General features: G+C 68.4%; 46 protein-coding genes. 8 read left to right on the top strand and 38 right to left on the bottom strand.

Translation table 11 applies throughout. The annotated features are described in order from the left end of the window. The 15 genes from ruvB to JW876_07120 all read right to left on the bottom strand — a co-directional run. The coding region (ruvB, locus tag JW876_07190; protein ID MBN1885287.1) for a Holliday junction branch migration DNA helicase RuvB at window positions 1–903 on the bottom strand (903 nt) is incomplete at its 3' end. A gap of 1 nt (window position 904) precedes the next feature. Beyond that, window positions 905–1,510 (bottom strand): Holliday junction branch migration protein RuvA, encoded by a 606-nt coding sequence (ruvA, locus tag JW876_07185; GenBank protein ID MBN1885286.1) that lies wholly within the window; start codon window positions 1,508–1,510, stop codon window positions 905–907. Beyond that, complete coding sequence (gene ruvC, locus JW876_07180; protein ID MBN1885285.1) at window positions 1,507–2,034, bottom strand: crossover junction endodeoxyribonuclease RuvC; 528 nt, start codon at window positions 2,032–2,034, stop codon at window positions 1,507–1,509. The genes ruvA and ruvC overlap by 4 nt, the downstream gene beginning before the upstream one ends. Continuing rightward, window positions 2,031–2,786 carry a YebC/PmpR family DNA-binding transcriptional regulator gene (locus JW876_07175; GenBank protein ID MBN1885284.1) on the bottom strand — a complete coding sequence of 252 codons (756 nt, stop codon included), beginning with the start codon at window positions 2,784–2,786 and terminating at the stop codon, window positions 2,031–2,033. Before JW876_07175 ends, ruvC begins: the two co-directional genes overlap by 4 nt. A 22-nt stretch (window positions 2,787–2,808) precedes the next feature. Continuing rightward, complete coding sequence (gene fusA, locus JW876_07170; GenBank protein ID MBN1885283.1) at window positions 2,809–4,884, bottom strand: elongation factor G; 2,076 nt, start codon at window positions 4,882–4,884, stop codon at window positions 2,809–2,811. A gap of 62 nt (window positions 4,885–4,946) precedes the next feature. Next, the gene (locus JW876_07165) at window positions 4,947–5,690 is read right to left on the bottom strand and encodes a YIP1 family protein (GenBank protein ID MBN1885282.1); all 744 of its coding nucleotides are present in this window, start codon (window positions 5,688–5,690) and stop codon (window positions 4,947–4,949) included. A 185-nt stretch (window positions 5,691–5,875) separates the two neighbouring features. Next, complete coding sequence (locus JW876_07160) at window positions 5,876–6,985, bottom strand: PDZ domain-containing protein (protein ID MBN1885281.1); 1,110 nt, start codon at window positions 6,983–6,985, stop codon at window positions 5,876–5,878. Window positions 6,986–7,090: 105 nt separating this feature from the next. Further along, complete coding sequence (locus JW876_07155) at window positions 7,091–8,233, bottom strand: glycosyltransferase (GenBank protein ID MBN1885280.1); 1,143 nt, start codon at window positions 8,231–8,233, stop codon at window positions 7,091–7,093. A 14-nt stretch (window positions 8,234–8,247) separates the two neighbouring features. Then, window positions 8,248–9,501: a glycosyltransferase family 2 protein gene (locus JW876_07150; GenBank protein MBN1885279.1), complete on the bottom strand. Its 1,254-nt coding sequence runs from the start codon at window positions 9,499–9,501 to the stop codon at window positions 8,248–8,250. A gap of 221 nt (window positions 9,502–9,722) precedes the next feature. After that, complete coding sequence (locus JW876_07145) at window positions 9,723–11,717, bottom strand: hypothetical protein (protein MBN1885278.1); 1,995 nt, start codon at window positions 11,715–11,717, stop codon at window positions 9,723–9,725. A 49-nt stretch (window positions 11,718–11,766) separates the two neighbouring features. Then, window positions 11,767–13,143: a hypothetical protein gene (locus JW876_07140; protein ID MBN1885277.1), complete on the bottom strand. Its 1,377-nt coding sequence runs from the start codon at window positions 13,141–13,143 to the stop codon at window positions 11,767–11,769. Window positions 13,144–13,400: 257 nt separating this feature from the next. Next, on the bottom strand, window positions 13,401–14,579 hold the full coding sequence (locus tag JW876_07135) for a hypothetical protein (protein ID MBN1885276.1): 1,179 nt from the start codon (window positions 14,577–14,579) through the stop codon (window positions 13,401–13,403). A gap of 10 nt (window positions 14,580–14,589) precedes the next feature. After that, entirely contained in the window at window positions 14,590–15,615 is a 1,026-nt protein-coding gene (locus tag JW876_07130) for a hypothetical protein (protein ID MBN1885275.1), read from the bottom strand. 85 nt (window positions 15,616–15,700) lie between these two features. Then, window positions 15,701–16,048, bottom strand: coding sequence for a carboxymuconolactone decarboxylase family protein (locus JW876_07125; GenBank protein MBN1885274.1), 348 nt, complete (start codon window positions 16,046–16,048; stop codon window positions 15,701–15,703). A gap of 45 nt (window positions 16,049–16,093) precedes the next feature. After that, entirely contained in the window at window positions 16,094–17,320 is a 1,227-nt protein-coding gene (locus JW876_07120; GenBank protein MBN1885273.1) for a tyrosine--tRNA ligase, read from the bottom strand. Between the two features lie 193 nt (window positions 17,321–17,513). Between JW876_07120 and JW876_07115 the strand changes: the two genes are divergently transcribed. Next, window positions 17,514–18,356 carry an aminotransferase class IV gene (locus JW876_07115; GenBank protein ID MBN1885272.1) on the top strand — a complete coding sequence of 281 codons (843 nt, stop codon included), beginning with the start codon at window positions 17,514–17,516 and terminating at the stop codon, window positions 18,354–18,356. 40 nt (window positions 18,357–18,396) lie between these two features. On the opposite strand, the gene JW876_07110 is transcribed toward JW876_07115, so the two are convergent. From JW876_07110 to JW876_07060, 11 genes are all read right to left on the bottom strand, one after another. After that, window positions 18,397–20,235 (bottom strand): alkaline phosphatase, encoded by a 1,839-nt coding sequence (locus tag JW876_07110; GenBank protein MBN1885271.1) that lies wholly within the window; start codon window positions 20,233–20,235, stop codon window positions 18,397–18,399. Continuing rightward, complete coding sequence (locus tag JW876_07105) at window positions 20,232–20,573, bottom strand: hypothetical protein (GenBank protein ID MBN1885270.1); 342 nt, start codon at window positions 20,571–20,573, stop codon at window positions 20,232–20,234. The genes JW876_07110 and JW876_07105 overlap by 4 nt, the downstream gene beginning before the upstream one ends. Window positions 20,574–20,655: 82 nt before the next feature. Next, a complete protein-coding gene (locus JW876_07100; GenBank protein ID MBN1885269.1) occupies window positions 20,656–21,390 on the bottom strand; it encodes a SagB/ThcOx family dehydrogenase in 735 nt (244 codons plus the stop codon). A 145-nt stretch (window positions 21,391–21,535) separates the two neighbouring features. Then, window positions 21,536–23,461 carry a PAS domain S-box protein gene (locus JW876_07095; GenBank protein ID MBN1885268.1) on the bottom strand — a complete coding sequence of 642 codons (1,926 nt, stop codon included), beginning with the start codon at window positions 23,459–23,461 and terminating at the stop codon, window positions 21,536–21,538. Continuing rightward, the gene (locus JW876_07090) at window positions 23,458–23,934 is read right to left on the bottom strand and encodes an LOG family protein (protein ID MBN1885267.1); all 477 of its coding nucleotides are present in this window, start codon (window positions 23,932–23,934) and stop codon (window positions 23,458–23,460) included. The genes JW876_07095 and JW876_07090 overlap by 4 nt, the downstream gene beginning before the upstream one ends. 23 nt (window positions 23,935–23,957) lie before the next feature. Next, window positions 23,958–24,407, bottom strand: coding sequence for a GNAT family acetyltransferase (locus JW876_07085; protein ID MBN1885266.1), 450 nt, complete (start codon window positions 24,405–24,407; stop codon window positions 23,958–23,960). Window positions 24,408–24,415: 8 nt separating this feature from the next. Beyond that, window positions 24,416–24,946 (bottom strand): GNAT family N-acetyltransferase, encoded by a 531-nt coding sequence (locus tag JW876_07080; GenBank protein ID MBN1885265.1) that lies wholly within the window; start codon window positions 24,944–24,946, stop codon window positions 24,416–24,418. Window positions 24,947–25,072: 126 nt separating this feature from the next. Further along, entirely contained in the window at window positions 25,073–25,600 is a 528-nt protein-coding gene (locus tag JW876_07075) for a hypothetical protein (protein MBN1885264.1), read from the bottom strand. Beyond that, window positions 25,597–26,400 (bottom strand): hypothetical protein, encoded by an 804-nt coding sequence (locus JW876_07070; GenBank protein MBN1885263.1) that lies wholly within the window; start codon window positions 26,398–26,400, stop codon window positions 25,597–25,599. The genes JW876_07075 and JW876_07070 overlap by 4 nt, the downstream gene beginning before the upstream one ends. Window positions 26,401–26,408: 8 nt before the next feature. Then, on the bottom strand, window positions 26,409–26,732 hold the full coding sequence (locus tag JW876_07065; protein MBN1885262.1) for a hypothetical protein: 324 nt from the start codon (window positions 26,730–26,732) through the stop codon (window positions 26,409–26,411). A gap of 24 nt (window positions 26,733–26,756) precedes the next feature. Beyond that, the gene (locus JW876_07060) at window positions 26,757–27,377 is read right to left on the bottom strand and encodes a hypothetical protein (GenBank protein MBN1885261.1); all 621 of its coding nucleotides are present in this window, start codon (window positions 27,375–27,377) and stop codon (window positions 26,757–26,759) included. Window positions 27,378–27,598: 221 nt separating this feature from the next. Here JW876_07060 and JW876_07055 point away from each other — a divergent pair, with 221 nt between their 5' ends. After that, a complete protein-coding gene (locus JW876_07055) occupies window positions 27,599–28,648 on the top strand; it encodes an OmpA family protein (GenBank protein ID MBN1885260.1) in 1,050 nt (349 codons plus the stop codon). Window positions 28,649–28,779: 131 nt separating this feature from the next. On the opposite strand, the gene JW876_07050 is transcribed toward JW876_07055, so the two are convergent. From JW876_07050 to JW876_07020, 7 genes are all read right to left on the bottom strand, one after another. Further along, window positions 28,780–29,418: an SIMPL domain-containing protein gene (locus JW876_07050; protein MBN1885259.1), complete on the bottom strand. Its 639-nt coding sequence runs from the start codon at window positions 29,416–29,418 to the stop codon at window positions 28,780–28,782. A 35-nt stretch (window positions 29,419–29,453) separates the two neighbouring features. Next, complete coding sequence (locus tag JW876_07045; protein ID MBN1885258.1) at window positions 29,454–29,900, bottom strand: CGGC domain-containing protein; 447 nt, start codon at window positions 29,898–29,900, stop codon at window positions 29,454–29,456. Between the two features lie 50 nt (window positions 29,901–29,950). Beyond that, window positions 29,951–31,312 carry a phenylacetate--CoA ligase family protein gene (locus JW876_07040; GenBank protein MBN1885257.1) on the bottom strand — a complete coding sequence of 454 codons (1,362 nt, stop codon included), beginning with the start codon at window positions 31,310–31,312 and terminating at the stop codon, window positions 29,951–29,953. A 116-nt stretch (window positions 31,313–31,428) separates the two neighbouring features. Further along, window positions 31,429–32,628, bottom strand: coding sequence for a polysaccharide deacetylase family protein (locus JW876_07035; protein MBN1885256.1), 1,200 nt, complete (start codon window positions 32,626–32,628; stop codon window positions 31,429–31,431). 11 nt (window positions 32,629–32,639) lie between these two features. Continuing rightward, window positions 32,640–33,818: a Coenzyme F420 hydrogenase/dehydrogenase, beta subunit C-terminal domain gene (locus JW876_07030; protein ID MBN1885255.1), complete on the bottom strand. Its 1,179-nt coding sequence runs from the start codon at window positions 33,816–33,818 to the stop codon at window positions 32,640–32,642. Further along, window positions 33,802–35,067: a polysaccharide pyruvyl transferase family protein gene (locus tag JW876_07025; protein ID MBN1885254.1), complete on the bottom strand. Its 1,266-nt coding sequence runs from the start codon at window positions 35,065–35,067 to the stop codon at window positions 33,802–33,804. Before JW876_07025 ends, JW876_07030 begins: the two co-directional genes overlap by 17 nt. After that, the gene (locus JW876_07020; GenBank protein MBN1885253.1) at window positions 35,064–36,185 is read right to left on the bottom strand and encodes a glycosyltransferase; all 1,122 of its coding nucleotides are present in this window, start codon (window positions 36,183–36,185) and stop codon (window positions 35,064–35,066) included. The genes JW876_07025 and JW876_07020 overlap by 4 nt, the downstream gene beginning before the upstream one ends. A 184-nt stretch (window positions 36,186–36,369) precedes the next feature. Between JW876_07020 and JW876_07015 the strand changes: the two genes are divergently transcribed. From JW876_07015 to JW876_07005, 3 genes are all read left to right on the top strand, one after another. Beyond that, a complete protein-coding gene (locus JW876_07015; protein MBN1885252.1) occupies window positions 36,370–36,798 on the top strand; it encodes a hypothetical protein in 429 nt (142 codons plus the stop codon). Window positions 36,799–36,873: 75 nt separating this feature from the next. After that, window positions 36,874–37,122 (top strand): hypothetical protein, encoded by a 249-nt coding sequence (locus tag JW876_07010; protein ID MBN1885251.1) that lies wholly within the window; start codon window positions 36,874–36,876, stop codon window positions 37,120–37,122. Between the two features lie 72 nt (window positions 37,123–37,194). Then, entirely contained in the window at window positions 37,195–37,419 is a 225-nt protein-coding gene (locus tag JW876_07005; GenBank protein MBN1885250.1) for a hypothetical protein, read from the top strand. A 14-nt stretch (window positions 37,420–37,433) separates the two neighbouring features. On the opposite strand, the gene JW876_07000 is transcribed toward JW876_07005, so the two are convergent. Further along, the gene (locus JW876_07000) at window positions 37,434–37,745 is read right to left on the bottom strand and encodes a cupin domain-containing protein (GenBank protein MBN1885249.1); all 312 of its coding nucleotides are present in this window, start codon (window positions 37,743–37,745) and stop codon (window positions 37,434–37,436) included. Window positions 37,746–37,826: 81 nt separating this feature from the next. Next, window positions 37,827–40,127, bottom strand: coding sequence for a T9SS type A sorting domain-containing protein (locus tag JW876_06995; protein ID MBN1885248.1), 2,301 nt, complete (start codon window positions 40,125–40,127; stop codon window positions 37,827–37,829). 333 nt (window positions 40,128–40,460) lie between these two features. Here JW876_06995 and JW876_06990 point away from each other — a divergent pair, with 333 nt between their 5' ends. Then, on the top strand, window positions 40,461–41,681 hold the full coding sequence (locus tag JW876_06990) for an acyltransferase (GenBank protein MBN1885247.1): 1,221 nt from the start codon (window positions 40,461–40,463) through the stop codon (window positions 41,679–41,681). Between the two features lie 120 nt (window positions 41,682–41,801). Here the strand turns inward: JW876_06990 and JW876_06985 are convergent, their stop codons facing one another. From JW876_06985 to JW876_06975, 3 genes are read right to left on the bottom strand one after another with little or no spacing between them, the layout of a single operon-like run. After that, window positions 41,802–42,818 carry a TIGR00341 family protein gene (locus JW876_06985; protein ID MBN1885246.1) on the bottom strand — a complete coding sequence of 339 codons (1,017 nt, stop codon included), beginning with the start codon at window positions 42,816–42,818 and terminating at the stop codon, window positions 41,802–41,804. 4 nt (window positions 42,819–42,822) lie between these two features. Next, the gene (locus JW876_06980) at window positions 42,823–43,554 is read right to left on the bottom strand and encodes an MBL fold metallo-hydrolase (GenBank protein MBN1885245.1); all 732 of its coding nucleotides are present in this window, start codon (window positions 43,552–43,554) and stop codon (window positions 42,823–42,825) included. After that, complete coding sequence (locus JW876_06975; protein ID MBN1885244.1) at window positions 43,551–45,713, bottom strand: tetratricopeptide repeat protein; 2,163 nt, start codon at window positions 45,711–45,713, stop codon at window positions 43,551–43,553. The genes JW876_06980 and JW876_06975 overlap by 4 nt, the downstream gene beginning before the upstream one ends. Before the next feature lie 175 nt (window positions 45,714–45,888). On the opposite strand from JW876_06975, the gene JW876_06970 reads away from it, so the two are divergent. Together JW876_06970 and JW876_06965 are read left to right on the top strand one after the other, a co-directional pair. Continuing rightward, window positions 45,889–47,499: a DUF2723 domain-containing protein gene (locus JW876_06970; GenBank protein MBN1885243.1), complete on the top strand. Its 1,611-nt coding sequence runs from the start codon at window positions 45,889–45,891 to the stop codon at window positions 47,497–47,499. A 91-nt stretch (window positions 47,500–47,590) separates the two neighbouring features. After that, on the top strand, window positions 47,591–48,126 hold a 536-nt coding region (locus JW876_06965), incomplete at its 3' end, for a non-ribosomal peptide synthetase (protein ID MBN1885242.1).

Here is a 48,126-nt window from a genome sequence, read left to right as displayed (position 1 = left end):
CTCGTAGACGTCCTCGATCGTCTCCCCCTCCTCCGAGACGGCGACGGCGAGCGAATTGATGCCGACCGGCCCGCCCGCGAACTTCTCGACGATCGTCCGCAGGATGCGCCGATCCATGTCGTTGAGGCCGCGCGCGTCCACCTCGAGCCGGTCCAGCGCGAAGTCGGCCATCGCGCGGTCGATGACGCCCCTGCCCTCGATCTCGGCGAAATCGCGGACGCGGCGGAGCAGCCGGTTCGCGATCCGCGGCGTCCCCCGCGAGCGGGCGGCGATCTCCGCGGCTCCTTCCTCGTCGATCTCGATGCCGAGGAGCCCGGCGCTCCGGCGCACGATCGTGAGGAGATCCCCCGGGGTGTAGAAGTCGAGACGGATCGATACGCCGAAACGGCTCCGCAGGGGGGGCGTGATCATCCCCGCCCGCGTGGTCGCCCCGACGAGCGTGAAGGGCTCGACCGTGAGGGAATAGTGCCGCGCGTGCGGCCCCTTGTCGACGATCAGCTCGCAGCGGAACTCCTCCATCGCGGGGTAGAGATGCTCCTCGACGACGCGGTTGAGACGGTGTATCTCGTCGATGAAGACGACGTCGCGCCCCTCGATCTGCGTGAGTATCCCGAGAAGCTCGGCCGGGTTCTGGAAGACGGGCCCCGAGGAGGTGCGGATGTTGACGCCCAGTTCGCGGGCGATGATGTTGGCGAGCGTCGTCTTCCCGAGCCCCGGGGGGCCGTAGAGGAGGACGTGGTCGAGCGGTTCCTTCCGCCGCCGCGCCGCCTCGATGAAGACGGAGAGATTCGCCTTCGTCTTCTCCTGGCCGACGAACTCGGAGAGCGTCCGCGGCCGGAGCCGCGACTCCGACTGCGCCTCGTCGGGCGTCATGGCGGGATCGGTTATCAGTTTGTCCGACATCTCATCTTTCCTGCGAAACCGCGCCCTTCAGGGCCATGCGCACGACGTCCTCGACCCGGCTATCCCCCGCCGATCCGGAGAGGTCGAGTTGCTCGACCGCCGCCTCCGCGGCGCCCTTCGCGAGACCGAGCCCCACGAGCGCGGCGACCGCCTCGTCGACGAGGGTCCGCGCCGAAACCGGCTTCCCGGCCTCGCCGAACCCCGCCGGGTCGATGCGATCGCGGAGCTCGAGCACGATCCGCTCGGCCGTCTTCTTCCCGATCCCGGGGAAGGCGGTGAGTTCGCCGGCCTGCCCGGCGGCGATCAGCCGCGCCAGTTCGGGCGCGGCCATCCCCGAGAGGACGGCGAGCGCCACGCGCGGGCCGACGCCGCTCACGCCGATCAGGGCCTCGAACATCCGCCGGTCCCCGTCGTCGGCGAACCCGAAGACGGTCAGCGCGTCCTCCCGGACGTGCAGGTGCGTAAAGAAATAAACCGTTTCCCCCGTCTGGCCCAGCTGTTCGAGCGTGCGCGCCGGCACGTTGACCTCGATGCCGAGGCCGCCGACCTCGACGGTCGCCGTCCCCTCGCCGCGCGCGGCGAGCACGCCCCGGATCGACGCGATCATGCCAGCCTCCCCGCGGGGCTCGACACGCGGAGCAGATGGCAGAAGGCGACGGCGAGGGCGTCGGTCTCGTCCTCGGTGGCCGCCTCGCGTTTCATCCCGATCAAGGCGCAGATCATCGCGGCCACCTGTCCCTTGCGGGCGCTTCCCGTGCCGACGACGCTCATCTTCACCTCTCGCGGGGCATACTCGTGCACGGGGAGCGACGCCTCGGCGGCGGCGAGCATGAGGACCCCCCGGGCCTCGCCGAGGACCATGATGCTCCGGGGATTCTTCGCCATGAAGATCTGCTCGATGGCCACCGAGGAGGGACGCCGCCGCTCGATCACCTCGTCGACGCCCTTCTTGAGTCGCATCAGGCGTTCGGCGCGCGAACCGCCCGTCCCCGCCCGGATGACCCCGGAGTCGACCCAGGCGATCCCGCTTTCCCGCTTCTCGACGAGTCCCCAGCCGGTGATACGGCTTCCCGGGTCGATGCCCAGCGTGAGCGAGCCGCCGTTCGTTTCCCTCGGTCGTCCCGTGGTCAGATCTCCTCCTCGATCTCGGCGAGCAGCTCGCCGGGGATATCGAAGTTCGCGCTCACGCGCTGGACGTCGTCGTTGTCCTCGAGTGCGCCGACGAGCTTCAGGACGCGCAGCGCATGATCGCGGTCGAGTTCGATCGTCGTCTTCGGATAGAGGGAGACCTCGGCGAGTTGCGGGGCGATCTTCGCCCTGGCGAAGCCCTCGCGCACCGCCGAGAAGCTCTCGGGGGCGCAGACGACCTCGAAGGCGCCGTCATCGCTCCGCACGTCGTCGGCGCCGTTCTCGAGGGCGATCTCTATGATCGTGTCCTCGTCGACGTTCCCCGCGTCGATGACGAGCACTCCCTTGCTCTCGAAGAGGTACGAGACGGAGTTCGGCTCGCCGAGATGGCCGCCGTGCTTGGAGAAGAGATGGCGCACCTCGGCGCTCGTCCGGTTGCGGTTGTCGGTGAGCGACTCCACGAGGACGGCGACGCCCCCGGGGGCATAGCCCTCGAACGTGCATTCTTCGTAGGTGACGCCGGGAAGCTCGCCAGTGCCCCGCTTGATCGCCTTCTCGATGTTCGACGCGGGCATGTTCGCGTCGCGCGCGTTCTGCACGGCGGTGCGCAACCGCGGATTCCCCTCGAGATCGCCGCCGCCCTCGCGGGCGATGACGGTGATCTCCTTGATGAGCTTGGTGAAGATCTTTCCGCGCTGCTGGTCGACCTTCTCCTTCTTCCGCTTGATCGTGCTCCACTTGGAATGTCCGGACACGGCTTCCTCCCTGTGGGACCCGTCAGCTGTCTTCCCGGGCCGCTTCGGCCTCGGCAATCAGTTTCTGCGCGTTCTCGTGCGGCAGGACCTCGTAATGGGAGAATTCGCGATGGTGCGTCGCGCGCCCCTGCGTCATCGACCGCAGGATCGTCGAATAGCGGTGCAGTTCCGCCAGGGGAACGTGCGCCTTGATCTTCTGGAGACCGCCCTCCTGCTCCGTGCCGTGGATCTTGCCCCGCCGCATGGAGAGATCGCCCATCACGTCGCCCATGTATTCGGGCGGGGCGGTGACGGTCACCTCGTAGATCGGCTCGAGGATGACCGGCTTCGCCTCCTTGACGGCGAGCCTGAAACCCTTGGAGCCGGCGGTCTTGAAGGCCTGGTCGGAGGAATCGACCGTGTGGAAGGACCCGTCGAAGGCCGTTACCTTGACGTCCTGGAAGACGTAGCCGGCGACGACGCCGGTGGCCATCGCCTCGCGCACGCCCTTCTCCACCGCGGGGATGAACTTGCCGGGGATCACGCCGCCGACGATCGCGTCGACGAACTCGAAACCGCCGCCGCGGGGCAGGGGCTCGAGCCGCAGCCAGACGTCGCCGTACTGGCCGCGCCCGCCGGTCTGCTTCTTGTGCTTTCCCTGGGCCTCTGAGGTCGCCGTTATCGTCTCCCGGTAGGGGATCCGCGGGGCGGCCATCTCCGCGTCGACCTGGTTCATGCGTTTCAACCGGGCGAGGATGACCTCGATCTGGAGCTCTCCCTGGCCGGCGAGGATCGTCTGCTTGATCTCGGGATCGACCGTCACGGTGAAGGAGGGATCGTCCTCGGCGAGCCGGTGCAGCCCCGACCCGATCTTCTCCATGTCGCCCTTCTCCTTCGCCTCGATCGCCGTGAAGAACGTCGGCTCGGGGAAATCGATCTTCTTCACGATCACCGGATGCGCCTTCACGCAGAGCGTGTGGTTGACCTTCGAGGACTTGAGCTTCACCGCGGCGCCGATGTCGCCGGCGGGAATCGAATCGATGTCGACGCGGCTCTTGCCCTGGATGACGTACAGCTGGCCGATCCGCTCTGCGTTCTCGATGTTGGCGTCGTAGAGGTCGTCGCCCGTCTTCACCTCGCCGGCGAAGACCCGCAGGAAGGTGAGATCCCCGAGATGCTTCTCCGAGAGGGTCTTGAAGACGAACGCCACGGCCGAACCGTCGGGCGTCGCGTCGATGGTCTCTTTTCCGCCGCCGTCGGTGGTGACGGCGATCTTCGGGCGCTGCGCCGGCGAGGGCATCAGATCGACGACGAAATCCATCAGCTGCGAGACGCCGATGTTCTCGATCGCCGAGACGCCCGCCATCGGCACGAGGGTGCCGGCGAGGCAGCCGGCGGAGAGCCCGCCGATCAGCTCCCTGTCGTCGAGCTCACCCCCCTCGAGGAACTTCTCGAGCAGGGAATCGTCGCTCTCGGCCGCGAAATCCATGAGGTCGGTCCGCAGCTCGTCGACGCGACCCGCGAGATCGGCGGGCACTTCCTCCTCGGTGAAGGCGCCGCCGGAGTAGACGAAGGCCTTCTTCTTGAGGATGTCGACGACGCCCTTGAAGGACTCGCCGCTGCCGATCGGCAGCAGGAGCGGCATGACCTTCGTGCCGAGCTTCTGCCTGACTTCGGCGAGACACTTGTCGAAATCGGCGTGCTCCTTGTCCATCTTGTTGACGACGACGATCCGGGGAAGGCCGAGGGACTCGAGGTAGGCCCAGTTCTTCTCGATCCCCACCTCGACGCCGGCGTCGGCGCTCATCACGATCACGCCGCTCTCGACGACGCGCATGCTCGCCACGACGTCGCCGATGAAATCCTCGTACCCCGGCGTGTCGATCATGTTGATCTTGGTCTTGCGGTGTTCGACGGCCGCGACGGCGGCGTTGATCGATATCTTGCGCTCGATCTCGTCCGAGGTGGAATCGAGCATCGTGTTCCCGTCCTCGATCCGCCCCATGCGGTTCGTCACGCCGGCATTGAAGAGGATCGCCTCGCCGAGCGTCGTCTTGCCGGTCGACTGGTGCCCGACCAGCGCCGTGTTCCTGATGTCTTCCATTCCGTACTTCTTCAACATGACCTCCCGATGCGTTCCTCGATCGAATTGACCGTCGCCCGGCGCCGGAGGCGCCGCGATTACATGCCGCCGCCGAAAGCCGACTGGAGCCACAGCGCGAGAACGCTGACGATCCAGGTGACGACGACGGGCACGAGCGCCTTCACGCGGCTCGTCCTGAAGATCAGGGAGACGCCGAGGGCGAGGAGAATATAGTACCATATCTCGAAGATGCCCATGCTCTCGAGCAGCGCGCGCCCGAATCCCCCGGCCTCCGGCAGGAAGGCGGCGAGACTCAGCGATATCCTCGCGTCGGCCGCGAATTCGATCGTCTCGACGCCGCGCGAGAGGATGATCGCCACGCGGATGATCTGGCCGAGGATGCTGATCAGGCCGCACCAGGCGAGCAGACTCATCGTCCGCTTGAATCCCGCCTCGGAGGAGATCATGCTGATGACGAGGTGGACGATCCCGCCCATCACGGCGAGAATGAGCAGGTAGACGATCGGCACGGCGATGAGGCCGAGCCAGCCGAAACGATCGATGTTCTCGAGCATCGCGTCGAGCTGCTCGGGGGCAATCCCGCGCTCGTTGAGCTCCATGACCCGCCGGTTGATCGGCAGCGACAGCCATCCGAGCACGACGCCGATCACCGTCGTGAAGAGGTAGGGCTGCCACCATCCCGCCCCGGCCCTGATGCGGTGGAATACCTTGCCCGGGTCGACGAAGATATCGACGATCGAATGAAGGGATCCCCCCGTCACCGTCCCGTCCGGACGTTCGTCGTGGATCCCGGCGGGGCTCGCGCCCGTGGTCTCGTTCATGCCGCCCCCTCTTTCCTAGAAGATTATCCGGTTCGGCCGCGGACCGGGACAGACCCGGAAAAATCGAACAAAGACTAACATAGACAACTTTTCGACTACTGTCAAAGAAAATAGGGGCGTTGCGCCGGGCGTACAAAAAGGGGGCCGGCGTAGCCGGCCCCCCGTGCGTCGATCCGTCGCCGATCCTACTTCTCGAGCTTTTCGAGGCGCTTCTGGAGCCGCTCCATCTCCATCTTCAGCTCCTCGAGTTCCTGCTCGAGCGCCTTGCGCTCGATGCCCAGGTGGGGGATCTCGATCTTCTCGATGCGGGGAGCGCGCCAGATGAAGCGTTCCCGCTTCCCGTCCTCGCCGTGACCGAAGAATTCCCAGGAGACGTCCCCGTCGTTTTCGCCGATTTCGACGGTGACCTTCTCCTTCCTGCCCTTCCTCACGATGGTGAGACCGACATCGTCGCCGGCCTCGAAGTCGGACAGGATCCCGATCACGTCCTCGGGATTCCCGATCTCGTCGTCCCCGATCATCACGATCACGTCGCCGGCCTTGATCCCCGCCTTCTCCGCGGGGGAATCCTCGACGACGTCGAGGACGAGCGCGCCCCCGTCGACGTCGAAATAGCCGGCCAGATCCTTCCCGAGTCCGTGGAGCTTGACGCCGATGCCGGGCCCCGCTCCGCCGACCATCACCCGGCAGCGTCCGCCGATCCGCTCGAAGTGCGGGGCCAGCTCGGCGATCTTCAGATCGACGTCGGCCTCGTCCCACGTGCGGGCGGTCTGCGTCCGTCTCCCCAGCTCGAGATCGATCTCGTGCTTCTTGCCGTCGCGGTAGAAGACGATCGGCACTTCGTCCCCCGGTTCGCGCTCGGCGATCAGATTGACGAGGTGGCCGCCGTCCTCGACCTCCTCGCCGTTGAAGCTGTAAACGATGTCGCCCTTCTCGATCCCCGCCTTCTCGGCGGGACTGTTCTCGATGATCCCGGTCACCAGCACGCCGTCGCGTTTCGGGTAATCGCGCTCGCGGCGGATCTTCCGGTCGATCTCGTCGAAGTAGATGCCGAGGAACGCGCCCTTGCGATCGATCACGACGATGTGCTTCTTCACGTCGGTCCCGTCGCCCCCGCCCGCGGCGTCTGCGTCCGCATGGACCTCCACGCGGATCTCGCGGCTGTCTTGTGCGGGCACCGCCTCGTCCCCGAGCGTCGCGAGCACCGTGCCGTTGACGATCACGTCCGCGTGGGCGGCGATCGGCGCGGCGATCGTCGCGACGGCGACACAGAGGATCAGAATCAATCGTTTCATGGCTCGCGGCCGATTAGGGGCGGCCTCCACCTCCCAGTGGAACGGGTTGGTGCGATTGCAGTTGTCCTTCCGACACTGCTTATATCCCGCCGGCGAGGCAAAGTTTCATTTTTTTTCGTCGAGCAGCCGGCGGTAGACGCCGATCGTGCGGGCGCCCCATATCTCGCGGTCGAAGCGCTCCATGGCGCGGACGCGGGCCCGGCGTCCCAGGTCGCGCCGGAGACCGTCGTCGGCGGCGAGTTTCACGATCGCCCCGGCGAGCGCTTCCTCGTCTCCGGGAGGCACGATCAGCCCCGTGTCGCCGAGGATCTCTTCCGCGTCGCCGACGTCCGTGGCGATGCAGGCGGCGCCGGAGGACATCGCCTCGACGAGGACCATCGGCACCGCCTCCGATTTCGAGGAGAGCACGAAGAGGTCGAGGAGGGGATAGAACTCCTCCGGGCGGGACAGGTGTCCGGCGAGGGCGGTCCGCGCCGGCGTGCCGAGAGACCGCGCGAGGGCCTCCAGCGCGTCGCGCTCGTCTCCCTCTCCCGCCACCGCGACACGCAGATCCGCGTCGATCCGCCGCTCGGCCGCGGCCGCCGCGCGGAGCAGAAGACCGAAGTCCTTGACCGGCTTGAGCCCCCCGGCCGCGCCGACGAACAGGGGGCGAGCCGGCGGATCGCCGGGGAAGAACTCCTCGAAAAAGAACCGCCGACGAGCCTCGCGCTCCTCCGTGTCGAGGGGCCGGAAACGCGTCGTGTCGACACCGTTGGGGATCGTCTCGATCCGGTCGGGGCTCAGCCCCGTCGCGGCGGCCTCGGCGGCCGCGCCCCTGCTCACCGCGATCAGCCGGGAGATGCGGCGCGCGGCGAGTCGCGCGGCGAAACGCCGGACGCCGCAGAACTCGAGCCCCGCCGAGTGCCGCGTCGCGACGAGAGGCGCGGCGGTGAAGAAGGTGGCCGCCGCGGCGACGATCTCGGCATGGAAGAGATGCGCGTGCACCAGATCGCACCGGGCGCCCTCGACGATGCGCCGGAGGGCCGCGAGACGCCCGGGCCTGAGGAGGGCGGGAAGCGTGTCGAGCGGCAGGCGCCGCAGCGGCACGGCGCGCTCGCGGAAGGCGTCCTCGAGGGGCTCCTCCTCTCGCGAGAGGGTGCAGACGACCGATGAAGCGCCGTTGTCCCCGAGGTAGTCGCAGAGGTTGAGGAGATGATTCTCGGCGCCGCCGTGCCCGAGCGAACTGATGAAGAAGAGGACCCTGGTCATGGAGTCGGCCGGGTTCAGGTGATCCGTTCGAGATTCTCGACGCCCGTGCTCTCGTCGGCGTAGGCGGGCTTCTTGCCCTCGATCACGGTGAGACGGGGCGCCGGCGCTTCCTGTTCGGCCACGGCGCGCGTCGTCTCCGCCTTTTCCCAGGAAGCGAGACGCCCGCCGGACAGGTAGGTCGCGATGGCCGCGAGGCCGGCCGCGTTGACCATGACGAAATAGAAGGGCACGAGGAGGATGCGCGACTTCACGCGCCCCCGCCGGAGGATCGAGCCGACGATCGCCGTCGCGTAGAAGAGGTTGTGCAGCGCGAAGACCGCGGCGAAGAAGGGGCGACCGACCAGGGCGAGATTCGAGAGGTAGAGCACGGGGAGCATCGGGCCGACCCACCAGCGGAGCAGCTTCCGGGAGACGAACTGGAAGACGCGGAAGGAGCCGCCGAAGTTGTGCCTGAGATTGTGGAAGCCGGTGAGTCCGCGGACGATGATGCGGCGCTTCCGCCCGAACTCCTCGCGGCAGAAGAAGGTGGCGTGCTCCAGCGCCACGGCGTCGTCCTCGTAGACCACGCCGTACCCCTGGGAGGCGACGTCGGCGGGGATCTGGAAATCGTTGGCGACGTCCCTGAGGACCGGCCGGAAGAGCTCGCGCCGGATGGCGAAGATCGTGCCGGTGGCGACGAGGACCGAGTCGAGCCGGCTCTCGAGCCGGTTGAGGAGCGACTCGTACCGCCAGTAGATGCTCTCGCCCTTGCCCACGTAGGAGTTGTTGTCCATGTAGACGAGCTTGCCGACCACGCAGCCGGTCTCCTCGTCGGCGAAGGAGCGGACGAGCTTGAGGAGCGCGTCCTCGCGGTAGAAGGCATTCGCGTCGGAGAAGACGAGGATCTCCTCCTCGAGACCGAGGACGGCGCGGTTCAGCGTGGCGCTCTTGCCCTCCCGGCGGGGAAAGGCCTTGAGCACCACGTTGGCCTTCTCGAAGCCGCGCACGATCTCGTTCGTCGCGTCGTCGGATCCATCGCTGGCCACGACGATGCGGAGGCGGTCGCGGGGATAGTCGAGCTTGAGGCTGTTCTCGATCTTCTCCCGGATGATCCGCTCTTCGTTGAATGCCGAGATGACGAGCGCGATCGAGGGGAGATCCACCTCCGCGCTTTCCCGCTTGCGGGCGCGAAGGAGCCCGAGCGCGAACAGCACGAGCGGGTACCCCGCGTAACTGTATGCGATCAGAACGATTATACCGAAGAAAAGACGTATGGCCGCTGTTTCCATCGCCGACTCTCCCCTACCACGACACCGGTGTCATAGTTAACAGCACATCTCGCGGCCGCTGCAACACTTTTTTAAACAAAAAAATACGTTACTACTCCCTCCCGTCATTTCCGATATCGCGGAGTCCGTTCGGTCGGATCGGGAGGAACAGTAACGTTGCTTCTATAACGCTCCTTTTGAGACAAATATACGCTTCCGGCCGATGGCTGTCAATTGTTCATTCATTTCCGACCCTCGGCGGAACCGTCCCGGGTCGGCGGGCGGAACCGGACGATGCCGCCGTTTGCCGTGCCGATCCAGACCGTGCCCCAGGCGTCCCCGGCGACCGAGAGAAGCCGGTCGTCTACGACGCCGTCCGCCGCGCCGACGTGGCGCCATCGCCCGTCGGCGAGGATCCACAGCCCGTCGCCGTCGGTCGCGAGCCAGATCTCTCCCGCCGCCGTCTCCGTCAAAGCGGTCGGTTTGATCCGCTCGTCGGGGAGCGGCAGGATCCGGCGCGCCCCGTCGGGACCGAGCCGCCAGATCGCGCCGCTGACGGCGAGCAGGCGGCCGGAGACGCCCGCGCCGAACCGGCAGGCCTTCCCGGTGCCGGGCATGGCGGTGCCGCCGATGAGCCGCAGCGCCGGATCGATGCGTTCGAGCGTGTCCGCCGTCGACGAGGCATGCGGCAGGTCGCCTCCCAGGTCGACCGTCTCCCACCTCTCCCCCGCCAGGCGGGCGAGGCGGCCGTCGGCCATGCCGACCCAGACCGTGCCGTCCGCGTCGACCGCGATGTCGGCGATCGATTCGCCGGGGAGCCCGGATTGTTCGGTGAAATGCGTCCAGCCGGCCCGGCCGAGGCGGAGGACGCCGCTGTCGAAGGTGCCGAACCAGAGTTCCCCCGGCGCGCCCGCGGCGACCGCGGTGAGGTGCTCTGTCGGCAGGCCGTGGCGGCGGTCGAAGACCTCCCACGAACGGCCGTCGTGATGCAGCGCACCAAACCGCGTCGCCAGCCAGAGGCCGCCCGCCGCCGGGCGGGCGAAGTCGTTGACGGCCGGGACGTACAGCGGATCGGGGCGGGCGATCTCGTCGAGTTGGCCGTCGGCGAGCCGGAACACGGTGCCGTCGGCGAGCAGCCACACCCCGTCCTCTGCCGGCGCGATCCGCGCCACGAGGCTCGCGGGGAAGGGGTCGGGGAGCGGGATCTCGCGGACGCCGCCGCGCGAGACGACGATGACGCTCCCGCCGGCCGTCCCGAGAAAGATGCGCCCGGCGAGATCGTGATGGACGGCGCGGATGTCGAGTCCGGCGAGGGAGAGGCCCTCGACGGCGAAGGGGACCCAGCCGGAGCCGTCGAAATAACTGACGCCTCCCTTTCCGGCCGCCCAGGGAACGCCGCGGTCGTCGAGAGAGAAGGCGTGTATCTCGTCGCCCGGCAGCCCGTCGGCCCGCCCGTGGCGGGTGACGCGGCCGAGATCGTACATCGCCACGCCGCGCCGCCGGACGGCGATGAAGAGTGATCCCTCCTCGTCGAAGACGGCGTCCTCGACCGAGCCGATCGGGATGCGGCTGCCGTAGCGGAAACCCTCCCAACTGAAAGAGTCGGCGCGGCACATCCCGCTGGCCGTCCCGAACCAGATCGTCGCGGGCGTCTCCTCGGCGACGCAGGTGACGCGATCGTCGAGCAGGGAATCGGCGCGCGAGAACCGCGTGAGTGAGTCGCCCCGGACGAAACCGACGCCTCCGCCCCACGAGGCGATCCACATCCGCCCCTCGCCGCGGAGGATGTCGGTGACACGCTCGAAGAGCTGCGCATCGCGCGGACCGTAGTGCAGCCAGCCCGACTCGGTGCGGATGCTCACCCCCGCGTCGCCGCCTACCCACAGCCGCCCCCCGTCGTCGCGCTCGATCGCCGCGATGCGCCGCGAAACGGGGCCGGTGACGGCGGTCAGGGTATCCTCCTCGATACCCCAGGCGAAAAGCCCTCCGCCCGTGCCGATCCAGAGGGTGTCCTCCTGGCTGTGGAGCGCCCGCACGGGGCGGGGAGGCGAGAATCGCTGGAAGCCGGTGACGGGCGCCCGCCGCCGGACGCCGGCCGGCATGGGGATCGTCCTGCCGGCGGCGATCAGTCCCGCCGCCGGGCTCTCCTCCTCCGTCGTCGCGCCCCTGCCCGTCGCCGGCAGGGCGAGAAGCACGAGGAGGCCGAGGCTCAGGATCGTCTTCGAGTCGATGCGCATCGTCCGCTCCCTTCGGGTACACGGACAATACAACCGGAACGGGGGATGTTCAAGAGGTTCCGTGGCCGGCGAGCAGGCGGGCAGATGCCGGATCGCGGACGAGGGCATCGACGAGGGGCGCGAGTTGCTCGCCGCAGACCTCGACGGCGGCCCGGTCGAGGGCCTCGCCGTCGGCCCGGGCGCCTGTCTCGTACATCCGGCGCATCACGTCGATCAGCCCCACCCGGCCCCCCGTGGCCTCGCGGAGGCGGGCATCGACGGCCTCCGCGGCGAGAAACCCGCCATCGTAGAGGAGATTGACCATGTCGCGGTCGCCGAGGTCGCCGATCCCGGCGTCGGCCACCGGCACGCGGCCGGCGTAGGGATTCTCCGCGAAGCGGGCGGCGATCGCGTCTCGCTTTCGGCGGTACTGCGCGGGAACGATCGTTCGCGTGTCGAGAAGGGCCTGGAAGGAGAAGTAGACCGTCGCTCCCTCCACGAACCAGATCTCGCCCGGGGGGATGGCGCCACCGTTCCAGTTATGGAAGAACTCGTGCGCGACGATGGACATCGGCGTGTCGAAAAGGAGGCTCCGGTCGAGCGCGGGATCGAGGAGCAGGATCATGCTACTGCCCGTGTGCATGCCGTAGTGGTCGAAGCACTTCCCGCCGCGCGCGGGATTCCGGTCGCAGACGAAGAGATAGCGGTCGACGGGGGAATCGCCGAACCAGGAGATCTCGCGGCGGACGATGTGCCCGACGAGGTCGAAGAACTCTCCGTCCTCGAATTTCCAGTCGCCAGCGATCGCGAGGCCAACCGTCGTCCCGGCCGATTCGTTTTCGAAGAACCGGTAGGCACCCGCGGCGACGACCATGCCGACGGCCTCTCCCACGCCGGGTGCGAGGATGCGCCGCCCGACGACGTCCCACGGGGCGCTCACCGGCGCCCCGGGAAAGAGATCGACGTCGACGATCACGCCGGGCGCCGTCTCCATGAGGGGCACGAGCAGCAGATCGCCGCCGTGCAGGCGGCAGCGGTCCTCGTCGAGCGAGGTGAGCATCGTCCGCACGTCGGCGGTGTAGCGATCCTCGATCGTGAGGACGAGCCGGTAGGAAAAGGTGAAGTCGCGCCGCCCGCAGCGGACCGTCCAGCCCTCCCCGTCCGCCTCGACGGCGAGTGTCCCGCCGCCCGGGCCCGTCGCCCTGAAACCGATCGGTTCGGGGGCCCGTCCGCCCTCCCGCTCGGCCGTCGACAGCCGGACGGCGGGCACGGTGACGCCGCTCACCGAGCCGGCGACCTCGACGACGCCGAGTTGGCCGTCGGCGAGGCGCACGGCGTAGGAGAGGAAGGGGGGCGGGGGCGTCGGCCTCGACGCGAAGGGCGCGCAGGCGGCGATGGCCAGCGCCGCGCCGATCGCGGCGCCGCGGGCGTGTCGGAGGATCCTCACGTTCGTCCTTTCCCGGCCGGCTGGCAACGCCGGCCGACCGGGTACATGCAATCACCGTTCCAATCGGCCCGCCGTCGGCCGGACGGGGCCAGGATGCGTATCGCGGGGCGAAAGGAAGGGGGCGGGATGAAGGGCGAAACCGGCGGCATGACGACGGACGGGCGGATCGAGGCGGCGGACATCCTCATCGAGGGGCCGTCAGCGGCGCCGGTGCCGTGGCTCGTCGATCGCGTCGTGGAATAGCGGGACGGGCGAGGTCAGATCCGGAGTCGCCGGCGCACGGCGTCGAGATCCTCGCGGGCGAGGCGGCCGATCCGCTCCATCGCCGCCGTCTCGGCCGCGTTTTTTTCCCGCAAAACGATCCATCCCCACCACAACAGGATGAGACCAACCCAGAGCCCGCCGCCGAGCGCGAAAACGAGGGCGAACACCCAGCGCGGCAGTCCCGCCGGCTCCTCGGGGAGGATCGGGGCCTCGACCGTCTGGATCGAGGGCGTGGTGCGGGCGCGCTCGATTCCCGCCTCCTCGTAGCGCTGGAGGAGGAAGGAATAGATCCGCTCGTTCACCTCGACGTCGCGCTCGAGCGCGGCGGCGCGCTGTGCCAGCCCGGGCATGTCGCGAAGCGGGGGGAAGACGGCGGCGGTCGAGTCCCCCTCGACGATCGCGTCGATGCGCTCGACGAGAAAACGGTACCGCGCCTCGAGCCGATGCAGCTCGCTCGCGTCGTCGGTGGCGAATTCGCGGCCCATGTCGAGACGGATCCGGGCGAGCGCCGCCTCCACGTGGAGCGTAGCCGCCACGTCGATGGCGCCGCGCGTCTGCTCGGCGATGTCGATCACGCCGTTCCCGCTCTGGAAATCGGCGAGGGCCGCGCGCGACGCACCGAGTCGGCGGCGGTATTCGTCGATCTGGAGGGCGATGAAGCGCATCGTCTGCCCGGCCCGGGTGAAGACGAGATTGCGGTTGAGGGAATCGAGGGCGGCGATGTGCGCCTCGGCGATCCTGACGGCCATGGCGGGCTCCTCGTCGCGGATGACGAGGAAGATCAATCCCGTCTTCGTCGCGCTGACCTCCCGGCGGGCGGCGAGTTCCTCTATGGCGTCCTCGGTCGTCTCCACCTCGTACCGCTCGCGGAGGCCGTACTCGTCGATGATTCCGAGGGAGAGCCGGCGGCTCCTGAGCAGATCCGAGAGGAGAGCCGCCGCCGTCGCTCCCGCGGAGGCGGGCGTGACCATCGACGGAAGGTCGATCTGCGCCATCCACGCGGAGAGGAGCCCCTCGCCCCCCTCCTCGAGCGGCGGCATCAGGATCGCCCGCGTCTCGTAGAGCGGATCGCGCAGCGCGGCGATGGCCACGCCGAAAACGAGGAAGACGAGCGTCGCCCAGCCGACGATCCGTCGCCGTTCGAGCAGGTAGTGCAGCAGGCGGAATCCCATGCTTCTTTCCCTAGTCGCCGTGCTCGCCGTGCATGACGCAGAAGGTGAAGAGGATCCCGGCGGGGTGCCCACCCGTCTCGAGTTCCTCGAACACGACGAAGGCGTCGACGTCGATCTGGAACGAGAAATCGTAGGTGCGGAAGGCGGTGAACCCGGCCCCCGCGACGATCGCGATCCCCGTGCCGGAATCGGAGCGGTCGACGATCCCCGCGCCCTCGGCGACGCGCGCCTTCTCGCGGACCCAGTGCAGGCCGAGACCGGCGTTCACGAAGGGCGAGAAGTCGCTCCGGCTCAGGAACCGGCCGATCTTGGCGTCGAAGAGCGCGATGTCGGTCGCCTCGCCGCCATCGTCCTCGAGGTCGCCGCCCCATCGGACCCCCGAACGCCCCGACAAAAACCAGTCGCCCGTGTCGTACTGGTAGCCGAAATCGATGGCGAGCAGCCGGTTTGCGCCCCCCATCGAGTCCCCCGTGGGCCAGAGATAGCCGACGCGGAAGGAGCGGGACTTGTACGAGCCCCGCCGGCGCGGTTCCTCGTACTCGCGCTCGGTGATCATCCCCACCTCGGCGGTGCGCTCCATCGAACGGCCCGTCGACAGGCTCTTCGCCAGGCGCGCGACGACGACGTCGAGGTCCTCCTCCGTCGCCGCCGTCCCCTCGGCCGTCGACGCGACGCCCTCGCCGTCCGCCGCGACGAGGATCGTCCGCACGATGATCTTTCCGCCGAGACGCGTCATGCTGCCCGCGATGGCCCACGAAAAGCCGCCGTCGGCCGCGAGGGACGCGGCGCAGTCGGCCTCCCAGCAGACGACCGGGCCGAAGATCTCGTCCGCGCTCACCGGCAGGAAGACCCCCTCGCGCTCGAGGGCGCCGTGGAAGAGGAGGGTGGCGGCGTCGATGAGATCCTCGCCGACGCCCACGCCGCGGGGCCGCAAAAGCAGCGCGCGCTCGGCCGCGACCGCGTCCGCGACCGCCCCCGGGAGCGCGGCGGCGACGAGCGCGAGAAGAATGGGAACCGCGATCGATCGTCTCGTCATGTCGGTGCCTTTCCTCGTGCAGGGCGGGGCCGCGGGCAGTGTACCCGCACGTCCGCGCGCGTCGCAAGCGAAAAGGGGCCGCCGATCAGCCGGCGAGAAGCGACTCGAGCCGGTCGGCCGCGCGCCTCAGATGGGGGATCACGATCGATCCGCCCACGACGAGCGCGACGTTGAAGGCCTCGTAGAACTCCTCGCGGGTCGTTTTCTCCCCGGCGCAGCGCAGCAGGTGATAGCTGACGCAATCGTCGCAGCGCAGCACCATCGAGGCGACGAGCCCCATGAGCTCCTTCGTCTTCGCCGAAAGGGCGCCGTCGGCGTAGGCCTGTTCGTCGAGGGCGAAGAATCGCTTGATCCCGCGGTGATCGGCCGCGAGGACGGTCTCGTTGAGTCGGTCGCGCTCCCGCGTGAAATCGTCCCGCCAGTGTTCCGTCATCTCTCCTCTTTCCGCGCGCCGGCAAAACCGGCCTCGCCTCCCCGTTCAGGCGGGGACGACGCGCATGTGCTTCTTCTTGCCGGCGCGAAGGAGGATCGCCCCCTCCACGAGATGCGCCGACGTGACCGGTTCGTCGAAGGCCTCGACGCGGCGTTCGTTGACGTACGCGCCGCCCCCCGCGACGAGACGCCTCGCGTCGCCGCGGCTCCCGCAGAGCCCCGCGTCGACGAACAGGACGTACGCAGGGATGCCCTCCTCGAGAAGAACCGCCGCCACGGCGAAGGTCGGCACGCCCTCCCCGGACGCGCCGCCGCCGGAGAAGAGGGCGCGCGAGGCGTCCCGGGCCTCCTCCGCCGCCGCACGGCCGTGCAGAAGCGCTGCCGCCTCGAAGGCGAGCGTTTCCTTCGCCGTCCGGAGCCCGGCCCCCTCGAGGGCGGCGAGACGCCGGACCTCCTCCATCGGCAGGAAGGTGAAGAGGGAAAGGAAGCGCCCCACGTCGCGGTCGTCCGCGTTGATCCAGTACTGGTAGTACTCGTAGGGGGAGGTCCGCGCCGGATCGAGCCAGATCGCCCCGCCCTCCGTCTTTCCCATCTTCGCCCCGGAGGCGGTGGTGAGAAGCGGGAAGGTGAGCCCCTCTGCGTCACCGCCGGTGACGCGCCTGATGAGGTCGGTGCCGGCGAGGATGTTGCCCCACTGGTCGTTCCCCCCCATCTGGAGCGTGCAGCCGAGCTCGCGGTAGAGGTGGAGGAAATCGTACGCCTGGAGGAGCATGTAGTTGAACTCGATGAAGTTGAGGCCCGACTCGAGCCGCTGGCGGTAGCTCTCGGCGGCAAGCATCTTGTTGACCGAGAAATGACGGCCGATATCGCGGAGGAATTCGATGTAGTTGAGGGGACGGAGCCAGTCCGCGTTGTTGAGCATCAGCGCCGCGTCTTCCTCGAAGGAGACGAAGTGGGAGAGCTGCGCCTTCAATCCCTCCGCGTTCCGGTCGATCTCCCCGACCGGCATCACGCGGCGCAGTTCGGTCTTGCCGCTCGGGTCGCCGATCATCGCCGTTCCGCCGCCGACGAGGGCGATCGGCCGGTGTCCGTGACGCTGCAGGTGGGCGAGCGCCATGATCGGCACGAGGGACCCGGCGTGGAAGCTGTCGGACGTGGGATCGAACCCGATGTAGCAGGTCGTCGGCTCGTCCAGCATACGCCTGACGCGCTCCTCGTCGGTCACCTGTTCGAAGAACCCCCGTTCCCTGAATACGTCGAACACGTTCTCCATCGCCTGTCGCTCCTCGCTGGGTCCGGCGGGATCCGCGCCCGCCTCGTGCCGTCGATCGCGTGGAATATAACACGAGGCGCGCGACCCGTTACAGGATTTTCCCGTCGCAGCGCCCCCGTGGTTGCGTCCCGCGCGCCCGGCGTTGTAGAGTGGAGGTCGCCGCCGGACCCGGCGGCGGAAGGGAGACGGTTCAGTGATCGTCTATCTCGACGGCCGGTACCTCGACCGCGACGAGGCGTGCATCTCACCCGACGACCGGGGATTCGTCCTCGGCGACGGTGTCTACGAGGTGATCCGCTTCTACGGCGGCCGGCCTTTCGCCCTGGCCGAGCATCTCGATCGGCTCGCCCGTTCGATCGGCGAGATCCGCATCGAGGGGGTCGACGCCGCCGCGCTCGGTTCGGTCGCCCGGCGACTCGTCGAGGAGAACGGTCTCGGGGACGCCGTCGTCTACATCCAGGTCACCCGCGGCGCGGCCGAGCGCGTCCACCGTTTCCCGGGTGGCGGCGCGCGGCCCACCGTCTGGGGGTCGGCAGCCCCCTTCGACGGCTACCGCGAGGAACGAAAGCATGGCGCGGCGGTCGTCACCCTCCCCGACATCCGGTGGGGACGCTGCGACATCAAGACGACCTCGCTCCTCCCCAACGTCCTCGCCAGCGAGGAGGCGACGCGGCGCGGCGCGATCGAGGCGATCCTCGTCCGCGACGGCGTCGTCACCGAGGGCGCCAGCTCCACGCTCTGCGCCGTCGACGGCAACCGTCTCCTCACGCATCCCGAGGGGCCGCGCATCCTCTCGAGCGTCACGCGGTCCATCGTCCTTCGCCTGTGCGGAGAGCTCGGCGTCGAGGTCGTCGAGAAAGCGGTGGCGGCCGGGAGCCTCGCCGGGATGGACGAGGCGCTTCTCCTCTCGACGACGAAGGAGATCCTCCCGGTCGTCCAGGTCGACGGCCTCCCCGTCTCGGGCGGTGTCCCCGGACCGGTCACACGCCGCCTGCAGGAGGCGTTCACCGCCCTGACGCGCGGCGGCGGCAACTGATCCACCCCCCGCCGCGACAGGCCGGAACCGCGGCGAAGGTTCAGGGGCGAAAACAGACCAGTTCGAGCAGGATCCGCCCGATCTCCGCGTTGTCCCTGATCCCGCTGAACCGCCCGCATCCCGGCCCCTCGGCGAAGATCGGAACCATCGTCGCGGTGTGGTCTCCCGTGGTGAATCCCCCGATCGGCGTCGATCCCGTCGCCGGCTCGAGGCCGTGGACGGCGAATCCCCCCGTCTCGTGGTCGGCGGTGACGACGACGAGCGTCGAACCGTCCCTCGCGGCGAAATCGAGGGCGACTCCCACCGCGCCGTCGAAATCCAGGGTCTCGGCGACGATCCCGCCGGTATAGTTCTCGTGGGCCTCCCAGTCGATCTGCGAGCCCTCGACCATGAGGACGAAGCCGTTCCCCATGCGGGAGAGGCGCGCGAGGGCCGCCCCGGTGAGAACGGCGAGGGAGGCGGGACGATCGGCGGCGACGGGGGGATGCGCGGGCGCGTAGAGGCAGGTGACCGGCCCCGTTCCCGCCGGATCGAGATCCTCGACCCGGGAGAGGACGGGCATCCGCCGCCCGAGCAGGGCGAGCAGGTCGCGCCGATCGCCGCGCCGGCACCCCCCCGCGGCCTCGGGAAGGAAGAAATCGCGGCCGCCGCCGATCAGGACGTCGACGCCGCCCGCCGCGATCTGGGCGGCGATCCCCTCGTAATCCCGCCGGCTCAGGGCGTGGGCGAGGAAGACGGCCGGCGTCGCGTGCGTGACGGCGCAGGTGACGACCACGCCGGTCGCCATCCCGCGGCTCTCGGCCGCCTCCATCAGCGTTTCGAGCGTGTCCCCCGCCGGGGAGATCGAGACGGCGCCCACGACCGTCTTGACGCCGGTCGCCAGGGCGGTGCCGCCCGCCGCCGAGTCGGTGACGAGGTTGCCGTGCGCATCGGTCGTCATGAGCCCGCCGACGGACAACCGGCCGAGATTGAGCGGGCCGTGCGCCGTCCAGGCCGCCGTGACGGCCCCCGCGCCCATCCCGTCCCCGATGAGAAAGATGATGTTCCGGGGGATCGCCGGAGCGTCTCCCGCCGCCGCGGCCGCCGGCGAACCGGCGGCGAGCAGGAGGAGGATCAGGGCCGCGGCCGCTCCGCGCCTGACGCGCAGGACGACCGTGCCGGCGATCCGGTCGTGGACGGCCTGGCGGTTCGGGTGCCAGAAGGCCTCGAGGAAACCGAGCGAGAGCGACGAGGCGCTCGCCGCGTATCCGGCGGCCCGTCCGAAGGCGTCCATGAACCGCAGCGGGCGGCCGTCGAGCCGCGCGACCTGCATCCCGAAGAGCGCCTTCCCCGGCGTCCGGCCGCGGAACGCCCAGGAGAGGACGGTGAAGTAGACGATGAACGCGGTGAAGCCGCTCAGGAAGGGGCCGAAGGAGCCGAAGAGGACGTCGGAGCGGATGCGGAACATCCTCTGTTCCGTGTCGAAGACTGACGGCCTGCCCGTCACCATCTCGATGACAACCGAGACGTCGTTCTCCTGCACCCAGCGATTGACGGCGGCGGCGTCTCCCTCCTCGACCGCGCCGCGGATCTCCGGGGGGACCGCCTCGGGGCTGGCCTCGCCGACGACGCGCAGCAGTTCGAGGTGGAAACCGGCCGAATCGGCCGCGGCGCGTCCGCCGGTGACGCCGGCGATGGCGGCCCGCCGCAACGCCGGGTGGCGCGCCCCCGAAATGACGGCGGCGACGGCGACGAGCACGACGAACGCGATGGCGAAATCGACGGCGATCGCGGCCCCGCGGCGCCAGGGCGAGGCGAGCGCCCGCCCGAGGAGCGAGGGATCGACCTGCATCGGCTCGTCGGTCACGACCCGGCGGCGTTCAACCTCTCTTCCCCTCATCGCGCGACCTCCCCGCGTCCGGCGACGGCGAGCATGTCCGGGATGCGGGGTTGTTTGCCCCGCGTCGCGATCAGGTGGACGTGCATCGAGCCCCAGGCGGCCGGCCCCGCGATCAGCAGCCAGCAGGCGAGGGTGAACATCTTCCAGTGGAAGCCGAAGAACCCGCCCCGGTCGGAGAATTGTCCCGCCCGGGAGATCGGCGCCGTCAGTATCGTGGCGATGACCGTTGCGAGACGCAGCTCGAGAAAGGAGCGTTTCACCGATTCCCGGCCGTTGCCGTCGCAGGAGCCGGCGCGGGATTCGATCGCCGGGACCTTCGTGGTCGTCGTGTCGTTCATCGTTCCCTCCCGTGAAATCCGTCTGTCCCGGCCGCCGCGGGGTGGAGCGGGACGGTGCTTTCCCGGACTGCCCGGCGTCCTCCTATCGCTCGATCCTGCCGACGGGCGCGAGATAGACGGCGAACTCCTCGTCGCCGTCGACGCCGATGAAACGGTCGAGGCCCTCCTGGTCGTAGCCGAGGATCGCGCAGGTCCCGCCCCCGATCGACTCGGTTGCCAGGTAGAGATTCTGGCAGATGTGCCCCGCCTCCATCAGTATGTCCCGGTGGGCGACGAAGGAATACCGCCATTCGGTCCGGTACGGGACCGCCGCCCAGATGAAGACGGCGGCTCCCTCGCCGACGAACCGCTGCCCGCGGCAGATATCGGCCATCTCGTCGACCGGCCGATCGACGTCGCGGAGGAAGAGGAGTCGGTGCTCGACGGCGAGGTAGCGGTAGAGCCCGGGCGGAATGCCGTCCACGCGGTTGACGAGCAGGTAGGTCTCGAAGGGGTGCCGGGCGCCCCCCGACGGGACGGTCCGGTAGTGCCGCCTGACGGTTCCGTCCTCGCCGCGCACGATCCGCGAGATCCCCTGGGTCGACCAGAGCAGGTAGCTCAGCTCCTCGCGGGTGAGCGCCCCGTCGGTGAAGGAGCGCCGCGAACGTCGTCGCCCGATCGCCTCTTGCAACGGCATGACGCCCGAGACGAGGGAATCGGCGTCGACGAGATCGACGAGGACGGCGTCGGGCGGCCAGGGCTTCTCGATCGGTGGCGCGGGAAGCCCCTTCTCCTGGTCGGATTCGTGGCCGCTCCAGTCGCCCGTCCATCCCTTCATGAAGACATGGCGCTGGGCGCGGGAGATCTCGTGGAGTCCGCGGACGCGCCCGTCCTCCCCGGGCGGTTTGGCCGTGCAGGCAACCGCCAATGCCAGCAGCGCGCAGGCGATCGACGTGAATCTCATGAAGGCTCCCTTCCGTTGCTCACGAAAACTCCCGTCCGTTCGTTCCCGCGTCGAGAACGCCGCGCACGGCGCGGGCGAGCCCGTCCGCCATGAAGGGCTTCTGGAGAAAGGCCGCCCCGGGCCCGGCGAGATCCTCCGCCGAGATGATCTCCTCGGTATAGCCCGACATGAAGAGGACGCGGAGCCCCTCGACCTCCCCGCGCAGGCGCTCGAAGAGCTCGCGGCCGTTCATGACCGGCATCACGACGTCGGTGACGAGGAGTCGCAGCCGGTCGCGGTGCTCGGCGGCGAGCCTGACGGCCTCCCCGGCATCCCGGGCGGTGAGCACGGTGTAACCGAACGACTCGAGCGCGTGGACCACGAGCTTGCGCACGGACAGCTCGTCCTCGGCGACGAGAACGGTCTCCGTGCCGCGCGGGATCTCGCCGTCCCCGGCTCGTTCCGCCTCGTTTTCCGCCGCCCGATCGACAATCGGCAGGATGATCGTGAAGGTCGCCCCCCGCCCCGGTTCGCTCTCGACGCGGACGACGCCGCCGTGCTGTTTCACGATCCCGTAGACGATCGCCAGTCCCAGACCCGTCCCCTTCTCCCGCTCCTTGGTGGTGAAGAAGGGATCGAAGATCTTGCCGTGCAGCTCCTCAGGAATCCCCTGTCCGGTATCCGAGACGGCGATGGAGACGTAGGATCCGGGCGGCAACCCGGCCCCGCCGTTCCTTTCCCCCTCCCCGATTCGTAGATCCGCCGTCCTGATCGTGATCCGCCCGCCTGCCGGCGTGGCGTCGCGCGCGTTGATGACGAGGTTGATGAGCGCGTGATCGAGCTGCGTCGGGTCGGTCTCGACGAGTCCGCGCTCGCTCGCGAGGTCGGTGACGAGCTCGATGTCCTCCCGGATCATCCGCTCGAGCATTTTCCGGAGATCCCCGACGAGATGGTTGACGTCGACGACGCGGACCTCGAAGAGCTGTCTGCGGCTGAAGGCCATGAGTTGCCGGGTGAGCTTCGCCGCGCGTTCCCCCGCGTCACGGATGTCGCGGACCGTCTCGGCGTCGGGCTCCCGGATCTCCCCGCTCGCGAGGAGAAACTCCGCTCCCCCGATGATCGCCGTCAAAAGATTGTTGAAGTCGTGCGCCACGCCCCCGGCGAGGCGTCCGATCGCCTCCATCTTCTGGGCCTGCTGGAGCTGTTCGCGGAGCCGCATGCGCTCGTTGATGTTCCGCGCCGTGACGACGACGCCGCCGACGGCGGGATCGTCTATGAGGTTGTTGGCGATCGCCTCGAAATGGATATACGACCCGTCGGCGTGCCTGACCCTGAACTCGGTGGGCACGAAGGGATTCGTCCGGTCGTGCACCTCGGCGAGGGCCTCGACGACGCGCGCGCGGTCGTCGGGGTGGACGAGGTCGAGGCCGTTGCTGCCGACGAGCTCGCCGGGACCGTAGCCGAGCATCTTCCACGCCGAGGGCGTCTCGAAGAGGATGATGCTGTCGCGGTCGATGATCCAGACGATGTCGGCGAGATGCTCGAGGAGCGTGTGGAACCGTGCCTCCCCCTCGAGCCGCTCCCGTTCGGCCTCCTTCCGTTCGGTCACGTCCCGAGCGACGGCGTAGATGACGCCCCGTCCCGGCTCGGCGACCGAATTCCACGAGAGCCACCGGTAATCGCCCGTTTTCGTCCGGTAGCGGTTCTCGAAGTCGACGAGCCGCCCCTCGTTCGCCAGCCTCTCGCCCGCCTCGACCGTCGTCTCGCTGTCGTCTGGATGGACGAAGTCCAGCCATTGCCGCGAGAGGAATTCCGTGCCCGGCCAACCGAGCACCCGCTCCCAGGCGGGATTCACGTAGGTGAATCGTCCCTCGAAGGTGGCGATGCACAGCATGTCGAACGCGAGGTCGAAGAGTCGCTCGAGGCGCTCGGCGTGCGTCATGCCGGTCGGTCGGTCGTCGGTCATCCGCGCCTCCCCTCGATCTCGCGGACCGCCTCGACGGCCTGTTCCGGCGTCGCCGCCGTCGTCACGAGCGCGCCGCCGAGTCGCCCGAAGAGTCGCTCGACGTCGGGCGCGGCCCCGAGGAGCACCACGGGACGGCCGTTCTTGACGGCGAGGGCGATCTCGGAGACGGTCCCGGCCCCGCCGTTGCCGCATGCGACCACGGCGTCGCTCGAGAGGACGTTGACGTTGTTGCGCGCGTTGTGCATGTCGGTGCGGACGACGATGTCGACGTGGGGCGGATCAACCTCGCTCGCCGTCGGGAGGATGCCGACGGTGAGGCTTCCCCCGACCGTCTTCGCCCCCTCGTTCACCGCGCCCATGACCCCCGCGTCGCGCCCGCCGGTGAGGACGACCCACCCTTCGCGGGCGAGGAGCGCGCCGAGTTCGCGGGCCGCCGCCAGGGAGGCCCCGTCGGCGCCCTCGGCCGGACCCATCACGCCCACCACGAACCGCCGCGTCATCCTTCCTCTCCCCCCCGTGCGGAAGGCGATTCGTCGTCGACGAGCCGCTTGCCCATGTCCACCAGTTCCTCCACGCGGTACCCGATCGCCTCGTAGAAGGCGACGGTGTCGCGGTTGTTCGCGCGCACCTGCAGGTTGATCTTCGGACAGCCCCGCATCCCGAGCAACCGCTCGGCCTCGGCCATGAGTCGGGCGCCGTACCCGCGTCGGCGCAGCGGCGGATCGACGGCGAGATAGTTTATCCAGCCGCGGTGCCCCTCGTAGCCGGCCATGCAGGTGGCCGCGATCCGGCCGGCCGCCTCGCCGACGAGGAAGAGCTCCGGATCGACCCCGCGCTTGCGCTCGATGTCGCGGCGCGGATCGTTCCACGGCACGACGAGGCCACACCGCTCCCAGAGGGCGACGATCTCTTCCTCGTCCCCCTCCTGGAAGGGCCGGATGAGCAGAACGCCGCTCACGCCGCCTCCTCCCGGAGCCGGGCGAAGACGACGAGGTCGTGGAAGACGCCATCCTTGAAGGCGGCCCTGCGCCGCACCCCCTCGCGAACGAAGCCGCTCTTCTCGAGCACGCGCGCCGAGGCGGGGTTGCCCGCGAAGGTGAAGGCCTCGATCCTTGCGAAGTCGAACGCGAGGAACGACCAGTCGACGAACGCGCGAACCGCCCGCGTCGCGATCCCGCGGTTCCAGAAGGGTTCGCCGACCCAGAAGCCGATTTCCCCGGTGAACCGCTCGATATCGCGTCTCAGGGCGATGCCGATCCCCCCGGCGCAGCGGCCGTCGACCTCGATCGCGAGGTCGGTCTCGGGCCGGGCGCCCGATGCAATCCGCACCCAGGCGAGGGCGTCGCGTCTCGTGTAGGGCTGGGGAAAGGCGTCCCGGAGGAACCGGGCGATCCCCGGATTGTCGGCGTACAGGACGAGGTCGTCGCAGTCGGCCGGCGTGAACGACCGGATACGCACGCGATCGTCGACCGCGATCGAGATCATCGGTCCCTCCCGCTTCGACCGGCGCCCGGATCGTCCGTCACGCCGTTTGCCGCATGTGGAAGCAGCCCCGCCGGGTCGACGAGGCTGCGTTCATCTTCCTCGATTCCCCGCGCAATCGTGGGCGAATCATTCGAGCGATGCAACTCTTTTCTTGATGTCCTGCCAGTCGAATCTGCGCGCCAGTTCATAGCCGTCGTCGATCCCCATCCCCTCGAAGGCGAGGGCGAAGATGGCGGTCTTCCCCTCATCCTCCGTGAAGAGGTGGACGGTGACGTTGCCCCTGCGCTCCTCCTTGTCGAAGACGACGTAGGTCACGAATCCGTCGACCTCGCGCATCTCGAACTTCCCCTCGTCCGTTTCGACGTGCGCCATGCCCGCGGCGGCCGCTCCGCCTCCCATGCCGGCGGCGGCGGCCATGTTGCCGACGAGGATCGTCGCGGTCGCCTCGCGGCCCTCCGCCTCGTAGTGCCGCGTCGCGTGCACGCTCGACATCCCCGGCATGTTCATCTCCATTCCCTCGGGGTCGTCCGCGGTCCAGCCGTCGAGATCGGCGAGGCAGGGATAGAGGCTGGCATATCCCTCTTCCGCCCCGGCGGGGACGGACGCGGCGACGAGCGCGGCGGCGAGGACCGCCGCGGCGAAAGCGTTTCTCATCTCTCCTCCTCTGTTCGTGACACGGGACGTCTCGTTTTCTTTGACCGCGCACGCGGCCGGTCCGACACAGCCGCGGCCCCGAAGACGAGGCATCGGGTGCGCCCGCGGCCCGTGCCCGTCCACTCGACGGCGATCTCCCCCTCGAAGAAAAGACACGTGCCGATGGAGGCCGCGATGTCGCCGGCGAGATCGGTCACGCCCGCCGCGGAGCGGATCGTCGCCGCCTCGACGATGACGCGTCCGCCGGGCCTGAGGAGGCGGGATGCGCCCGCGTAGACGCCGCACAGATCGGCGATGTACGCCTCGTACCCGCGGGGCGGTTCCTCCAACCCGCCGAGGGGGCTCGTCGCCTCGCACCGCTCCATGAAGGGCGGCGAGGAGAGGCAGAGGTCGATCGCCGGGAACGCGTGCCCGGCGCCGCCGGACGAGTTGGGCGCGGCGGAGCGGGCGCGCGTTGCGGCGGGACGGCGCCCGGGCGGATTGCCCGTCTCCGCGAGAACGCGTCGCGCGTCGGCGGTGAGAAGCCGGGCCGGCACGGCGAGCAGCCGCCGCGCCCGATCGGCCCGCCCCGGATCGCGCTCGATCCCCCACCCCTCGCGCCCCATCCGCCCGGCGACGACGAGCGTCGTCCCCTCGCCGGCGAAGGGATCGAGGACGACCCCGCCCGGAGCGGTGAAGCGATCGATGAGATACTCGAGGAGAGCCGGCGCCGACACGTCATCGCCGTCGGGAACGAGGATGCCGTCCCGCCCGGCCGCCGGATCGAGGATGACGATCTCCCGCTTCGAGCTCATCGTCACGGGAACCCTCACTTCTGCCAGACCGCGTAGCCGCGGCGCCGGAGGATGCGCGCAAGCTCGATCTCCATCTCGGCGGCCTCGCGGTACCGGAGGGCGTCGTACTCCTCGTAGAGTCCGGGGAGGAGCCGGAGACCGTAGTCGAGCACGTAGCGGTTGGCCTTGTGGCCGGCCTTGTGGTTCTCGAAGCGCGTCTTTGGATCGAGCCCCGTCATGCCGACGTAGACGCAGGGTTTCGCCGGATCGCGGCTTGTGTTGGCCTCGCGGAACCGCTTCTCCTCGAGCACGGCCGGATCGAGTTCGACGACGTAGACGCGATGATGGGGCCTGGACATCGACGCCTCCCGGAGGCGCGCCGCTCAGGGGGCGCGCAGCACGACGGGAACGACCGTCGTGTAACAGGTCTCGAAGGGATCGCCGGTGAACGCGAACTCGATCACCGCCGCGCCGGGGTCGCCCGGAACGCGGTACCAGCCGAGCACCGAGGCGGCCCGGTCGCAGTATCCCGTGACGTCGAAGGTCGCCTTCATCCCGTCGGCCGTCAAAACCACGCGCGTCTCGTATCGCGGCACCGTGCCGCCCATGCAGAAGCTCTCGTGCGCCGCCTCGAGGAGAACCTCCACCGCCATCTCCCACCGCGACGGGGAGAAGGGAACGAGGGGCTCGAGAGTGCGCCGGAACGCCTCGATCGACCGACGGATCAGCGGCAGATCCTTCTCGGCGGTGTCGGCGTCCCACAACGGCACTTCTTCCCAGGCGGGCAGCCCCGCCGCATCGGGGTCGAAGCCGCGCACGCGCAGCGCCGGCCGCTCGCCGTATGGCGGATCGTTGAGGTAGAAGACGCGCCCCGTCGCCCGGTCGACGCCAAGCAGGCGGATCGTCGTCGGCCCGCCGACCGTCGCGCGCAGGGACGCGGCGACGGCCGCGACGAGCAGAACGGAAAGGCATATCGACACGGGAAGCCGATGCCGGCGGATCATGCGCGCACTCCCTCCCCGGCCCCCCGCGAGCCGGCGAACCCATCATACCGCAGTTCGCCGCTTCCCTCCACGGAAATCCCCCCGGCCTCGCGGCCGGGGCCACGGTGGCTTCCGGCAAATAATTGTTGTCGATTATGCCGCATGTTGCTATAAGGGCAGGGAGCGGCTGGATCCGTTCCCGACATCCAGCAAAAGACAACCCGAACCCGAGGAGGATGCGCATGCGCAGACTGTTCCTCATAGTGCTCGTCGCCATCGTCGCGGTGACGCTCGTCGCGTCAGGCGCCGAGGCGGGCAAAAAGGACAAGACCACCGCGGTGAAGCGGACCGACAGCAAGGCCCTCTGCTGGATCGTCACCCCCTGGCCCTTCCGCGGCGCCTGCGCCGCGAAGGACACCGACGGCGACGGCGTGACCGACGACAGGGACCGTTGCCCCGGCACGCCGATGGGCGCCGAGGTCGATTGCACGGGCTGTCCGATCGACACGGACGGCGACGGCGTATACGACGGCCTCGACAAGTGCCCGAAATCACCGAAGGGCGCGAAGGTCGACATGAACGGCTGCTGCCTCGACGGCGACGGCGACGGCGTCCCCGACGGCATCGACAAGTGTCCGAAATCGCCGAAGGGCGCGAAGGTCGACGCGAAGGGCTGCTGCCTCGACGCGGACGGCGACGGCGTCCCCGACGGCATCGACACCTGCCCCGGCACCCCGAAGGGCGCGAAGGTCGACGCGAACGGCTGCCCGAAGGATTCGGACGGCGACGGCGTTTTCGACGGCATCGACATGTGCCCCGGCTCGCCGAAGGGCGCGAAAGTCAACGAGAAGGGGTGCCCCGTCGAGGTGACGCCGATGGAACGGGAACTCTTCGACACCGGAACGATCTGCGCGCAGACCGTCACCTTCAAGACGAACAAGAGCGAGCTCACCGACGAGGCGAAGAAGGTCCTCGACGAGATCGGCGCGATCCTCATGCAGTACCCGGAGATCCGCGTCGAGATCGGCGGGCACACCGACGCGGCCGGTCCCGAGGCCTTCAACCAGACTCTTTCCGAGAAACGCGCGAAGTCGGTCCTCGCCTACCTCAAGGCGAAGTACCCGAAGCTCGCCGCGGGGATCGCGGCGACGAAGGGCTACGGCGAGAGCAAGCCGATCGCAGACAACGGCACCGCCGCGGGACGGGCGAAGAACCGCCGCGTGGAGTTCAAGGTGCTGAACATGGAAGACTTCAAGTGCAAGATGAAGGAGCGCGGCTACGAGGTCAAGTAGGACCGGCCGCTTCCGTTCGGATACGACGACGCCCGGGACGCATCACGCGCCCCGGGCGTTTTGCCATTCGCGGCCGGGCGTCCCGGTTTCCCCGCGCGGCCGGATAGCGTTTCACCGGATGCCCCGGCCTTCTAGAGCAGTTCCCAGACGATCTCCACCGTGTCGCTCGAGGAGACGTCCGCCGGCTCGAGATCGGGGGCGATCATCGCGTCGCTCGACATGCAGGCGTTCATCGAGTAGCGCAGCGAGGTGAAGGAGACCTCCGACCAGCTGTGCGAGATGTGGCGGATCGAGCCGAGAGTCCGCCCCGCCGCGGCGGCGATGACGTTCGCCTTCTCCCGCGCGTCGGCCACGGCCGCCTCGAGAACGCGTTTCTCGATCCCCGCCTGGTCGCTGGCCTCGAAGTGGATCCTGATCTCCGCGTCGGCGCTCGAACGGATCGCCGCCGTGAAGACCTCGTTCAGCGCCTTCCTCTCCATCGGGATCGTGAGGCGGAGATTGTGCGAGGCCTCGAACCCCACGAAGACCCGCTCCTTGTCCTCGTAGACGAAGCGCGAATCGACGGAGAAGGAGGTCGTCTTGAGGGCCTCGCGTTCGACGCCGAGCGCGCCGAGCTCGTTCCGCAGGCTCGCGACCCGCTCGTTCAGGATCCGGACGCTCTCGGCGTAGTCCCGGTCGAATCCCTCGATCTCGAAGCCGAGAACGACGCGGTCGGGCTTCTCCTCGACGGTCCCGCGGCCCCTGACGACGATATCCGGCTGGTTCTGCATGTATCCCCTCCATCGGCGCCCCGCGGGCGCCGCGTTCAGTCGTAGCTCTTCCGCGTCGGCGCGTCGGCCATGGCGGGCGCGGTGAGCTTTTTCCACCTGTCGGACGCCCACGTGCCGAGATGCGTGTGCATGTCGAGGTACTTCTTCGGGATCGGGTGCGTGCCGACGACCACCTTCACGTCGAAGCGCTTCTCGAGGAAGGCCGCGAAGGTGTCGATGTACGGGCAGGGCGGATAGCCGACGACGAGGCCCGTCGCCAGGTGGATCACCTCGGCGCCGTTCTTCACCATCTCCTCGCCGGCGTACTCGATGTTGCCCCCCGGGCAGCCGTCGCAGGTCGTGTAGCCGACGAGCTCGATATCGACGTCGTGGTAGATGCTGAAGGCGCCCTCCCGCTCCCGCATCGCCCGGAAGCACTTCCCTCCCGCGCACCGGCGGTACCGGTCGCAGATGATGATCCCGATCCTCGTCTTCCCGCTCATCGCGTCTCCTTCCGCTCTCCAGGGTGAACACGTCTTCCCGTCCGTGCCTCTCAAAGGGGCCGGGAGACGATGAACCTCGATTTGCCCGCCCCGGTCAGGGGGATGTCGTCGACGATCTCGAAGACGACGGCGAGATCCTCGCCGCATCCCTCCGCGATCTTCGCCCGGAGCGTCCCCTCGTGCGCCTTTTCCCAGCCCGGACCGGGAACGATCCTGAAGACGATCCGCCCCGGGGACGCCTGTTCGATCTGGAACCGCCGTATGCCGGGAACGGCCCGCGACAGCCACGTCCAGAAGAACCCCCCCACCTTCTTCCCCGACGGCGTCGAGATGGCATCGAAGGTGCGGCCCTCGATCTTCTCGATGAGCGGGTATCCCCGCCCGCACGGGCAGGCCCTGTCAGTTTTCACGGCGAGGTCGCCGGTCCGGTAACGGATGAAAGGCATGTAGAGGTTGGAGAAATCCGTGACGACGAGCTCGCCGGTCTCCCCCGCCGCGCACGGCTCGCCGTTTTCCCGGACGATCTCGGCGCAGAAGAGATCGATGAAGACGTGCAGCCCCGCGTGCCGATCGCACTCGGCGGCGACGTTGGCGAACTCCCTGCTCCCGTACCGGTCGAACACCCTGCACCGGAAGACCCGCTCGACGATCTCGCGCTGGTGCGGGTAGAGCCGTTCGCCGCTGGTGACGACGGCCCCGAGATCGTACGCCGGCGGCCCCGTCCGCTCGTACCAGTCGGCGAAGAGGGCGACGGCCGAGGGATAGGCGACCATGTACGCGGGCCGGAAGCGGCGCAACCTGGCGTCGTGGCGGCGCATCCCCTCCTCCGACAGGTCGAAGGTCGAGAGGGGCAGGACGTTGTTGAGGTAGTTCTTCGCGGCGGCGGCGAACCGCTCCGCCGGGGACCGGTTCAGGGAGAATCCCCACAGGAGCACCTGGCGGTCCCCGATGTCGATCCCCGCCCACCGGTAGGCGCGGATCGTGTTCGCGCGGCGCCCGGGCCCGGCGCCGTGGTCGTTGAAGAAGAAGAGCGGTTCGCCCGTCGAGCCGCCCGTGCTCGACCGGTATCCCTTCCTCGACGGATCGGTGGTGACGAGCCGGGTTGCCTCGGCGCGGACGATTTCCTTCGTGAGGAAGGGGAGGAGGGCGAGCTCCGCCGGGCCACGCACGTCCCCGGGACGCAGTTTCGCCCGGTCCATGGCATCCCGGTAATAGGGGACGTGCGCGTAGGCCGCGGCCAGCGTCTCGCGTATCCTCCGCGCCTGGATCTCCTCGAGCTCTTCCAGCGGGAGATGCTCCCTGCGCTCGAGCTCGGCGAGATCGGCGAGGAGACCGTCCCGTCTGATCGCCCGGTACGCGGGGTAGATGATTTTTCCGACCAGGGCGGCCGGCAGCGGAGGCAGCATGTCCACGATCCTGTCGTTGCCCGTCGCGGCGACGCGCCGAAACGTCCCGTCACTGTAGCGGATCGAGACGCCTCATCCAACATCATTCTGGCGCCCGGCCGTCATGCCGGATCCCCGCTTCGTCAATCGCGCCCGAGCAGGAAATGCCGGAGGAGGAACGCGATCTTGTAGCTACGCATCCGCCACACCGCTCCGGGCACGCCGTTGAACTCGTCGAGGATGGCGGTGAAGAATCCCGGATCCGTGCGGGCCACGCGTACACCCCGCCACTGCCAGGGCGTTCCGCACCCCGTCCTGTTCGTCTCGCTGGGCTTCTGGCCGTAGAGGTTCCTTCTCGTCCTGTCGTGGAAGTGGGTGGTCGTCGCGAGGTAGCCCGCCTCCCCGGCCAGTTCGAGCGTCCGGGGGCTGCGCCCGCCCCCCGGCCAGCAGAGAAAGTCGATGTGCTTCCCGATCCCCGCCTCGAGGATCCGCTTCGACTCGGTCAGCTCGAAGAGGATCCGATCGTCGAATTCCTCTTCGGTCTCCAGCCGGCCGCCCGCTTCCCGCTTTCGCGCGATCGCGTCGAGACGCTCGCGCCAGTCCGGGCGCTCGAAGAACCGGGCTCCCCCCTCGCCCTCGACGAAGGAGACGAGGCGCTTTTCCAGCGATCCGTCGGGGAACCATCTCTTCCCCGCGAGCGATTTCCTGTGCTCGAAGACCGGCGTGCCCCAGGGGACCGTCTCCTCGAGCCGCTCGGTCATGTACGCGAATTTCCTTTCGGGATGACGGTTCCAGCCGAGCCACGGCTTCGGGGCATAGCCATCCACGCCGGCGGGCCGGTGGTAATCGACGATCCGCGGACCGCACGGATACCACGTGTGGGTCTTGGCGTGGCCCTGCACCTCCATCACGCCGCTCTCCTCCAGCCGCCGCATCTCGGCGAAGGAGAGGAAGCCCTCGACGGGCAGGTCCTCCTCGCGGACGCGCCCCGCCCACGCGTCGTCGAGCGTCGGCCGCGGCGAGCCGGCGGGATCGACGAAGTCGCTCGTCATGTAGACGACGGCGCGGTGGCCGTACTTCGCGAGGATCGGGGCGGCGAAGACCCAGTTGTCGAGGTAGCCGTCGTCGAAGGTGAGAACGACCGGCTTCGGCGGCAGCGGCTCGTTCCGGGCGAGGTGCGCGTACAGGTCGCCCAGGAAGATCGTCGTCCACCCCTCCTCTTTCAGGCGCCTCATCTGGCCGTCGAACACGTCGGCCCGAACGAGGAGGTGGTTCCAGGCCCACCCGGGCTTCTCGGGGCCGACCCCGTGGTACATCACGACCGGTACGCCTCGAGGTTCCATGCATGTTCCCGTCATTTCGGCAGCCCGGCGAAGGGCAGCCTGCCCAGTATCTTCCTGATGACCCGCGGCGGATCGAACCGCTCGAGAATCCACTCGTACCAGCGCCTCTCCCGGTTTCGGGCGTCGAGCCGGCGCCTCTCGCCCCTCGAACCGCTCTCCCCGAGACGGATTGGTATCGAGGCGATCTTCCGCTCGAGATCGGGCCAGCGGATCGAGCGGGCGAACGCCGCCGTGTCGATTTGCTCGAGCTCGATCGCTTCCCCGGCGGCCGCGAGCAGCGCCGCGCCCTTTTCCGTGCGCACCGCGATCATCGACATGCCGTCGCCCGCGTCCTCCGGCCGCACGATCCCCCAGGGGTCGGCGATCGTCAGGTCGGCCGTATCCCCAAAGGCGTTCGCGCAGTACATGCAGGCCGGGATCGTCCAGAGCCACTTGCCGAAGGGCAGGGCCGCCGTCTCCGAGAAGCCGATCGACCGTCCGCCGGCGGAAATCCGCCCGGGCCAGCCATCGCCCCGGTAGTCGATCCGCCGCTCCTCCCGGGCGTCCATGCCGAGGCGCCGCCTGACGAACCGGGTGAACCCGAGGTGCTTCTGCTGCTTGCACAAAAGGCCGATCCGCAGGAGGTCGACGCCCGCGTCGCCGTAGAGGTGCTCCGCGGCGAGGAGCTGGCAGTGCGTCCCGGTGACGACGAGCGTGCTGCCGGCCCCGACCTGACCGCATTCCTCGAGCAGGGGAACCGGCCGGTAGACGGAGTTGGCGATGACCGACGGATCGAATCCCTTCCCGAGCAGCGCGCCCCGCGCCCAGGGGGGCTGTTCCGCCGATACGAGGCAGCATGCAAGATCGGCCGTTCCCGTCTCCAGCGCTGCCGTGACGAGGGTCCTCGCCACGCCGCCGGACGACGACGACCGACGCACGGCGGGATCGGCGGCCCGGCCGACGTACGCAACCCGGATTTCGGCGAGCGCCTCCGCGGTGAGTGCGCGGCGCGGCAGCTCGGGGGCGGGACAGACCTCGACGCAGCGGCCGCAGCGGACGCAGGCATCATCGTCCCAGACGATCTCGAAGCGCCCGTCGGCGGCGGGGCGCCTGCCGAGGGCGCCGGCGTCGCAGGCGGCGAGGCATCCGCCGCAGAGGCAGCACCGCTCCGCGTCGAAGCGCAGCCGATCGCCGTCATCGAACCAGATCATCGATCCTCTCCATCGCCCGGGCCAGGTCCGCCTTCTTCTCCCCGACCGCCGCCGTGATTTTTTCCCGCCACGCCGCGCGCTCCGGCCACATCCGCTCGAAGATGCCGATGGCCCACGCGGCGTTGAATTCCTCGATGTCGATCGAGAACTCCTCGAGGCCGAGCGACCGCATGTACTCGCGGACCTTGAAGAGGTAGTTGACCGAGATGGTCGGCGTCCCCGATCCCGTCGAGAGGATGCACGCGTGCATCCGCGTCGTGATGTTGAGCTCGCTGCAGGCGAGCATTCCCTTGAGCTCGGCCGGCGTGGGCAGCGTCTCGAGCACGCCGACCTCGCCCCCCCGCTCCATGCGGTCCCTGATCGCGCGCGAGACGGCGAGATCGTCCTCGCGGCAGCCGTGGACGGGGAAATTCGTGGGAAAGAGGACGACCCGCACCCCGTGCGTCGCCACGAGTTCGTCGGCGAGAACCGCCATCTGCCCGACGTAGGCGTCGTAGTTGCTGTAGGGAGTCTCGACGCGGTTCCTGAAGTAGCTCCAGCGCATCGCCGAGATCCCGACGATCGGCTTCTCCGGCCCCGGGGGCAGGAGCTTCATCGATTCCTCTCGCGAGGGCCATTCCTGCCGGACGGCGACGTCGACCGTATGGACGACCGTCGCCTTCGCGCCGCCGACGAGTTCCCGGCTCGTCACGGCCGATCGCTCGTCGCGGGCGTAGATCAGGTCGACCTTCCCGAGCACGCGCCTCGCCAGGAACCGGCTCCAGCGGAAGAGGAAGGGGCCGATCGTCGAGGGGAAGATCACCATCCGCTTGCCGAGCCGCACGACGAGCGAATACGTGTAGAGGGAGAAGACGATGTTCTTGAAGAACTTGTCGTTGATGCGCTCGGCGCCGACGCTGACGGCCATGTCGGCCCAGAGAAAGGGCGCCAGTTTCTTCCTGAAGGGAACGCGGCCCCGCGACAGGCCCTCGGGCGAGCGGAGGGCGATCGTGAGCCGGCAGACGGTCATCCAGAGCACGGTCTTCAGGAGCCAGCCGACCTGGCGGAGACGTGGCTGGAGGAATGGGTACTCGAAGACGTCCCCGATCGCTTCCACGCCGTAGAGCCGCTCGAAGACCTCGGGCCGGTGGGCCATGACCCGGATGTCGGCGCCGGGGAATCTCTCGCGGAGGATCCCGAGGGCGTTCTCCACGAGCGCGCACGATCCCACGTTGCCGTCGGTGTATGCCTCGATGATCAGTATCTTCATCGCGCTCCGGCGAACTCCGGCCGGCTCGTGCCGAAGTCCCCCTCGAAAAGGCGCTCGTAGCGGCCGACGATCGTGTCGATGCCGTATCGTTCGGTTGTCCTGGCCGCGATTTTCTCCCGATCGTAGCCTGCCGCGGCGACGCGGAGGATCGCTTCGGCCATCGCCTCCGTGTCCCCGAGGGGAACGATCTCGCCGTTCACGCCCCGCTCGACCAGCTCGTTGATCCCGCCGGGGCAGTCGAAGGCGACCACGGGGCGGCCCAGCGCGAGGGCCTCCACCATCGCGTTGGGGAATCCCTCGTAGCGCGAGCTGAGCACGAAGAGGTCGGCGGCGGCGACGAGCGGGTACGGGTTCGGCAGGAATCCGTGGAAGACGACCTCCCCCTCGACGCCGAGCTCGGCGGCCAGGGCGTTGAGCTCCTCGCGCAGCGCTCCGTCGCCGAGGACGTGAAGGCGGACGCCGCGCCCCTTCAGGCGGGCCACCGCCCGGAGCAGCAAATCGAACCCCTTCTGCCGGTGGAGCCTGCCGACGGCGACGACGTTCAACTCTCCGCCGCCGAAACCCCCGGGAACGCCCGCCGCCGCCCGCGCGCGGATCCACGCGACGTCGACGGGGTTGGGTATCGTCACCATCCGATCGAGAGGCACGCGGTAGATCTCGTGGACGTCGGCCAGCATGTCCGCCGACTGGCAGATCACCCGGTCCAGGTACCGGTAGGACCACCGGTAGAGCCAGCGCGCGTTCCACGGCGATCGCGCGATGCGGGACCTGAGCGACGGGATCCCCGTCTCCCGCCCGAGGAATATGACGCCTCTCCGCCGCATCCGCATGCTCGCGAAGCCGGCCACCATGTTCGTGTAGCTCATCGTGCTGATGACCGCGTCGGGCGACACCCGGCGCACGAGGCGCGGAAACCCGGCCAGCGCGCCCTTGAGGTCGGTGTCCAGGTCGTGGACCGCGACATCACCGGCGAGTTCCTCCAGGAACGCGCCGCGCTTCCGGAAGAGGGCCAGTTCGACCGAGAACCTGTTCCTGTCGAGGTTGTTCATGAGGTGGACGAACACCCGCTCGGCGCCGCCACCCCGCAGATCCGGAATACAGAAGAGGATTCTTCTCACGGGGCCATCCCGGGAAACCGTTGCTCGCGACAGGACACTCGACGGTCGAAGTTACTGCAGAGAAAGGGATGAAGTCAATCCATCCTTTGCCCGGGCCGGCGCGGGATCGCCCGCCGGAGCCGGCTTCGCCGCGTCAAAATCCGCGTTCCGGCTCGTCTAACGGATAATGCAGGGGAGACATATTATGAGACGTCTGGCGATCTTCGCGCTCTCGGTATTCTCCGTTTTGGCGGCGACCGTGCCCGTGCGCGCCGGCGGCGTCGTCTACTGCGTCGGCGACAACGGGACCATCCTCGCGCTCGCGGCGAACGGCTGGCACGCCGTGCCGACGGGCCCGGGAACCGATATCCCGTCAGGCGATTACTCGGGGATCTGGGGGAGCGGCGAGGACGATATCTATATCACCCGCAACGCGGCGGATATCATCACCTGGGACGGCGCCGCATGGGGCACCATGACGCTCGACGTGATCGGCACCCGGTATTTCTACGACGTGCACGGCACATCAGCCAACGACATCCTGCTGCTCGCCCACGCCCGCGGCCTGTGTCTCGCCGGCACACTCGTGCATTGTCTCCATTACGGCTCGTACTGGGATCCGATGTCCGGCTGACCGCCCAAGGAGACGCATCTCTGCTACTTCATTCCCGGCTACGGGTGGCAGGTCAGGACGAGCGTCCCCGAGCCGATGCAAGCCGCCTGGGCCTCCTCCATGAACAGCCTCTGGATGGTCGGGGACGACGGGCAGATCCGCTATTTCGACGGAGCCGTGACGTCGACGCAGGAGAGCGGCACGACGCAGACCCTCCGCGCCGTCTGGGGCGAGGACGCGAACTACATCTTCGCCGTCGGCGACGGCGGCGCGATCGTCCACTGGGACGGCTCCTCCTGGGAGCCGATGGCGAGCGGCACCACCGAGAACCTCAACGACATCTGAGTCGCCGGGGAGACGCCCGCGGCGCCTCTCGGCCTCGCCGCCTTCCCGAACCCCTTCAACCCGTCGACGACGATCTCGTTCACGCTCCCTGCCGCGGCACGGACGATCCTCCGCGTCTACGATGCGCGCGGGGCGCGCGTGCGCACGCTTCTCGACGGACGCCGCACGGCGGGGCCGCAGGCGGTCGTCTGGGACGGGACGAACGATCGCGGGGAACCGGTGCCGTCAGGGGTCTACCTGGTGTCGCTGTGCGCGGGGGAGGCGGCCGCGTCGCACAAACTCGCACTGGTGAGGTGAATTGCAACTGTCTCCTACTCGTCCTCCACGAACACCACCCGCACCGTATCGGTGAGATTACGGCCGCGGTGGCGATGCCCGGCGCCGTCCGGGATGAACACGCCGTCACCGGGACCGTACTCGACCTCGCCGCCCGCGAACTCGATCGCGAAACGACCATCCAGGACCATTCCGTAGTGCCCCTTCTCGCACCAGTGCGGCGGCATGTCCCGCGAGTACTCGACGAGACGGAGTCGCTTGCCGTCCCGGACGACCGCCTTCTGCCTGATGCCCTTCATGGGACTGTCCCATTCGAGCTCGTCGAACGACACCCTGTACGGATACATCGGCAATCTCCTCTCGGGAAACAAAGGACATCAGCGGGATGAATATCTGGAATCGGCACGCGCGGTGTTCCGCACACGATATCACCGGAGCACTACCATCTTTTTCGTCTGCGCGAAGCCGCCGGCGAGGAGGCGGCAGAAGTAGATGCCGCTGGAGACGGCCCCTCCCATGTCATCCGTCGCGTTCCAGCTCACCTCTTTCCACCCGGCCGTCATGCGCCGGTTGACGAGGGTGGCGACGAGTTCGCCCTTCACGTTGTATACGCGCAGCCTCACATGCGTCGCGCGAGGCAGATCGAACCGTATCGTCGTCGCCGGGTTGAAGGGATTCGGATAGTTCTGGCGCAGCAGGCAGGATTCGGGAACGGGAGGCCGATCGCCCCCGGAATGCGATCCACAAAGCCCCTGGTTCTCGAAATAGACGCCCTGCGAGTACACGTCGAGATCCCCGTCTCCGTCGAGATCGACGAACCGCGGATCGAGTACAACCGTACCGATCAGTTCCCCGCCGCAATCGACCAGGAGTTCCGTGCGATCCACGTAGATCCCGTCCTCGTACATGAGCAATTTCCACTCGTCGAGGTCCTCGAGAAGAAGATCCTGGCTTCCATCGCCGTCACAGTCCGCGGCCGCGGCGGAGAAAGCGGACGGCAACCCTCCCCACCCCGCGGAGGTTTCCTCGAACGAGAGCCCGCCGAGATTCCTGTACAGGATCGAGAGATCGGCGTGCAGGGCCCGCGCGAACAGCACATCCCCGAGGCCGTCGCCGTCGAAATCGAAGATCAGGGCCTTCCTCGCGTAGTCGAAGTCCCACGGTCCGGCGATTTCCGAGAACCGCCCGCTCCCGTCGTTGACGAACACGCGCGACGGCGAGCCCCAGTTCGCCAGCGCCAGGTCCGGGAAGCCGTCGCCGTCGATATCCCCGACCGTCACCCGCTCGGTCTGGACCGGATCAACGAGTCCCGAAGTTGCCGTGACATCGGTAAAATGCCCGCCGCCGTCGTTCTCGAATACCAGCTCCTGCCCGTACGACTGGAAGACCAGATCCTGATCCCCGTCGTTCTCCTTGTCGAATGCATCGACATCGGCATAGCCGATCGTGCCGGAGAGTCCGCTGTACCCGGTCGCGTCGACGAACACGCCCGTCCCGTCCCCGAGATAGTATCCCGGTTCGCTGTTGAAGACGACGACGATGAGGTCGGAATGACCGTCGCCGTTGAAATCAGCCGCGATCGCCTCTTCCGCATAGCCCGGAAAGGAAACAGCGGATTGACCCGTGACATCGACGAAGGCGCCGGCGCCATCATTCCGCCAGAGCCTGCAGGCGGGGTGACTGAGCTGGACGATATCGACGTCCCCGTCATCGTCGAAGTCGAGAGCCTTGCCGTACATGGGAACCGATCCCGGATGCCGGAGGGAGCTGACGGGCCTGAAGACCGGCAGGTCGATCACCTCGATATCCTGCCGCCACCCGTTGTTGCCGGCGTATGCGTCCACCAACGGCGATCCGTCGGGATTCACCAGGTCGAAGTCTAGGTCGGCGTCGCCCGGCTCCAGCACCACGATCGGATCGAAAAGCACGGTGAGAGACGAGTCGGGCGGCAGCAGATCGACCATCTCGTGCCGTTCGCCCGAGGGACCGTGAGCCGTCGTCATGGTGAGATCGACTCTCGCGGACAGGGTCCGGTCGCTGAAGTTGTGCACGACGATTTCCGGGATGAAGTCGACGTTTCGGGTGACCAGCGTCTTCGGCCAGTTCAACGCCACCAGCGCCATGTCATCCGGTGCGGGAGGACGGGTATAGGCGATCACGATCCATTCGGCCGTTGAGGGATCGGACGCCCCGACCGTATAGAAATGATCGTAGAGAACGACTTCGTACGATCCGAGCGCCGCCAGCCGGTGTATGATGTCCGTACCCTGCACCTCGCTCCACGCGGAATCGGCGTATTCCGCGCCCGCCATGCCGATCGGAAGATAGATCAACGTATCGGGCGGGGGATTGGTGTAGCCATCCAGATAGTCGGCAGAGAAGAGCGAAACAGGGGGAGAGCAGAACGTACCCATCCCCATCCACACGGTCGACGCCTCCACGAGAAGCTCGCCGGTCAGCCTGCTTTGTATGCGGACGTATCCCAGATCGCACGGAGCCACGTATCGATAGAAGACATTGCCCGCTTCCGCGTAGCCCTCTTCCGGCAACGACTTCCGCCAGGGGTGGGAGAACTCGTAGTAACCCTTGATGGCACGGGTCCGGTAATCCAGCCTGACGATCGCGAAATCGACGTCCGGCACGGTCGTCGCCCGCAGGTTTTCGCTGAATGCGGCTCCCGGGAGCAGAAAGATCAGACAGCAGAGACCGGATATCCTTGTCGCACGCATGTTCCCCCCCCCCGGCAAAGAAGAGTCGAGACCCGCAACAGATGTGGTGTTGTTCCCTTCGATAGTCACCCGCCGCCGATTGTCTTCCCTGTATTATTTTATCCGGCGTGCAGTGCCTGTCAACATCACTACGCGCCCGCCGGAGCCGCTTCATGGGCTGCATATTCCCGGCAACCGGTCCTGCACCCGCCAGAAGAGCAGCCTCGAGGAAACGAATATCGAGAAGAGATCCATCATGACGTAGAGACGAAAGAGACATGCCGCGTCCGGGACATCCCCGGAAAGACGCTCCCGATAGATACGGTCAATAGTATCGTCTCCATTTGCGTGGGGGTGGCGAACGACTCGACGAAGACGGTCCTTGTCAAGCAATTCCACGGCGAATACAATTATCGCATGGAGCAGGTGGTACGCGAAAGACGGCACGATCTGGACTGGCTGCGCGTGATCGTGACGATCAACCTGATCCCGTTCCACACGGCCTGGATGATCACGAGCGTCGGCGGGTTCTCATCGGTGCAACGCGGCACCGTCGCCTGGTACGCCCTTCACGGCTACGTCAACTTCTGCAGTCCCCTGCACATGTACCTGCTCTTCCTCGTCGCCGGCACCGCCTCGGCGATGGCCATGCGGTACCGGTCGCGCCGCGAATACGTCGTCGAGCGCGTCCGGCGGCTCCTCGTGCCGCTCCTGGCCTTCATGATCCTCCTCTTCCCCGTGCTTGGCTGGCACTGGCCGTCGGACATCGATCTCACCGGCGTCGACTTCCTGACGCAGTTCTGGCCGTGGTGCATCCTGACGATGTTCCATTCGCCGGTGAGCGGCGGACCGAACTGGGCCCACATGTGGTTCGTCGGCTACCTCTTCATCTACTCGATGCTCCTGCTTTACGCGTACCCGCGGATCCTCGCGGGAACATGCCGCTTCTGCGAACAAACGACGCGGCTGTTGACGGGCCGCCGGGGCGCGATCTTCCTCGGCGGCGTGCCAATCGCCGCGATCTTCGCCCTCCTGTCGCCGATCTGGCCCTTCTTCCAGAACAACCTCTACACGGACTGGGGCTACTTCGCCTACAACCTGACGGCCTTCCTCTTCGGGCTCGTCATCGCCGGCGATCCACGGTGGCGCCGGGCCATCGACCGGCACCTCACCGTTTCCCTCGCGCTCGGGATCGCCTTGTCGGCGGCAAAGCTGTACATGGAATACACGGGAAACTCCGCCCCGGCCTATGCGCCGGGGTACCTTCTCTACTCGCTGGTCGCGGGATTGAACACCTGGTGCTGGACGATCTCGATCCTCGGGTTCGTGCGTCGTTTCCTCTCGTTCTCGAACCGCTTCCTCCGGTGGTTCAACCGGATCTCGTACCCTTTCTATATCCTCCACCTCGTCGCCATCTCCGTGACGGGGCATTATGTCACCCGGCTGCGGCTAGGGATCCTCGCCGAGTTCGTCGCGATCTGCGCGGTCTCGTACGCCGCCTGCCTGCTCGTCTGCGAGCTGGCGAAGCGCACGCCGCCCACGCGCCTGCTTCTGGGCGTAAAAACGCGCAAATAAACGCAGCCGTTGTTACCGGTTAGGTATGTTTGCACGAGCAGCGGCGGTAACGTCGATCGGTTTCTATCGAGGCCGAATCTCCGCGTGCGAAGTACATCCTTACGGTGATTCTGACGCCGCCTACACCCGCCAGAAGAGCAGCATCGCGGCGACGAGCACGGCCAGCACCACGACCCAGATCGCGATCGAGATGCGGGCGGCGCGCCGGGCGCGCTCCTCCTCCCACCAGCGCCGCGGGCGCACCCGCTGCGCGAGGAAGGTCACGACCCCGGCGAGGTTCACGCAGGCGATGTTCGTCACGAGGAGCGCCGCGGCCCGGAGCGCGAGGTCCGGCATCCCGCCGCCCAGGAGCAGCCCGGCCGTCACGAGGGGCGGGAGGAGCGCGACGGCCACCATCACGCCGATCAGCGCCGTCGGCAGCCCCGTCGTGTAGGAGAAGGTCCCGGCGATCCCCGCCGTGACGGCGAGGAGCACGTCGCTGATCCCGAGCGAGGCCCGTGCCGCGAGCTGCGGCGCCGACGGATCGACGTGTATGACGAGGCCAATCCCCACCGACAGGGCCCCCGACACGGCAACGCCGGCGCCGAGAGCGGCGAGCCCCTTGCGCAGGAGCGTCGTGTCGCCGAGCGTCGTGGCGAGGGCCATCGCCACGTTCGGCCCGAGAAGCGGCGCGATCACCATCGCCCCGATGATGACGGCCACGTCCCCTCTCGTCAGGCCGATCGCGGCCACGAGGGTGGAGAGGACGACCATGACGAAATAGATCCGCGAGAGGCGCGCCCCATCGAGGACGGCCTCGTAGAGCTCCTCGCGGCTGATGCGGTCCGCGTCGGGCGTCGCCGCCGCCGCGGCGGCCTTCTCCTTCTGTTCCTTCCTCTCCTCGTCGACCTTGATCTCGGGGACGGTCGCCTCGACCCGCAGCAGCATCGCGCGGAATCCGGGGCTGCCGCCGAAGCGCTCGCGGAGGGCGTCGAGGGTGCTCTCGACGAGCTCGGGCGGCATGAGCACCTTCGCCCGCCCCTTCCCCTCGGCGATCGTCTCGGTCCAGATGCGCGTGGCGGCCCGTTCTTTGAGGATCTCCTCGAGCGCGGGCATCTCCGCCTCGGGGATGACGATCTCGATCATGCGCAGCGACATGCGGCTACTCCATCCGCCTGATCCGCACCTCGATGTCCGTCTCGTCCTTCAGCAGCTCGACGAGCGTCGCGGTGTCGGTATCGCCGAAGTGGTACGGGTAGAGGATCCGGGGACGGAAGGCCCGGGCGGCGTCGGCGACCATCTCCGGGGTCATCGTGTAGGGAAGGTTCATCGGCAGGAAGGCGATGTCGATTTCCTCGAGGGCCTTCATCTCGGGGGTGTTCTCCGTGTCGCCGGCGATGTAGAGGCGGGTGTCGCCGATCTGGACGACGTAGCCGTTCCCCACCCCCTTCTCGTGGAAGGGCGAGCCGTCCTTCCGCAGGTGGACGATGTTGTACATCGGAACCGCCTCGATCGCGAAACCCGCGGCCTCGGCCGTCTCGCCGTTGCCCATCACGACGCCGCTTTCCACGTCTTCCGCGCAGACGGCAGGCATGACGACGGCCGTCGCCTCCGTGCGAACGGCGGCAAGCGCGTCGGGGTCGAGATGGTCGCGGTGGGCGTGGGTCAGGAGAACGAGGTCGGCTTTCGGCAAAGCCGAATAGTCGGCGAGGCGGGTCCATGGATCGACGTGGACCGTCCTGCCGCCGACGGTAAACATGAGCGTGCCGTGCCCGATGAACGTGATCGCGAGGTCTCCCGCCGACGTCGCGATCGTGTCCGTCTCGAAGCCGGCCGCCGCGGGGGCGGCGAGGGCCGCGAGGAGTGCGGCCGCGCAGAGCGCCGTTCGGATCATGGATCGTTTCTCCCTTCTCCGGAGCCGCGGAGCCGCTCCAGCATCCGTTTCGCATTGGCGTTGTCGGGGTTGAGATCGAGCGATTTCTCGTAGAAGCGGATCGCGTCCTTTGTCCGACCCGCCTCCATGCATCCCTCGCCCAGGCTGTCCCAGGCGTTGGCCGAACGGGGATAGAGCTCCGTGTTGAGCTCGAAGACGGCGATCGCATCGTCGAGCCGCTCGTTCCTCATGAACCGGTAGCCGAGGTTGTTCAGCATCCGTTCGATCTGCGGCGTCTTGTCCGCGATGGGAGCGATGTCGCGGCGGAAGAGATCGATCCCCTCCTCGACGCGCCCCGCGGCGACGAGCTCCATCGGCAGAGACCAGTCCGCGGGCGCCCTCGGCGCGACGATCACGTGTCCCCTCCAGTCGACGAGGAGGGAATCCGGCTTCCCGTCCACCCCGTCGACAAACCGGATGAAGACGCCGGGAATGCCGGTGCCCAGTTCGTCTCCCACCGGAACGACATCGGTGCGCGCGCGGCAGAGGCTGCCCTCGATCGCGTCATCGATACGCAGGCGAAGCCCCCCCTCATCGTGCTCCATGTCGAGACTCTGCCAGGGGCTGAACCGGTACCGACCCACGAGGCGCCTGATGAGCGCCGCGTCCAGTTCCGGCGGTCCCGACCGGACGCGAGGCATGTCCCGGCCGAGGATGAGATCGATCGCCGCATCGCGTCCCGCGGCGAAATCGGCCCATGTGCAGCGGACGGGGATGTCCGGTTCGATCGGCGCGCGGTCCCCGCGCACCGGCGTGGCGAGCGTCGCCCGCGTCGAGACGAAGAACGCGCGCCTGCACTCGGGCAGGCGAACGATCGCCGGCGACGAAAAGAAATCCGGACCCTGCGCGGTCGTCTCGCCCACGAAGATCGCCTGCGTGTTGTAGCGGAGCATCGAGGCGGTCATGGCGGCCGCCGAGAAGGATCTGCGGCTGATGAGGACGTAGAGCCGCCCGGGCCGTTCGAACTTCCCGATCCCCGTGACGCAGTCGACGATGAGGGACGCGAGATTGCCGTTCCCTCCCCCGTTGCTCCGGAGGTCGATGACGAGCCGTTCGGCCGGGCCCTCGCGGACGAACACGGCGAGCGAATCGAGGAAGCCGGCGAAGCTTCGATCGCCGCCGAGATCGACGGCGGCGTTGAAGCGGAAGAGGACCGTCTTTCCCCCCTCGAGTGACTCGAAGGCGTAGTTGTCCCGGCGTTCGTTCGTCACGACCGGGTGCGCGTCGTTCTCCACCCGGCGGATCGTCGACCAGTAGATGCAGGGGAGGTAGTGGACGGTGCGCAGGCGCTCGGCGAAGCGCTCCCCCCCCGCCCGCTCGAAGGTCAGTTCGATCCGCCGCGCGTCGCGCGCGATCCCCTCGGCGGCCAGCCACTCGCCGACCGAGAGGGCCAGCGGACCGCGCTCGAGCCAGCCGGCATCCGTCTCTGCGGTGAAATACCGTCGCATCCGCTCCATCGCCTCGGCGACGGGAGTCTCCTCGATGGCGACGAGGCGACAGCCGACGAGACCGCGGCGTTCCCGGGGAGCGTTCGTCACGTAGAGGCCGTCGTCGAACTGCCAGAGGGCGAGTGGGATGAGGTGCCAGTCGAGGTTGAATGACATGACGTTCGGCAGGCAGTGCGCATCCCGCGGCAGGGCGACGATCCGCGCGAAGCCGGCGAGGATATCGTCCTCGCCGAGGCGGGGAATCTCGGCGGCGAGCTCCCGGACGGCCGCGTCGAACGTCGCCTCGTCCACGTGCTCGAAGAGCGCGGGATGGATCTCCCGCATCCTCGCGGCGAGGGTGTCGAGGTCGGCGACCCACTCCCCGGCCGTCGGCGACGGGGGCAGGCCGCGGTAGATGAGGATCTCGGAGTCGACGAGAACGATCACGCCGAGAAGGAGCACGGCGACGGCCGCGACGGCGAGGAGCGATCCGGCGGCCGCGCCCCACGCGGCTCGGCGCGCGACGAGCGCCGCCGGACCGGCGAGGGCCAGAACGAGCCCCAGCCATGCGGCGATGGCGAAGGCGTCGAACACGGGACCGAAGGGCTGGGCGTGGAGCAGCCAGGCGCCTGCGGCGCCGACGACGAGGGCGGCGAGGCCAACGAGGGTGATGATCCGGATCGAGCGTCGCATGCGTCTCCTTTCACGTGGCGGTCTCCAGGTGAGAATATGCGCACGGGCCAACATCTTTCAACAGAAACCGGCCGAGCGCCCGCGGCGCGCGGAGTTGCCTCTTCCCCCGACGCCGGCGCCGTGCTATCCTGCGGCGAATCCTCTCTGGCCCTCTCGCGCGGGAGACGCCCCTCCGATGACCCGGCGACGCGATCCGGATCGCATGGATGCCCTCGTGGCGCTCGCCGTGGCGCTCGCCGGGCTCGCCGTCTACCTGCGCACGCTCGCGCCGGGTCTCCTGCCGGGCGACTCCGGGGAATTCCAGTTCCTCGCCCGCTTCACCGGCCACGCCCACACGACGGGCTATCCCGTCTTCCTGCTTGTCGCAAGGCTCGTCGCCGGCCTTCACGCGGCCGGAACCGCGTTCCGCGTCAATCTCCTCTCCGCCCTCATGGCCGCCGCCGCGCTCGGCACGCTCTTTTTCGCGGCGCGCTACGCCGGCGCGAGCCGCGCCGGCGCCATCGCGGGCATCGCCGCGCTGGCCCTGTCGTCGACATGGTGGTCGCAGGCGACGATCGCCGAGATCTACGCGCCCGGAGCGGCGGTCGCGGCCGGGGTGCTCTTGTCGGCGATCCTCTGGTGGCGGACGCGGCGGGCGCGCTTCCTCTTCGCCGCGGGATGCCTCGGCGGCGTCGGCATGGGCGTGCAGGTCAGCATCGTCCTTCTCCTTCCCGCCGTCCTCGTCCTCATGATCACGGCGCGGCCGGCGCGCATCGGCGCCTGGGCGGCGGCCGGCGCCGGCGCGCTCCTCGGCGGCGCGGTGACGGTTTTCTGCTTCGCGCTGGTCGATCGCGCCGGGGGGAGCCACGACATCTTCGCCACGGTCTACCGTCCCGCCGCCCCGCTCTGGGGCCTGCGACCGGAGGATCTCGATTCGCCCGTCGAACGGTTCCGCTTCCTCTTCGGGGCCCGCCAGTGGCGTGGAACGATGTTCGCCGACCCGCTCGCCGTGATGCCGCGGCAGGCGCTCGGCTACCTGCGCGTCCTTTTCGCCGACTTCTCGCCGGTCGCCGTCCTCCTCGCCGCGATCGGCACGGTCGCCCTCACGCTGCGCGACCGCCGGCTCGGCCCGGCCCTGCTCGCCGGCCTCGCCGCCCACCTCCTCTACGTGTTCAACTACCCGGTGTGGGACGTCCGCAGCTTCTACATCACCGGCTACCTGCTGCTGGCGATCATGCTCGCCGCCGGGGCGGATGCCGTCCTCTCGCTGGCGCGGCGGACGCGCCTCGTGCCCGGCGCGGCGACGAGCTCCATTCTCTGCGCGGTCCTTTTCGCCGCGATCCTCTGGCCCGTCGCCGGCCCCGCGGCGGCCCGGCTCCGCGCCGGCGAGGCGCAGTTCACCTTCACCGGGCTCCCCGGCCACGCCGGGTTGCGCGCGTGGCACGAACAACTGCTGCAAACCGTTCGCCGCCTCGACGAGAACGCCCTCCTTTTCGCCGGCTGGGACGATCTCTACCCCGCCATGTACGTCGCCCGGATCGAGGAGAACCGGGGCGACCTGCGGTTCGCGCAGGCGGATCCGTTCGCGGCGGGGCCCGATCGAGCGGACGTCATCCTGCCGATCGTCCAAGCGGCTCTCGCCGAACGCCCGGTCTACACGACCGCGCCCCTTCCCGGTCTCGACGGAAGCGGCCTGCGACTCGAGCCCGTCCGGGAGACGTCGCCGGATGAGGCGGCGCTGTATCGCGTCGTCGCGGTGCCGGCAAAGGCCGTTTCGCCGCGCTCCGTACCCGCCGGGGCGCGTTGACACGGCCCGATATTTGCTCTAGAATGCCCCCGCACTGCTCGCCCATTGCATCTCGCCGGGTGACACGGTACTCCAGGAGGTCGACGTCGGCATGGCGAACGTGGTTGATTCGTATCCGCTCTCCCCGCTCCAGGAAGGGATGCTTTTCAACGCCCTCTACGCGCCGCACTCGGGCGTCGATGTCACGCAGATCATCTGCCGGATGCACCACCCGCTCGACCCGGTCCGCTTCGGGGAGGCCTGGCGGGCCGTCGTGGCGCGCCACGCGATCCTCAGGACCGCCTTCCGCTGGGAGGGCCTCGAGACACCCCTCCAGGACGTTTACGGCGAGGCCGACCTCGAATACGTCGTCGAGGACCTCCGCGACCGGCCGGCCGGCGAGCGGGAAGCGCGCATCGAGGAGTTTCTCGCCGCCGACCGCCGCCGCGGCTTCGACATCGCCTCGCCCCCGCTCGTCCGCATCGCCGTCTTCCTCCTCGGCGAGAACGAGAACGTGCTCGTCTGGCCCTACCATCATCTCATCCTCGACGCCACCTCGTTCGCGATCATCCTCGAGGAGGTCTTCGCGCTCTACGAAACGCGGCTCGCGGGGGGCGGCCTCGCACTCGAGGAACCGACCCCCTACCG

This window comes from Candidatus Krumholzibacteriota bacterium (genome assembly GCA_016931295.1).
GTDB lineage: Bacteria > Krumholzibacteriota > Krumholzibacteriia > Krumholzibacteriales > Krumholzibacteriaceae > JAFGEZ01.
This window is presented reverse-complemented; position numbering and strand designations above follow the sequence as displayed.

Excerpts from the sequence above, each read along its gene's own strand:
- JW876_07000 (MBN1885249.1), bottom strand. The coding sequence starts at position 37,745 with ATGTATCCGTACAGGGTGTCGTTCGACGAGCTCGAATGGGACAGTCCC.
- JW876_07155 (MBN1885280.1), bottom strand. The coding sequence starts at position 8,233 with ATGACCAGGGTCCTCTTCTTCATCAGTTCGCTCGGGCACGGCGGCGCC.
- JW876_07010 (MBN1885251.1), top strand. The coding sequence starts at position 36,874 with ATGCAAGCCGCCTGGGCCTCCTCCATGAACAGCCTCTGGATGGTCGGG.
- JW876_07060 (MBN1885261.1), bottom strand. The coding sequence starts at position 27,377 with ATGATCCGCCGGCATCGGCTTCCCGTGTCGATATGCCTTTCCGTTCTG.
- JW876_07160 (MBN1885281.1), bottom strand. The coding sequence starts at position 6,985 with ATGAAACGATTGATTCTGATCCTCTGTGTCGCCGTCGCGACGATCGCC.
- JW876_07145 (MBN1885278.1), bottom strand. The coding sequence starts at position 11,717 with ATGCGCATCGACTCGAAGACGATCCTGAGCCTCGGCCTCCTCGTGCTT.
- JW876_07150 (MBN1885279.1), bottom strand. The coding sequence starts at position 9,501 with ATGGAAACAGCGGCCATACGTCTTTTCTTCGGTATAATCGTTCTGATC.
- ruvA (MBN1885286.1), bottom strand. The coding sequence starts at position 1,510 with ATGATCGCGTCGATCCGGGGCGTGCTCGCCGCGCGCGGCGAGGGGACG.
- JW876_07165 (MBN1885282.1), bottom strand. The coding sequence starts at position 5,690 with ATGAACGAGACCACGGGCGCGAGCCCCGCCGGGATCCACGACGAACGT.
- JW876_06980 (MBN1885245.1), bottom strand. The coding sequence starts at position 43,554 with ATGATCCGAACGGCGCTCTGCGCGGCCGCACTCCTCGCGGCCCTCGCC.
- JW876_07030 (MBN1885255.1), bottom strand. The coding sequence starts at position 33,818 with ATGATCTGGTTCGATGACGGCGATCGGCTGCGCTTCGACGCGGAGCGG.
- JW876_06975 (MBN1885244.1), bottom strand. The coding sequence starts at position 45,713 with ATGCGACGCTCGATCCGGATCATCACCCTCGTTGGCCTCGCCGCCCTC.
- JW876_07090 (MBN1885267.1), bottom strand. The coding sequence starts at position 23,934 with ATGGGTCCGGCCGAGGGCGCCGACGGGGCCTCCCTGGCGGCGGCCCGC.
- JW876_07130 (MBN1885275.1), bottom strand. The coding sequence starts at position 15,615 with ATGACGAGACGATCGATCGCGGTTCCCATTCTTCTCGCGCTCGTCGCC.
- JW876_07120 (MBN1885273.1), bottom strand. The coding sequence starts at position 17,320 with ATGGAGAACGTGTTCGACGTATTCAGGGAACGGGGGTTCTTCGAACAG.
- JW876_07050 (MBN1885259.1), bottom strand. The coding sequence starts at position 29,418 with ATGCAGAACCAGCCGGATATCGTCGTCAGGGGCCGCGGGACCGTCGAG.
- JW876_06985 (MBN1885246.1), bottom strand. The coding sequence starts at position 42,818 with ATGTCGCTGCGCATGATCGAGATCGTCATCCCCGAGGCGGAGATGCCC.
- JW876_07095 (MBN1885268.1), bottom strand. The coding sequence starts at position 23,461 with ATGACCGACGACCGACCGACCGGCATGACGCACGCCGAGCGCCTCGAG.
- JW876_07065 (MBN1885262.1), bottom strand. The coding sequence starts at position 26,732 with ATGTCCAGGCCCCATCATCGCGTCTACGTCGTCGAACTCGATCCGGCC.
- JW876_07045 (MBN1885258.1), bottom strand. The coding sequence starts at position 29,900 with ATGAGCGGGAAGACGAGGATCGGGATCATCATCTGCGACCGGTACCGC.
- JW876_07025 (MBN1885254.1), bottom strand. The coding sequence starts at position 35,067 with ATGAAGATACTGATCATCGAGGCATACACCGACGGCAACGTGGGATCG.
- JW876_07110 (MBN1885271.1), bottom strand. The coding sequence starts at position 20,235 with ATGAGGGGAAGAGAGGTTGAACGCCGCCGGGTCGTGACCGACGAGCCG.
- JW876_07055 (MBN1885260.1), top strand. The coding sequence starts at position 27,599 with ATGCGCAGACTGTTCCTCATAGTGCTCGTCGCCATCGTCGCGGTGACG.
- JW876_06995 (MBN1885248.1), bottom strand. The coding sequence starts at position 40,127 with ATGCGTGCGACAAGGATATCCGGTCTCTGCTGTCTGATCTTTCTGCTC.
- JW876_07105 (MBN1885270.1), bottom strand. The coding sequence starts at position 20,573 with ATGAACGACACGACGACCACGAAGGTCCCGGCGATCGAATCCCGCGCC.
- JW876_07135 (MBN1885276.1), bottom strand. The coding sequence starts at position 14,579 with ATGGGATTCCGCCTGCTGCACTACCTGCTCGAACGGCGACGGATCGTC.
- JW876_07100 (MBN1885269.1), bottom strand. The coding sequence starts at position 21,390 with ATGAAGGGATGGACGGGCGACTGGAGCGGCCACGAATCCGACCAGGAG.
- JW876_07075 (MBN1885264.1), bottom strand. The coding sequence starts at position 25,600 with ATGAGAAACGCTTTCGCCGCGGCGGTCCTCGCCGCCGCGCTCGTCGCC.
- JW876_06970 (MBN1885243.1), top strand. The coding sequence starts at position 45,889 with ATGACCCGGCGACGCGATCCGGATCGCATGGATGCCCTCGTGGCGCTC.
- JW876_07080 (MBN1885265.1), bottom strand. The coding sequence starts at position 24,946 with ATGATCTCGATCGCGGTCGACGATCGCGTGCGTATCCGGTCGTTCACG.
- JW876_07035 (MBN1885256.1), bottom strand. The coding sequence starts at position 32,628 with ATGGAACCTCGAGGCGTACCGGTCGTGATGTACCACGGGGTCGGCCCC.
- JW876_07125 (MBN1885274.1), bottom strand. The coding sequence starts at position 16,048 with ATGACGGAACACTGGCGGGACGATTTCACGCGGGAGCGCGACCGACTC.
- JW876_07015 (MBN1885252.1), top strand. The coding sequence starts at position 36,370 with ATGAGACGTCTGGCGATCTTCGCGCTCTCGGTATTCTCCGTTTTGGCG.